This window comes from Streptomyces sp. NPDC055815 (genome assembly GCF_053616475.1).
The window spans coordinates 1-40595 of the sequence record NZ_JBSHDU010000072.1 but is presented as its reverse complement, the minus strand read 5'-3'; the positions used below and the strand labels follow the sequence as shown (position 1 = coordinate 40595).

At 74.2% G+C, this 40595-nt stretch carries 40 protein-coding genes; 34 read left to right on the top strand and 6 right to left on the bottom strand.

Going from position 1 to position 40595, the window contains the following annotated elements:
- The first annotated feature begins 236 nt into the window (after positions 1-236).
- Together ACWGN5_RS32965 and ACWGN5_RS32960 are read left to right on the top strand one after the other, a co-directional pair.
- Entirely contained in the window at positions 237-707 is a 471-nt protein-coding gene (locus tag ACWGN5_RS32965) for an ATP-binding protein (RefSeq protein WP_453522087.1), read from the top strand.
- 64 nt (positions 708-771) lie between these two features.
- Positions 772-1098, top strand: coding sequence for a plasmid stabilization protein (locus tag ACWGN5_RS32960; protein ID WP_453522086.1), 327 nt, complete (start codon positions 772-774; stop codon positions 1096-1098).
- Here ACWGN5_RS32960 and ACWGN5_RS32955 read toward each other — a convergent pair.
- The gene (locus tag ACWGN5_RS32955) at positions 1092-2447 is read right to left on the bottom strand and encodes a carboxyl transferase domain-containing protein (RefSeq protein ID WP_453522085.1); all 1356 of its coding nucleotides are present in this window, start codon (positions 2445-2447) and stop codon (positions 1092-1094) included. The genes ACWGN5_RS32960 and ACWGN5_RS32955 overlap by 7 nt on opposite strands.
- A 182-nt stretch (positions 2448-2629) precedes the next feature.
- Positions 2630-3088 (bottom strand): Crp/Fnr family transcriptional regulator, encoded by a 459-nt coding sequence (locus tag ACWGN5_RS32950; protein ID WP_453522084.1) that lies wholly within the window; start codon positions 3086-3088, stop codon positions 2630-2632.
- Between the two features lie 216 nt (positions 3089-3304).
- Here ACWGN5_RS32950 and ACWGN5_RS32945 point away from each other — a divergent pair, with 216 nt between their 5' ends.
- The 5 genes from ACWGN5_RS32945 to ACWGN5_RS32925 are packed head-to-tail and all read left to right on the top strand — an operon-like array spanning position 3305 to position 8154.
- Positions 3305-4060: an amino acid ABC transporter ATP-binding protein gene (locus tag ACWGN5_RS32945; RefSeq protein ID WP_453522083.1), complete on the top strand. Its 756-nt coding sequence runs from the start codon at positions 3305-3307 to the stop codon at positions 4058-4060.
- A 27-nt stretch (positions 4061-4087) separates the two neighbouring features.
- On the top strand, positions 4088-4930 hold the full coding sequence (locus ACWGN5_RS32940) for a glutamate ABC transporter substrate-binding protein (protein ID WP_453522082.1): 843 nt from the start codon (positions 4088-4090) through the stop codon (positions 4928-4930).
- A gap of 10 nt (positions 4931-4940) precedes the next feature.
- Entirely contained in the window at positions 4941-5606 is a 666-nt protein-coding gene (locus ACWGN5_RS32935) for an amino acid ABC transporter permease (protein WP_453522081.1), read from the top strand.
- On the top strand, positions 5603-6505 hold the full coding sequence (locus tag ACWGN5_RS32930) for an amino acid ABC transporter permease (RefSeq protein ID WP_453522080.1): 903 nt from the start codon (positions 5603-5605) through the stop codon (positions 6503-6505). Before ACWGN5_RS32935 ends, ACWGN5_RS32930 begins: the two co-directional genes overlap by 4 nt.
- Positions 6506-6561: 56 nt before the next feature.
- Positions 6562-8154 carry a molybdopterin-dependent oxidoreductase gene (locus tag ACWGN5_RS32925; protein WP_453522079.1) on the top strand — a complete coding sequence of 531 codons (1593 nt, stop codon included), beginning with the start codon at positions 6562-6564 and terminating at the stop codon, positions 8152-8154.
- 16 nt (positions 8155-8170) lie between these two features.
- On the opposite strand, the gene ACWGN5_RS32920 is transcribed toward ACWGN5_RS32925, so the two are convergent.
- Positions 8171-9394: a GNAT family N-acetyltransferase gene (locus tag ACWGN5_RS32920; RefSeq protein ID WP_453522078.1), complete on the bottom strand. Its 1224-nt coding sequence runs from the start codon at positions 9392-9394 to the stop codon at positions 8171-8173.
- Between the two features lie 161 nt (positions 9395-9555).
- Here ACWGN5_RS32920 and ACWGN5_RS32915 point away from each other — a divergent pair, with 161 nt between their 5' ends.
- From ACWGN5_RS32915 to ACWGN5_RS32855, 13 genes are all read left to right on the top strand, one after another.
- Positions 9556-11649, top strand: a complete 2094-nt coding sequence (locus ACWGN5_RS32915; RefSeq protein ID WP_453522077.1) for an ATP-binding protein — start codon at positions 9556-9558, stop codon at positions 11647-11649.
- Between the two features lie 105 nt (positions 11650-11754).
- Positions 11755-12906, top strand: coding sequence for a sulfite oxidase (locus ACWGN5_RS32910; RefSeq protein WP_453522076.1), 1152 nt, complete (start codon positions 11755-11757; stop codon positions 12904-12906).
- Between the two features lie 76 nt (positions 12907-12982).
- Entirely contained in the window at positions 12983-13813 is an 831-nt protein-coding gene (nadE, locus tag ACWGN5_RS32905) for an ammonia-dependent NAD(+) synthetase (protein ID WP_453522075.1), read from the top strand.
- 71 nt (positions 13814-13884) lie between these two features.
- On the top strand, positions 13885-14274 hold the full coding sequence (locus ACWGN5_RS32900) for a VOC family protein (RefSeq protein ID WP_453522074.1): 390 nt from the start codon (positions 13885-13887) through the stop codon (positions 14272-14274).
- Positions 14275-14364: 90 nt separating this feature from the next.
- The gene (locus ACWGN5_RS32895; RefSeq protein ID WP_453522090.1) at positions 14365-14871 is read left to right on the top strand and encodes an RDD family protein; all 507 of its coding nucleotides are present in this window, start codon (positions 14365-14367) and stop codon (positions 14869-14871) included.
- A gap of 91 nt (positions 14872-14962) precedes the next feature.
- Positions 14963-16234, top strand: coding sequence for an SGNH/GDSL hydrolase family protein (locus tag ACWGN5_RS32890; RefSeq protein ID WP_453522073.1), 1272 nt, complete (start codon positions 14963-14965; stop codon positions 16232-16234).
- A gap of 271 nt (positions 16235-16505) precedes the next feature.
- Positions 16506-17186 (top strand): ABC transporter permease, encoded by a 681-nt coding sequence (locus ACWGN5_RS32885; RefSeq protein WP_453522072.1) that lies wholly within the window; start codon positions 16506-16508, stop codon positions 17184-17186.
- On the top strand, positions 17183-17857 hold the full coding sequence (locus tag ACWGN5_RS32880) for an ABC transporter permease (protein ID WP_453522071.1): 675 nt from the start codon (positions 17183-17185) through the stop codon (positions 17855-17857). Before ACWGN5_RS32885 ends, ACWGN5_RS32880 begins: the two co-directional genes overlap by 4 nt.
- A gap of 23 nt (positions 17858-17880) precedes the next feature.
- Positions 17881-18831 carry an ABC transporter substrate-binding protein gene (locus ACWGN5_RS32875; protein WP_453522070.1) on the top strand — a complete coding sequence of 317 codons (951 nt, stop codon included), beginning with the start codon at positions 17881-17883 and terminating at the stop codon, positions 18829-18831.
- A 62-nt stretch (positions 18832-18893) separates the two neighbouring features.
- Positions 18894-20201: an alpha/beta fold hydrolase gene (locus ACWGN5_RS32870; RefSeq protein ID WP_453522069.1), complete on the top strand. Its 1308-nt coding sequence runs from the start codon at positions 18894-18896 to the stop codon at positions 20199-20201.
- A 93-nt stretch (positions 20202-20294) separates the two neighbouring features.
- The gene (locus ACWGN5_RS32865) at positions 20295-21428 is read left to right on the top strand and encodes a GntR family transcriptional regulator (RefSeq protein ID WP_453522068.1); all 1134 of its coding nucleotides are present in this window, start codon (positions 20295-20297) and stop codon (positions 21426-21428) included.
- A gap of 99 nt (positions 21429-21527) precedes the next feature.
- Positions 21528-22460: an SIS domain-containing protein gene (locus ACWGN5_RS32860; protein ID WP_453522067.1), complete on the top strand. Its 933-nt coding sequence runs from the start codon at positions 21528-21530 to the stop codon at positions 22458-22460.
- A complete protein-coding gene (locus tag ACWGN5_RS32855; protein WP_453522066.1) occupies positions 22457-23209 on the top strand; it encodes a PIG-L deacetylase family protein in 753 nt (250 codons plus the stop codon). The genes ACWGN5_RS32860 and ACWGN5_RS32855 overlap by 4 nt, the downstream gene beginning before the upstream one ends.
- A 41-nt stretch (positions 23210-23250) precedes the next feature.
- Here the strand turns inward: ACWGN5_RS32855 and ACWGN5_RS32850 are convergent, their stop codons facing one another.
- On the bottom strand, positions 23251-24024 hold the full coding sequence (locus ACWGN5_RS32850; protein WP_453522089.1) for a VOC family protein: 774 nt from the start codon (positions 24022-24024) through the stop codon (positions 23251-23253).
- Between the two features lie 98 nt (positions 24025-24122).
- Positions 24123-25088 carry an NAD(P)/FAD-dependent oxidoreductase gene (locus ACWGN5_RS32845; protein WP_453522064.1) on the bottom strand — a complete coding sequence of 322 codons (966 nt, stop codon included), beginning with the start codon at positions 25086-25088 and terminating at the stop codon, positions 24123-24125.
- Between the two features lie 67 nt (positions 25089-25155).
- On the opposite strand from ACWGN5_RS32845, the gene ACWGN5_RS32840 reads away from it, so the two are divergent.
- The 13 genes from ACWGN5_RS32840 to ACWGN5_RS32780 all read left to right on the top strand — a co-directional run bounded on the left by ACWGN5_RS32840 (position 25156) and on the right by ACWGN5_RS32780 (position 38120).
- Complete coding sequence (locus ACWGN5_RS32840) at positions 25156-25743, top strand: helix-turn-helix domain-containing protein (protein ID WP_453522062.1); 588 nt, start codon at positions 25156-25158, stop codon at positions 25741-25743.
- Between the two features lie 69 nt (positions 25744-25812).
- Positions 25813-26781 carry an NADPH:quinone oxidoreductase family protein gene (locus tag ACWGN5_RS32835; RefSeq protein WP_453522060.1) on the top strand — a complete coding sequence of 323 codons (969 nt, stop codon included), beginning with the start codon at positions 25813-25815 and terminating at the stop codon, positions 26779-26781.
- Entirely contained in the window at positions 26778-27959 is a 1182-nt protein-coding gene (locus ACWGN5_RS32830) for an acyl-CoA dehydrogenase family protein (protein WP_453522058.1), read from the top strand. Before ACWGN5_RS32835 ends, ACWGN5_RS32830 begins: the two co-directional genes overlap by 4 nt.
- Positions 27956-29041 (top strand): acyl-CoA dehydrogenase family protein, encoded by a 1086-nt coding sequence (locus tag ACWGN5_RS32825; protein WP_453522056.1) that lies wholly within the window; start codon positions 27956-27958, stop codon positions 29039-29041. The genes ACWGN5_RS32830 and ACWGN5_RS32825 overlap by 4 nt, the downstream gene beginning before the upstream one ends.
- A gap of 110 nt (positions 29042-29151) precedes the next feature.
- A complete protein-coding gene (locus ACWGN5_RS32820; protein ID WP_453522054.1) occupies positions 29152-30768 on the top strand; it encodes an ABC transporter substrate-binding protein in 1617 nt (538 codons plus the stop codon).
- Positions 30765-31757: an ABC transporter permease gene (locus tag ACWGN5_RS32815; protein ID WP_453522052.1), complete on the top strand. Its 993-nt coding sequence runs from the start codon at positions 30765-30767 to the stop codon at positions 31755-31757. Before ACWGN5_RS32820 ends, ACWGN5_RS32815 begins: the two co-directional genes overlap by 4 nt.
- Entirely contained in the window at positions 31750-32574 is an 825-nt protein-coding gene (locus ACWGN5_RS32810; RefSeq protein WP_453522051.1) for an ABC transporter permease, read from the top strand. The genes ACWGN5_RS32815 and ACWGN5_RS32810 overlap by 8 nt, the downstream gene beginning before the upstream one ends.
- Positions 32571-33566: an ABC transporter ATP-binding protein gene (locus ACWGN5_RS32805; RefSeq protein WP_453522049.1), complete on the top strand. Its 996-nt coding sequence runs from the start codon at positions 32571-32573 to the stop codon at positions 33564-33566. The genes ACWGN5_RS32810 and ACWGN5_RS32805 overlap by 4 nt, the downstream gene beginning before the upstream one ends.
- A complete protein-coding gene (locus ACWGN5_RS32800) occupies positions 33559-34224 on the top strand; it encodes an ABC transporter ATP-binding protein (protein ID WP_453522047.1) in 666 nt (221 codons plus the stop codon). Before ACWGN5_RS32805 ends, ACWGN5_RS32800 begins: the two co-directional genes overlap by 8 nt.
- Before the next feature lie 113 nt (positions 34225-34337).
- A complete protein-coding gene (locus ACWGN5_RS32795; RefSeq protein WP_030690730.1) occupies positions 34338-34532 on the top strand; it encodes a hypothetical protein in 195 nt (64 codons plus the stop codon).
- Positions 34533-34622: 90 nt separating this feature from the next.
- Positions 34623-35375, top strand: coding sequence for an ABC transporter ATP-binding protein (locus tag ACWGN5_RS32790; RefSeq protein ID WP_453522045.1), 753 nt, complete (start codon positions 34623-34625; stop codon positions 35373-35375).
- 5 nt (positions 35376-35380) lie between these two features.
- The gene (locus ACWGN5_RS32785) at positions 35381-36748 is read left to right on the top strand and encodes an FtsX-like permease family protein (RefSeq protein ID WP_453522088.1); all 1368 of its coding nucleotides are present in this window, start codon (positions 35381-35383) and stop codon (positions 36746-36748) included.
- Positions 36749-36896: 148 nt separating this feature from the next.
- On the top strand, positions 36897-38120 hold the full coding sequence (locus ACWGN5_RS32780; protein WP_453522043.1) for a sensor domain-containing protein: 1224 nt from the start codon (positions 36897-36899) through the stop codon (positions 38118-38120).
- Between the two features lie 18 nt (positions 38121-38138).
- Here ACWGN5_RS32780 and ACWGN5_RS32775 read toward each other — a convergent pair whose 3' ends face one another.
- Positions 38139-38813 (bottom strand): response regulator, encoded by a 675-nt coding sequence (locus ACWGN5_RS32775; protein WP_453522041.1) that lies wholly within the window; start codon positions 38811-38813, stop codon positions 38139-38141.
- A 166-nt stretch (positions 38814-38979) separates the two neighbouring features.
- On the opposite strand from ACWGN5_RS32775, the gene ACWGN5_RS32770 reads away from it, so the two are divergent.
- Positions 38980-40569 (top strand): hypothetical protein, encoded by a 1590-nt coding sequence (locus ACWGN5_RS32770; RefSeq protein WP_453522040.1) that lies wholly within the window; start codon positions 38980-38982, stop codon positions 40567-40569.
- Positions 40570-40595 lie beyond the last annotated feature (26 nt).

The following is a 40595-nucleotide window of genomic DNA, read 5'->3' as shown; positions in this document are numbered from 1 at the left end:
ACAACGGACGGCGCCCTTGCCGGCGCCAGAGGCTTACGCGCCTGGACCCGCACCCCGGGTGACGGCGCCGTCGAGGTGCGGGTCCAGGCGCGGAACGCGGAGGCGCCGCTGGGCGCGCCGTCCCGTGTGCCCACCCGTCCCGCCCCGGCGGGACGATTGCCCACACGGGGGTGGACCGGGGCGCCGCTCGTCGAATGGGGCCGCGTGTCCGAGACTGGGTGGGAGGAGGTGGGCGAGTGGACGGTGGTGACGACGGCGACGCCACGCCCCCGCACCAGGTCCGCAGGCTCGTGCTGCACGGGACCCGCGGGGTCGTCTCGCGCTGCCGTGACTTCACGGCGAAGGCCCTGACCGACTGGGGGTGGCTCCCGGCGGACGGCGAGGAGGCGGAGGAGCGCGTCGAGGACGTCCTGCTGCTGGTGTCGGAGGTCGTCACCAACGCCTGTCTGCACGCCGGAGGTCCGGAGGAGTTCGTCCTGCGGCACGGGGGCGGCCGGCTGCGCGTGGAGGTGTCGGACGCCAGCCCGGAGCATCCGCGCGTCCGGACGGCCCGGTCCGCGGCGCTGCCCGGCGGGCACGGGCTGATGGTCCTGGACCGGCTGGCCGGCGACTGGGGAAGCCGCGACAAGGGCCCGGGGGCCGTGGGCAAGGTGGTGTGGCTGGAGATCAGCGGCCCGCCGGGAAGGGCGACGGGGCGGCCGGATTAGATCGCACCGGGGCGGGCAGCCGCCGCACGTGGGGGCAGTCGTCTCCGACGGAGAGGAGCGGATCATGCCGCGCGGATCGAACGCCAAGCGGGAGCGCCAGTACGAGCACATCAAGGAGAGCGCTCTGGACCGGGGCGAGAGCAGGAAGCGGGCGGAGGAGATCGCCGCGCGCACCGTGAACAAGGAGCGGGCGCGGTCCGGCGAGTCGAAGACCGCGAGCAAGAGCTCGACGCAGGACATGTCGTCCTCGCGTCGTGGCGGGAAGCGCTCGCACAGCGGCTCGGAGGGGCCCACGTACGACCAGCTGTACGCCGAGGCCCAGCGCCGCAACATCCACGGCCGTTCCTCGATGGACAAGGCCGAGCTGAAGCGGGCCCTGGGCGGTCACTGAGACCCTTCGGGCGCTCCTTCCACGACCCCCAGGACGACACCCAGGTCCACGAGGTCCTGGGGGCGCAGGCGGAGTCGGTCGGCCGTCGTCGCGGACTCGTCGGGGGCCTGTTTGAGGATCGCGGTGGCCAGTTCGGGCGCGATCACCGAGAAGTAACCGTCGGGCGTGGCCCAGGTGTTGCCCGGGGCGGCGAGGGCGAGCGCACCGCCCGAACCGCCTTCGCCGATGAGCAGCGAGGTGAGCGGGGTGCGCGCGGCGGCGACGGCGCCGAACAGCTCGGCGATGGCCGGGCCCGCGCCCGCGCGTTCCGCCTCCGGGTCGTTCGCCGCGCCCGGGGTGTCGATCAGGGTGAGCACCGGGATGCCGAGGCGGTCGGCGAGACGGACGAGGCGGGCCGCCGTGCGGAAGCCCGCCGGGCGGGTCGCGGTGCCGCACTGCGCCGCGTAGGCGACGGTACGGCCGCCGGGCAGCCGCCCGAAGCCGCACCGCATGCCCGGGTCGACGCCCCCGCAGCGGTCACCGGAGATCTCCTCGCGCAGGGTGAAGTGGGCGTCGAGGTACGCCTCGGCCCGCGGCCGGTCGGGGTGCCGGGCCCGCGCCACCGCCTCCCGGCCGCTCGCGGCGGGCGGCACGCCCGGGTCGCCGAGCGCGTACGGCGGCGGCACCGGGCCCTCGGCAGGGCGGACGAGCAGCGACAGCCAGCGTCCGAGGGTCTCGCGCAGCGCGGCGGGCGGCACGATCGCGTCGAGGTGACCGTGGGCCAGCTGCGCCTCGGCGGTGTACGCCGCCGGGTCCGCGTCCGGCGGCCGTACGCGGGAGCCGGCGAAACCGACCTGCGCGCCCGGCAGGGCCAGGACGACATCGGAGCCGGCGCCGAGCGTGGCCCAGCCGCCGCCCGTCGTCGGATCGCGCAGGACCGCGATCTGCGGCAGCCCCGCCGCCCGGGTCAGCTCGGACTCGCGTGCCAGGTACTGGAGTTGGAGGAGGGCGCGCATGCCCTCGTGCATCCGGCTGCCGCCGGTGGCCGGCAGAACGACCACGGGCAGTCGGCGGGCCCGGGCCAGGGCGTGGGCGGCGGCGGCCCGCGCACCCGTCCGCTCCCCGAGGGACCCGCCGAGGAAGCGGAACTCGAAGGAGATCAGTACCGCCTCCACCCCGCCCACCACGGCCGTGCCGCAGACCACCGACTCGGTCTCGCCGGTGCGCTCGGCGGCACGCGCGTGCGCGGCCGAGTAGCCGGGCCAGCCGATGGGTCCTTCGCCGGTCAGCGGGCCTTCCGCGAAGGGGAGTTCGGTGAAGTCGTCGGTGACGAGGGCGATCGCCTCGCGTGCCGTCGTCGGGTCGCTCATGCGGGCCTCGCCGCTCCTCGCCGGAGTGTGCGTACGGGATGGTGCGGTGCTGCACCTCCACCGTACCGCCCGGTAGCCCCCTCCCGCCCGGGTCGAAGGCCGCCCGGGACGAAGGCCGGCCGGCGGGAGATCCTCGCCGGCCGGCCTTCGTGCCGTGCCGAAAAAGACAGGTGTGGTGCCGGTCAGGCCAGGATGCCGCTCCCGTGCGGTGCGTACAGGTCCAGGAGCCGGACCCGGGTCACATGGAGACGGTGGGCGAGGATCGCCCCCACCCAGAACATGACCGAGGCGCCGAACTCCGTGTCGGAGCGGCACATCGACCGGACGGCCGGGGCGTCGAACTCGTACGCCCGCACCGGCGTCATCGCCTCGGCCCCCGACTGGCACAGATACGGCGGGAACATCCAGGAAAGACCGACCAGCTCGCCGTGGCGCAGGGTCTCGATCACGGGCGCCCCCCGGCCCGGCACCTTCGCGTCCAGGGTCACCGCGCCCGTCTTCACGATCCAGAACCGGTCGGCGTGCTGCTGCTCCTCGAACAGGCGGTGGCCGGACTCGAAGTACACGTCCTCCGCGAAGGCCATCAGGCGCTCCCGGTGCTCCGGGGGCAACGTGCTGACCTTGGGCGCGGCTCTCGTCATGGCGGACCCTCCTCGCACACTCGACTCCCACCCCCAGTGTGGGCCCGCCCGCCCCCACGTGCAGGGTCCCGACCGGCCGACCGGGTGCCGGAGCGCAGGGTGGTCCCGGCACCACCCTCCGTACACCCTTCGTCCGGAGTGCGCGCGCCGGGCCGAGGGCGGAGCATGAACGTGAGGAGGGAGCGGCAAGCGGGGGGCGTGACCCTGGAGGGTGCCATGCCCGTCCCGGACGGTGGCGACCAGCTCGTCGTGTTGCGCGGGGTCGACAAGCACTTCGGCCCCCTGCACGTCCTCCAGTCCATCGACCTCACGATCCACCGCGGCGAGGTCGTCGTCGTCATCGGGCCCTCGGGCTCGGGGAAGTCGACGCTGTGCCGGGCGATCAACCGCCTGGAGACCATCGACGCGGGCGAGATCGTCGTCGACGGGCGGCCGTTGCCCGCGGAAGGGCGCGAACTGGCGGCCCTGCGGGCCGATGTGGGCATGGTCTTCCAGTCCTTCAACCTCTTCGCGCACAAGACCGTCCTCGACAACGTGACCCTCGGGCAGATCAAGGTCCGCAAGAAGGACCGGAAGAAGGCCGAGGAGAGGGCCCGCGCCCTTCTCGACCGGGTCGGCGTCGCCTCCCAGGCGGACAAGTACCCCGCCCAGCTCTCCGGGGGCCAGCAGCAGCGCGTGGCGATCGCCCGCGCCCTCGCCATGGAACCGAAGGTGATGCTCTTCGACGAGCCGACCTCCGCGCTCGACCCCGAGATGATCAACGAGGTCCTGGAGGTCATGCAGCAACTGGCCCGGGACGGCATGACGATGGTGGTCGTCACCCACGAGATGGGCTTCGCCCGCTCCGCCGCCAACCGCGTGGTCTTCATGGCCGACGGCCGGATCGTCGAGGAGACCTCCCCGGACGAGTTCTTCAGCAACCCGCGCAGCGAGCGCGCCAAGGACTTCCTGTCCAAGATCCTCCACCACTGACCTGTTCAGCCCTCAGAGGTGATCCTCATGAACACGCTCAGGACCAGCAGGGCCACCGTCGCCGCCGCCGCGGCCGTCGTGCTCTCCTTCACCTCCGCCGGATTCGCGAACGGCGCGGCCGGCGCGCACCGCGACAACGGCGACAAGATCACCGTCGGCATCAAATACGACCAGCCCGGCATCGGCCTGAAGACCCCCGACGGCAAGTACACCGGCTTCGACGTCGACGTGGCGACGTACATCGCCAAGCAGCTCGGCCACGACCCGAAGGACATCGTCTGGAAGGAGGCCAAGAGCGCCGACCGGGAGACCCTGCTCCAGCGCGGCGACGTGGACTTCATCGCGGCCTCGTACTCGATCAACCCCAAGCGGGCCGAGAAGGTCGACTTCGCGGGCCCGTACCTCCTGGCCCACCAGGACGTGCTGATCCGGGCCGATGACGACTCGATCAAGAAGCCGTCCGACCTGAACAACAAGAAGCTCTGCTCGGTCACCGGCTCGACCTCCGCACAGAACGTCAAGGACAAGATCGCCCCCGACGCCCAGCTCCAGGAGTACGGCGGCTACTCCGAGTGCCTGACCGGACTGGAGAACGGCGTCATCGACGCCGTCACCACCGACGACTCGATCCTCGCCGGATACGCCGCGCAGCCCGAGTTCAAGGGCAAGTTCAAGCTCGGCGGCTTCAAGATGAGCAACGAGAACTACGGCATTGGCGTCCAGAAGGGCAGCGAGCTCAAGGCCAAGATCAACGCGGCCCTGGAGAAGATGGTCGCCGACGGCTCGTGGCAGGCGGCGGTCGACAAGAACTTCGGTCCGGCCGGTTACAAGAACGAGCCGGCCCCGAAGATCGGCGTCGTCGTCCAGTGAGCAGGCAGCCGTGTTCGACTTCCTCGAAGGGTACGACCTGCTCGGAGCCTTCTGGGTGACGGTGCAGCTCACCGTCTACTCCGCGATCGGCTCCCTCGTCTGGGGGACGCTGCTGGCCGCGATGCGCGTCAGCCCCGTCCCCCTCATGCGGGGCTTCGGCACCGCCTACGTCAACATCGTCCGCAACATCCCCCTCACCGTCATCATCGTCTTCACCTCGCTCGGCCTCTTCCAGACCCTCGGGGTCAGCCTCGGCGCCGACAAGTTCACCACCATCAACTTCCGGCTCGCCATCCTCGGCCTCACCGCCTACACCAGCGCCTTCGTCTGCGAGGCCCTCCGCTCCGGCATCAACACCGTCCCCCTCGGACAGGTCGAGGCCGCCCGCGCCATCGGCCTCAACTTCCCGCAGGTCCTGCGCCTCATCGTGCTCCCGCAGGCCTTCCGCTCCGTCGTCGGCCCCCTCGCCAACGTCCTCATCGCCCTCACCAAGAACACCACCGTGGCCGCCACCATCGGCGTCGCCGAAGCGGCCCTGCTGATGCGGGAGATGATCGAGAACGAGGCCCAGCTCATCCTCATCTCCGCGATCTTCGCCGTCGGCTTCCTCTGCCTCACCCTGCCCACCGGCCTCCTGCTCGGCTGGGTGGCCAAGAAGGTGGCGGTGAAGCGGTGAAGACCAAGCCCACCGTCCTCTACGACGTCCCCGGCCCGCGCGCCCGACGCCGCAACCTCCTCTGGACGCTGCTGTTCCTGATCGCGCTCGCCGCCGTCGTGTGGTGGGTCGTGGCGAGCCTCGCCGCCAAGAACCAGCTCGAATGGTCCAAGTGGGCGCCCTTCTTCACCGACGCCCGCGTCTGGGAGACGTACATCCTGCCCGCCCTGAAGAACACCGTGATCGCCGCCGCACTGGCCATGGTCATCGCCCTGCCCCTGGGCGCGCTCCTCGGCATCTTCCGGCTCTCCGACCACCGCACCGTCCGCGCCGTGGCCGGCACCGTCGTCGAGTTCTTCCGGGCGATCCCCGTCCTGATCCTGATGCTCTTCGCGAACGCCGCCTACGCCGAGTTCACCGACATCAGCCCGGACACCCGGCCCCTGTACGCCGTCGTCACCGGCCTCGTCCTCTACAACGCCTCCGTGCTCGCCGAGGTCGTCCGCGCCGGCATCCTGGCCCTCCCCGCCGGTCAGACCGACGCGGCCAAGGCCATCGGCATGCGCAAGGGCCAGACCATGATGTACGTCCTGCTGCCGCAGTCCGTCACCGCCATGCTGCCCGCCCTCGTCAGTCAGCTCGTCGTCATCGTCAAGGACACCGCCCTCGGCGGCGCGATGCTCGGCTTCTCCGAACTCCTCGCCTCCGTACGCCCGATGAGCGCCAACTACGGCGCCAACACCATCGCCTGCTTCACCGTCGTCGCCGTCATCTTCGTCGCCCTCAACTTCGCCCTCACCACCTTCGCCTCCTGGCTCGAACGCCGGCTGCGGCGCGGCAAGAAGTCCACCGGAGCGGTCGTCGGCGTCGAGGCGGTGGAGGACCTGGCGGTACCCGGGGAGCACCCGGAGACACGCTGAGACCCATACGGGTGACACCGCCCGACCGCGGGGTCCGTCGTGCCGAAACACCCACCATGAACGACGCCATCAGGACCCCGCGCGACCCGCACCACGAATCCACCCGCACCGACCGACTCCTCGCCGCGCTCGGCGGACTGGTCTCGGCCTACGTCTCCCTGGCCGTCGCGGACCTCGTCTCCTTCTGGGTGCGCCCCGAGGCCGGCCCCGTCGCGGCCGTCGGCGGCGCCGTCGTCGACCGCACCCCGGCGGCCGTCAAGGAGTGGGCGATCCGGGTCTTCGGCGAGAGCGACAAGACCGTCCTCCAGCTCGGCATCCTGCTCCTCCTCGCCGTGCTCGCCCTCGCCGTCGGGCTGCTCGCCCTGCGCCACCGGCTGCTCGGCACGGCGGCCGTCGCCGCCTTCGGCGTCCTCGGGGCCCTCGCCGCGGTCACCCGTCCCGACTCCACGTCGGCCATGGACGCCGTGCCGTCCCTCGTCGGAGCCGCCGCCGGCGCCCTCCTCCTGTACGTCCTGATCGGCCGGCTCCTCACCCCGAGGCCCGGAACCGCTCAGGCGGACCGGCGCGGCTTCCTGATCGTCGCCGCCACCACCGGCCTCGCCGCGACCGGAGCCGCCGCCTTCGCCCGCTCCGTCGGCACCCCCGTACAGGAGAACGCCGCCGCCTCCCGCGCGGCGCTGCGCCTGCCCCGGCCCGCCTCGCCCGCACCGGCCGTGCCCGCCGGAGCGCAGCTCGACGTCCCCGGCATCAGCTCCTTCGTCACCCCCAACCGCGACTTCTACCGCGTCGACACGGCGCTCATCGTGCCCAAGGTCGACGCCGACCGCTGGCACCTCCGCATCCACGGCAGCGGAGTCCGCGAGGAACGCACCCTGACCCTGCGGGAGCTGATGGCCCGGCCGGTGGTGGAACGGGACATCACCCTGAACTGCGTCTCCAACCCGGTCGGCGGCCCGTACGCCGGCAACGCCCGCTGGCTCGGCGTCCGCCTCGCCGACCTGCTCCGCGAGGCCGGCGTCCGCCCGCCCTCCGAGGGCGGCCCCGCCGACCAGCTGGTCGCCCGCTCCGTCGACGGCATGACCATCGGCACCCCCGTCGAGACGGTCATGGACGGCCGCGACGCCCTCCTCGCCTTCGGGATGAACGGCGAACCCCTGCCCTTCAGCCACGGCTTCCCCGTCCGCATGCTCGTCCCCGGCCTGTACGGCTACGTCTCCGCCTGCAAGTGGATCGAGTCGATCGAGCTCACCACCTTCGCCGCGTACGACGCCTACTGGGTGCCCCGCGGCTGGGCGGCCCAGGCCCCCGTCAAGACGCAGTCCCGCATCGACACCCCGCGCGGCCTCTCCCGCCCCGCCGCCGGCACCGTGATGATCGCCGGGGTCGCCTGGGCCCAGCACCGCGGCATCCGCCGGGTGGAGGTACGGATCGACGACGGCCCCTGGCAGGACGCCAGGCTCGCCGCCGTCGACAGCAGCGACACCTGGCGCCAGTGGGTCCACCCCTGGGCCGCCACCCCCGGCCGCCACACCCTCACCGTCCGCGCCACCGACGGCACCGGCACCACCCAGCCGGAACACCGCACCGACACCATGCCCGACGGCGCCCAGGGGTGGCACTCGGTCGAGGTGACGGTCAAGGGAGGGTGAACACCTCACCCCACGGTCAGAACCAGTGCAGACAGTGCGGGGCGCCCTCCCCGCGGAACAGCGCGTCGGCGAGCGCGGCCGCCCCCGGCCGGTGGGCCCGGATGTGCCCCGCGCGCACGAGGGTGCTCGGGGCGGTGCCGCCGAGGTAGACCGCGCCCAGGTCCCGCACGTCCAGGGACAGGTCCGGCTCCCGGTCCGTCGGGGCGCAGTCGGCCTTGCCGTCCCGGACGGTCAGCAGATAGCGGCCGTGCTCGCCGAGGAACGGGTCGTCCACGTCGAGGACCAGCTCGCCGTCCGTGAACCAGCCGCGTGCCGTCAGCGCCCCCGGGATGTCGAGCAGCCGCACCCACAGCCAGTCGGTGTGGTTGCTCACCTCGCCCGCGCGGAAGTCCTCGAACTGCCAGCGCAGCGGGTGCTCCGGCGGGAAGTGCTTGTAGACGACCTTGGCGACGAGGTCGTGTTCGAGCGCGAACCGGGCCAGCGCCGTGAAGACGGCGTCGTCGGCGGCGATCGTCTCGTCGACCGTGAGGGTGCCCTCGCCGATCGTGTAGCTGGCGTACCCGTCCGGGACGCCGTCGGCGTCCCGGTGGACGGCGACGTACCGCGGTGCGGGAGAGATCGGCGGCTGCCCCGCGCGCAGCTCCCACCACCGGTGCGGCCGGGACAGCGCACCGGGCTGCGTACGGCGGTAGCGGTCGTACACCGCCTCCAGGATCTCCCCGCACCCGGACCGTCGCAGGACCTCGATCGAGCCGGCCGCCGCCGGGGCGCGGCCCTTCCCGAGCGCCCGGGCCGCGGCCGGGGCGGCCCGCCCGGTCGGCACGGTGAGCCGCTGCGTGTACGTCGCGGGCCCGTAGCCGAACCGGCCGTAGATCGTGGCCTCGGAGGCCAGGAGCACGGAGAGGAACTCGCCCCTGGACCGGAGCTCCTTCAGCTGGTGGCGCATCATCGCGGTCAGCGTGCCCCGGCGCCGGTGCGAGGGCAGCACGGTCACGGCCGTCACCCCGCCGACCGGGACGAGGACGTCACCGGGCAGCGTCAGCTCGAAGGAGTACGCGCCCGCGGTCCCGACGGCCCGCCCGTCCTCCGTCAGGGCCAGCACGCCCCGGTCCATCTCGTACGCCGCCCAGAGGACCCCGCCGCCGTCCTCGTCGGGCGTGCTGGGGAAGAGCCCGAACGCGGTGTGGACCGTGTCGACGAAGACGCCGAGGTCCTGGTCGGTGGTGGGACGGATCTCCATCGGTACTGCTGCCTCCCCGAGCAAGGGCGTCACGGCTTGTGACGCGCCGCCACAGTCCAGCGCCACCCTCGGGCCGGGTCAACCGAATTACGCCCGGTCGCAGCGGCGCGACCGGATCGACCGCATAACGAACCGGTTCCGCGGGTCCGTTCGGGACGGTCATGGGGGAGACTGCTCCCGTGCGTGGACATCTGCCGGACGAGAACCCCGGTTTCGTGGGACGCCGCACGGAACTGGAGCGCGTGTCCGCCGCGTTGGCGGAACACCGCCTCGTCACCGTGACCGGCGTCGGGGGAGTCGGGAAGACCCGGCTCGCGCTGCGCGCCGCGCACCGCGCCGCCGACGGACACCCGGACGGCGCCTGGTGGACCGACCTCGGCCAGCTCGACGGCGACCGGCTCCTCGTCGCGCTCGTCGCCGACTCCGTCGACCTCGCCGACCACACCCCCGGCATGGCCACCACCGGACTCTGCCGCCGGCTCGCCGACGACCGGCTGTTGCTCGTCCTCGACTCCTGCGAGCACCTCGCCGAACCCTGCGCGCGGCTCGTCACCGAACTCCTCGCCGCCGCCCCCGGACTCACCGTCCTCGCCACCAGCCGTCGCCCCCTCGGCGTCGCAGGGGAACAGGTCGTCGCCCTCGACCCGCTGCCGCCCGCCGGCGGCGACGCCCTCGAACTGCTCCGCCGCGCCGCCGGGGAGGACTTCCCCGCCGCCGGGCCCGCCGGCGAGATCTGCGTACGCCTCGAAGGCATCCCGCTCGCCCTGGAACTCGCCGCCGCGCAGATCCGCCTGCAAGGCGCCGAAGCCGTCCGCGACCAGCTCGGCACCCGCCTCGACGCCCCGCCGGAAGCCCGCTTCGACCTGCTCGCCCACCCCGAGCGGGTCTGGCCCAGCCGCCACCGGACCCTGCGCGCCGCCATCGGCTGGAGCCACGAGCTGAGCACCTCCCTCGAACGCCTCCTATGGGCCCGGCTCTCCGTCTTCCGCGGCCCCTTCGACCTCGCCTCCGCGACCGCCGTGTGCTCCGGCGGCCCCCTGGACGGCACGACCCTGCCCGAGGCGCTCGACGGACTCGTCCGCTCCTCCGTGGTCCGCCCGCCGGACGCCGCAGGCCGGTTCCGCATGCTCGACACCATCCGCGAGTACGGGGCGACCTGGCTGGACCGGACCGGCGGGACCGGAACGGTCGCCGACCGGCACGCCGCCCACTTCCGGGCCCTGGCCCGCCGGGCCGAGACCGAATGGCACGGCGCCCGCCAGCTCCGCTGGTACCGGACCGTCGACGCCCACCACACCGACCTGCGCACCGCCCTCGACCGGCTGCTGCGCACCGACCCCGACGCCGCCCTCGACCTCATCGGCTCCGTCGCCTTCGCCTGGTCCTGCCGCGGCCGCCTCCGCGAGGCCCGCGACGGCCTCGAACAGGCCCTGCTCCTCGCCGGGGCCCGCGGCCGCGTCCGGGCCCGCGCCCTGTGGGCGCTCGGCGTCACCCTGGTCCTCCAGGGCGAGTTCGGCCCCGCCCAGGACGTCAGCGAGCGCTGCGCCCGCGAGGCCAGATACACGGAGTACACCGAGCACCCCTCGTACGAGACGACTCCGGGCCCCGGCGACCTCACCCTCGACGCCGCCGCCCTCGCCGGGCTCCTCGCCCTGACCACCGGCCGGCCCATGGCCGCGTACGTCGTCGTGGGCCACGTCCTCGACGCCGCCCCCGGCGGCCCCGCCGACTCGGCCGCCCGGCTGCGCTGCCACCTCGTCCGGGTCTTCGCCCTCACCGGCCTCGGCCGGCTCGCCGAGGCCCGGGAACGGGCGCTGCGCCTCCGCGCCCTCTGCGAAGAGCTCGACGAACACTGGACCCGCACCGCGCTCGAGTACCAGCTCGCGCTCACCGGCCTCCTGGAGGGCGACCCGGCGGCCGCCTCCGGCCACGCCCGCGCCATGCTGGAAGGCACCCGAGGCCTCGGCGCGAGCCTCGGCGTCGCCCTCGGCCTCGACGTCCTCGCCACCGCCCTCGCGGCCGCCGGGGACGGCGAGCGGGCGGCCGACGTGAGCGGGACGGGCGAGGCGTACTGGCGCTCCACCGGCCAGCCCCGGCGCGGCCTGCCCGGACTGCGCGCCCTGCACGAGAAGTACACCGACACGGCTCGCGCCACGATCGGCGAACCCGCCTACGAGGAGATCTTCGTCCGCGCCCTCACCGGCCTCCCGCAGGACGGCCTCGACCGGGCCCTGCGCGGCCCCCGGCAGGCCTGAGAGAACCCGCTCGCCCCCGGGCCCGACGAGCCGGACCCGGCCGCGCGGGCGCGGACCGACCGGGCCCGACGTGCCGCCCCCCTCGCCCGGGCGGACGATGAGGGCATGGACGGATCCCTGAGTGGTCTGAGCGACATCAGCACACCGGGGCGCGTCGCCGGCCCCGACGAGGGCGTCACCCCGCACGAGCTCGCCCTCGCCGCCCGCAACCACGGACTGCCCCTGGAGGCCCTGCGGTACGACGTCACCCCGCCCGGACTCCACTACGTCCTCGTGCACTACGACATCCCCGCCACCGACGCCGACAACTGGCGGCTCACCGTCGGCGGCCGGGTCCTGCGCCCGCTCGACCTCGACCTGGCGGCGCTCCGCGACCGGCCCGCCGTCACCCGCCGGGTCACCCTGGAATGCGCCGGGAACGGCCGGGCCCTGCTCGCGCCCCGCCCCGTCAGCCAGCCCTGGCTGGTGGAGGCCGTGGGGACCGCCGACTGGACCGGCGTCCCGCTGGCCGCGCTCCTCGCGGAGGCCGGCATCGCCGAGGACGCGGCCGAGGCGGTGTTCACCGGCGCCGACCACGGCGTCGAGCGGGGCGTCGAGCAGGACTACCGGCGCAGCCTGCCCCTGGAGACGGCCGCCGACCCGGCCAGGGACGTCCTCGTCGCCTACGCGATGAACGGCGCCCCGCTGCCGCCGCAGCACGGCAGCCCGCTCCGGCTCGTCGTCCCCGGCTGGTACGGCATGGCGCACGTGAAGTGGCTCCACGACATCACGCTCGGCGACGCCCCGTACACCGGCTTCCAGCAGAGCGTCGCCTACCGCCTGCGCCGGGAGGCCGACGAACCGGGGGAGCCCGTCACCCTCATCGCGCCCCGGGCCCTGATGGTGCCGCCGGGCTTCCCGGACTTCATGTCCCGCACCCGCGTCGTCCGCCCCGGGCCCGTGGCGCTCGCCGGGCGCGCCTGGTCCGGGCACGGCCCGGTCACCCGCGTCGAGGTCAGCGAGGACGGCGGGGCGGCCTGGACCGACGCCGAGGTCGCACGGGACCCCGCGCACCCCTGGGCCTGGTCCGCCTGGCGCGCCACCTGGACGGCGACGCCGGGACGGCGCCACCTGACCGTGCGGGCCACCGACGCCGAGGGGAACGTCCAGCCCCTCACCGCGCCGTGGAACCGCGGCGGCTTCGCCAACAACCTCGTCCAGCGGGTCGAGGTGCTGTGCACCCCGGAGGCGTCCGTCGCCGGGTCGGGCGACGCGTAGAGTCGACCCCGGTGCACCCCCGTACACCTCGGGTGACTCCCGTGCGCCGTCGACCGACCCCGACGAGGAGACCTTCGTGACCGACCCGGCGTCCACCGCCCTCCAGCTGCAGATCGCCCGGGACCTCCAGGTCGCCGAGACCTTCGACCCGAAGGCGGAGATCGAGCGCCGGGTGGCCTTCCTCACCGAGCACCTCACCTCCAGCGGGCTCCGCTCCCTCGTCCTCGGCATCAGCGGCGGCGTCGACTCCACCACCGCCGGCCGGCTCTGCCAGCTCGCCGTGGAGCGGGCCCGGGCCGCCGGCCACGACGCCACCTTCTACGCGATGCGCCTGCCGTACGGCGTCCAGGCCGACGAGCAGGACGCGCAGACCGCCCTCGGCTTCATCCGCGCCGACCGGGTCCTCACCGTGGACGTCAAGGCGGCCAGCGACGCGGCCCTGGAGGCCTGCCTCGCGGGCGGGACGACCTTCCGGGACGCCCACCACCAGGACTTCGTGCAGGGCAACATCAAGGCCCGGCAGCGGATGATCGCCCAGTACGCCGTCGCAGGCGCCCACGACGGCCTCGTCGTCGGCACCGACCACGCCGCCGAGGCCGTCTCCGGCTTCTTCACCAAGTTCGGCGACGGCGCCGCCGACGTCGTCCCGCTGACCGGCCTCACCAAGCGGCGGGTCCGCGCGATCGCCGACGAGCTGGGCGCCCCGGCCTCGCTGGTGTGGAAGACCCCCACGGCCGACCTGGAGACCCTCGACCCGGGCAAGGCCGACGAGGACGCGCTGGGCGTCACCTACGACGACATCGACGACTTCCTGGAGGGGAAGCCGGTCGCGGAGTCCGCGTACGCCACCATCGTCCGCCGCTACGAGCTCACCGAGCACAAGCGGCAGCTGCCGATCGCCCCCTGAGGACGGCGGGGCGGAGTCGGAGGATCCTGGAAGGGGCGCCCGGGCACCGGGCCCCCGGAAGGGAGCACGACATGTTCGGCGAGACCAAGGCGTACAGCTCCTTCTCGGTCGACGACCTCGACGCCGCCCGCGGCTTCTACGGCGACGTCCTCGGCCTGAGGGTGGAGGAGACCGGCGGCCCGGAGGGGATGCGGATGCTGGACCTCATCCTGCCCGGCGGGGCGCGGGTCTTCGTCTACCCCAAGGAGAACCACACCCCCGCCTCCTTCACGATCCTCAACTTCGAGGTCGACGACATCGACCGGGCCGTCGACGAGCTGGTGGGACGCGGGGCGACGTTCCAGCGCTACCCCGGCTTCGAGGCCGACGAGAAGGGCATCGTGCGCGACACCCACGGCCCCGCCATCGCCTGGTTCACGGACCCGGCCGGCAACGTCATCGCGGTCCTCTCGACCGGCTGACCGGACACCCCGCGGGCCACCGCCGGCCGACCTCCGGGTTACTGTGCACGCCGATCCGATCGGACCAGCGGCCAGGAGAACCACGTGACGATGACCTCAGGGACCGACCTCGGCCCCCTGCCGTCTTTGGGTCCAGCCCCGAAACTTCGTCCGACTCCGGGTGCTCCGGCCGGCCTCATGCGTCGCTGTGCCGCGGTCGCCGTCGACCTTCCCCTCGCCGTGGCAGTCGTTCTGGGCCCACTTCTCACACTGGACCCGATACTCGAGGCCCTCGCCGTCACGGGTGACCCGGCGCGAACCGCCTGGCGTACCGCGGCCTTCGTATGGCTCCTCGCCTTCGTGCTGGGCTATTCCCCGGTGTGCGTCTCACGCTGGGGCGGCACTCCGGGCAAGCGCCTGATGGGGATCGAAGTCATCCGCGCGAGCGACGGCGCCCGGCTCGGCTACGGCCCGGCAGTGGTCAGGCATGTCACGAATCTGGTGGCCAACGCCGTACCCGTGCTCCTGGTCGCCAACGTGTCCTCGATCACCCTCAGCCCGAATCGTCTGGGCGTTCACGACAAGACGGTCGGCAGTCGGGTGATCCACCGCAGGTGAGGGCTCGCCCCACCTCGCCCGCCGCGCGTTCCGCACCAGGTGCGTGCGGCACGTCGTGTCACATTCAGGCGGCGCGGGGCGTCATAGCGGCATGACTGCCAAGAAGATCTTCGTGTCCGTCCCGCTGGCCGCCGTCCTCATGACCGCCGCCGCGCCCGCCGGTGCCACGACCACCGACTCGTCCGCGTTCACCCCCTGGCGCAGCGCCTGGGCCACCGCCCCGCAGGCCCCCACCCACACCGACTGGTACCCCAACTGGTCCGAGGCGGGGTTCGACAACCAGTCCGTGCGGCAGGTGATCCGCGTCGGCGCGGAGGGCTCGGCGCTGCGCATCCGGCTCTCCAACGTGTACGGGACGGCCCCGCTCCGCCTGACCGGCGCGACCGTCGCCCGCAGTGCCGGCGGCGCGGCCGTGCGGGCCGACTCGGTGCGGAAGGTCCGGTTCGGCGGGGCGGACGGGGTGACCGTCCCGGCGGGCGGGCAGCTGTCGAGCGACGCGGTGGCCCTGCCCGTACGGGCCCTGGAACAGCTCACCGTGACCCTGCACTTCCGGGGGCGCACCGGCCCGGCGACCTTCCACAACTTCGCCGACACCCTGACGTACCGGGCGTCCGGGGACCATCTGCGGGACGCGGCGGGCGAGGCGTTCGCCGAGCCGCCGAGCCTGTCCTGGTACTACCTGGCCGGGGTGGACGTGAAGCCGGTGGAGTCGCCGGGCCGCGGCCGTGACGCGGTCGTCGCCTTCGGCGACTCCCTCACGGACGGCGTCGGCTCGACCTTCGGCGCCGACCGCCGCTACCCCGACGCGCTGGCCGACCGTCTCGTCGCCGACGGCCGCACGCGGCCCGTGCTCAACCTGGGCATCGGCGGCAACAAGGTCCTCAACGACTCCCCGTGCTTCGGCGAGAGCGCCCTCTCCCGGTTCCGGCGCGACGTGCTCGGCCGCCCCGACGTGCGCACGGTCATCCTCCTGCAGGGCACCAACGACATCGTCCTGCCCGACGGCCCCCAGGACCGCTGCACCACCCCCAGCCCCGTCGTCACGTCCGCCGAGATCGTCGCCGGCCACCGGCAGCTCATCCGCGAGGCCCACGCCCGCGGCGTGAAGGTCATCGGAGCCACCCTCCCGCCCTACCAGGGGTACGCGTACTGGACCGAGCGCGGCGACCGCGTCCGCAACGAGGTCAACCAGTGGATCCGCACGAGCGGCGCGTACGACGGCGTCGTCGACTTCGACGGCGTGGTGGCGGACCCGGAGCACCCCGAGCGGATCCGGGCGGAGTACGTCTCCGGCGACCTGATCCACCTGAAGGACGCCGGCTACAAGGCGATGGCCGACGCGGTCGACCTGAACTCGCTCTAGGCCCTGTCTTTCGGATCATGCCGGGCTCGCGGTGCCTGGCACGCACGCTCGCCGCGTTGTCGTCAGTCGCCAACTCCCCCAGCTACCGCTGGGAGGTGCCCCCACCGCGTTGACTCCCTCCTCCGCCTTGCGATCGCACGCACCAGGCACCGCTCCCTGATCCGGCCTGATCCGAAAGACAGGCCCGCCGACCTTCCCCCGCGCACCCGGGTCGGCCCCCGAACGGCCCGGCCGGGGTGCGCGGGGGCCGGCCACCGCCTCGAATGGGAGGGTGACCGCGCCGCCCGACGACTGCCTCGCCCGCAACGAGTGGATCTGCGGCGACTACCTCTCCACCCGGCGCGAGATCCTCGGCGACGCCGTCGTCCAGCACCTCCAGCTGACCGGCGCCGCGATCGCCCTCGCCGTGCTGCTCGCGCTGCCCCTCGCGGTCGCGGCGCGCCGCTGGCGGTGGGCGGCCGGGCCCGTCCTCGGGCTCACCACCCTCCTGTACACGATCCCGGCGCTCGCGATGTTCTCGCTGCTGCTGCCGCTGTACGGGCTGTCCGCCGCCCTCGTGGTCGCCGGGCTCGTCCTGTACTCCCTGACCCTGCTCGTACGGAACGTCCTCGCCGGACTCCGCGCCGTCCCCGAGGAGACCCGGCAGGCCGCGCGCGGCCTCGGCTACGGGCCGATCCGGCTGCTCCTCGCCGTCGAACTGCCCCTCGCGCTGCCCGCCGCCATGGCCGGCCTGCGCATCGCCACCGTCTCCGCCGTCTCCCTCGTCACCATCGGCGCGATCGTCGGCCACGGCGGCCTCGGCAACCTGATCTTCGCGGGCATGAACACCTACTTCAAGGCCCAGGTCCTCACCGCCTCCGTGCTCTGCGTCGTCATCGCCGTCGCCGCCGACCTGCTCCTCCTCGGCGCGCAACGGCTGCTCACCCCCTGGACCCGGGGAGGGGCCGCGTGACCGCCCTCGCCGACGCGTGGTCCTGGCTCGCCACCGCCACGAACTGGTCCGGTGAGAACGGCGTGTGGCACCGGCTCGGCGAGCACCTCCTCCTCACCGTCGTCTGCCTCGCCCTCAGCTGCCTGATCGCCCTGCCCGTCGCCCTCGTCCTCGGCCACCTCGGCAAGGGCGGCGCGCTCGCCGTGAACCTCGCCAACGCCGGCCGGGCCGTCCCCACCTTCGCCGTCCTCGTCCTGCTCCTGCTCGGCCCGCTCGGCCCGTACGGGCAGTGGCCGACGATCATCGCCCTGGTCCTGTTCGCCGTGCCCCCGCTCCTCACCAACGCGTACGTCGGGATGCGGGGCGTCGACGCCGACGTCGTACGGGCCGCCCGGGGCATGGGCATGACGGGCCGCCAGACCCTGGTCCGGGTCGAGCTGCCGCTGGCCCTGCCGATGATCCTCACCGGCGTACGGATCGCCGCCGTCCAGCTCGTCGCCACCGCGACCGTGGCCGCGCTCGCGGGCGGCGGCGGGCTCGGCCGGATCATCACCGCCGGATTCAACCTCGCGTCCACCCCGCAGGTCGTCGCAGGAGCCCTCCTCGTCGCCGTGCTCGCCCTCCTCGTCGAAGGTGTCTTCGAAGGCGTCCAGCGCGTCGGCCCGTCGCGACCGCGGGGGAGGGGCGGGTGACGGCGGCCGGCGGGGCGCGGCGGGTGAGAAGGCACCGCGGGCCCGTCGTGCTCTGCCTCGTCCTCCTGGCGAGCGGCTGCGCCGCCGGCCCGGCCCTGGAGGACCGGGGCGCCGTCCCGGGACAGCCCGGCGACGGCCGACGGCTGGTCGTCGGCTCGGCCGGATTCACCGAGAGCGATCTCCTCGCCCAGATGTACGCGCTGCTGCTCCAGTACGCCGGACACCGCACCAAGATCCTCTCCGTCACCAACCGCGAGCTGTACGAGCCCGCCCTGGAGAACGGCCAGATCGACGTCGTACCGGAGTACGCGGCGACCTTCGCCGACTGGCTGAACGCCAAGGCCCACGGGGCGGACGCGCCGACCGTCGGCTCACCCGCCCTGACCGCCACCATGACGGCCCTCCGCGCGCTCGCGGAACCGCGCGGGCTCACGGTCCTCGACGCGGGCCGCGCCGTCGACCAGAACGCCTTCGCCGTCACCGCCGCCTACGCCGCCCAGCACCGCCTGAAGACCCTCAGCGACCTGGGCGCCGCCCGGCTGCCCGTCCGCCTCGCGGCCGGCGACGAGTGCGTCCGGCGGCCGTACTGCGCCCCCGGCCTCAAGGAGGTCTACGGCATCGACGTGACGGCCGTCGACCCCAAGGGCGTCGGCACCACCCAGGCCAAGCAGGCCGTGCAGAGCGGCCAGGACCAGCTGGTGCTCACCACGACCACCGACGCCACGCTCGACACGTTCGGGCTCGTCCTGCTCGACGACGACAAGCGCCTGCAGAACGCCGACTTCATCGTCCCCGTCGTCAACCGCGCCCGCGCCGGCGGCGAGGGCGTCCCCCGCGTGCTCGCCCGCCTCAACACGGTCCTCACCACCGCCGACCTCGCCCACCTCAACGAGCAGGTGGACAGCTGGCGGCGGCTCCCGGAGGACGTGGCACGGAACTACCTCACGGAGAAAGGACTCCTCCCGCGCCGATGACCCCGCACTCCGTGTGATCCACTGTCCTCGCGGGGGCGTACCGAACAGGAGCAGGAGCAGCGTTGACCACCTACCGCCAGCCGGGCCTCGTCCTCACCGACCACCGGTTTCCCGTCCCCCTCGACCACACCCGCCCCGACGGCGAGCGCATCGAGGTCTTTGGCCGCGAGGTCGTCGCGAGCGACAAGGACCGGTCGGGCCGCGAGCGGCTCCCCTGGCTGGTCTACCTGGAGGGCGGCCCCGGCTTCGGCGCCCGCCGTTTCATCGGCCCGCAGGCCTGGCTCGGCCGCGCCGTGCAGGAGTTCCGCGTCCTCCTCCTCGACCAGCGCGGCACCGGCCGCTCCACCCCCGCCAACCGCCAGACCCTCCCGCTGCGCGGCGGCCCGGCCGAGCAGGCCGACTACCTGGCGCACTTCCGGGCCGACTCCATCGTGCAGGACTGCGAGCTGATCCGCCGCCGGCTCACCGGCGGAGCCCCCTGGACCGTCCTCGGCCAGAGCTTCGGCGGCTTCTGCGCCACCCACTACCTCTCCACCGCCCCCGAAGGCCTGGAGCGGGTCCTCATCACCGGCGGCCTGCCCTCCCTGGACGCCACCGCCGACGAGGTCTACCGCGCCGCCTACCCCCGCATCCGGCGGAAGAACGAGGCCCACTTCGCCCGCTACCCGCAGGACGCCGAACGGGTCAACGCGATCGCCGCCCACCTCCTCGACCACGAGGTCACCCTCCCCGGCGGCGGCCTCCTCACCGCCGAGGCCTTCCAGTCCCTCGGCATCCTCCTCGGCTCCGGCGACGGCACCCACCAGCTCCATCTGCTCCTGGAGGGCGCCTTCGTGCCCACCCCGGGCGGGCCCGCGCTCGCCGACGCCTTCCTGGAGCAGGTCCAGGCCCACCTCTCGTACGCCGGACACCCGCTGTACGCGGTGCTCCACGAGGCCATCTACGCCCAGGGGCAGGGCCCCACCGACTGGGCCGCCGAACGGGTCCGCGCCGAGCACCCCGAGTTCGACGCCCGCACGGCGCTCGACGAGGGCGCGCCGCTGCTCCTCACCGGCGAGACCGTCCACCCCTGGCACTTCACCACCGACCCGGCCCTGCGCCCCCTGCGCGAGACCGCCGAACTGCTCGCCGCGCGCACCGACTGGGCGCCGCTGTACGACCCCGAACGGCTCGCCGCCAACCAGGTCCCGGTGGCGGCCGCCGTCTACCAGGACGACATGTACGTCGACACCGCCCACTCCCTGGAGACCGCGCGCGCCGTGCGGGGCCTGCGGACCTGGGTGACCGACGAGTTCGAGCACGACGGGGTACGGGCCGGCGGGCCGCGCGTCCTCGACCGGCTGCTCTCCCTCGCCCGGAACGAGATCTGACCACCGCCACGGCACGGGCCATAGGATGCGGCGCGCAATCGCTGAGCAAGGACACCGGGGCCCGCTGGCCCCGGCCCGTACGAGGGGGCCCGGATGGCGGCACGCGAGACACCGGCGTCCGGCCGGGAGCTGAAGTTCCGGGCCCTCATGGCCGAGCTGCGGCGCGGCATCCTCGACGGCACCTGGCCCCCGGGCAGCAAACTCCCCACCGAGCGGGCCCTCGCCACCGAGACGGGCCTGTCCGTCACGACCGTCCGGCGCGCCTACGAGGACCTCGTCGGCCTCGGCCTCGTCGAACGACGCCAGGGCGCGGGCACCTTCTCCGCCCACCGCCCCGAGCGCGACCGGGCCGACCGGCGGATCGTCGGCGTCCTCGTCCCCGACACCACCTACTACTACCCGCGCGTCCTCCAGGGCATCGAGCGGGAACTCGCGTCGGCCGGCGCCCGGCTCGTCCTCGCCTGCTCGCAGTACGACCCCGCCGAGGAGGACGCCGCCGTCGAACGGCTCCTCTCCGCCGGGGTCCACGGCCTCCTCCTCGTCCCCAGCCTGCACACCGCGACCGACCCGGGACGGCGCGCCGAGGAGCTCCTCGCCCTGCCCGTCCCCGCCGTCCTCGTCGAACGCCGGCTCGCCGCCCACGGCCCCGGCGACCCCACCGAGCACGTCTGCACCGACCACGAGGGCGGCGCCTACGACGCCGTCCGCCATCTGCGCGCCCTCGGCCACGAGCGGCTCGGGCTCGTCGCCCGCACCGACGCGCCGACCACCGCGCCCATCGAGTCCGGCTTCGCCCGCGCCCTCGCCGACCTCGGGCTGCCCGCCGCCCCGCCGCACGAGCGGGACGTGCGGGACCGCTGGGACCCTGACCGCGCCGACCGGGCGCTCGCCTCGCTGCGCGCCTCGGGCGTCACGGCCGCGCTCTGCTTCGGCGACCGGGAGGCCGCGCTGATGCTCGGGGCGGCCCGCCGCGCCGGACTGCGGGTGCCCGAGGACCTCGCCCTGATCGGCTACGACAACGAGTTCGCCGATGTCGCGGAGACCCCGCTGACGGCCGTGTCGCCCCCCAAGTACCAGCTGGGCAGGCTCGCCGCGCAGATCCTGCTCCGGCGGCTCGCCGAGGGCGAGGCGGCCCCGCTGCACCAGGTGCAGCTGAGACCGCGTCTGGTGGTCCGTGCCTCCTGCGGCGGGCGGGCGGAGGGGGATCCACAAAAGTCCAAGCGGTGAGTTCGGATTGCTCATGGTGTGCTCCGGTCACGCACGGATACAACTCGGTCCGGACCCGTGAGGGCCCGTGAGGGACCCTGTGAGGAGAGGACCCGGACCATGAGCACCCACGTCAGCGCGGAGATCGCCGGCCAGCCCGACTGCTGGCGCCGGGCCGCCGAGATCGCCGACCGCGACTCCGGCCTGCTGCCGGCCCGCGGCGAGCGCGTCGCGGTCGTCGGCTGCGGCACCTCGTACTTCATGGCCCGCGCCTACGCGGCCCTGCGGGAGTCCCTCGGCGCGGGCGAGACCGACGCGTTCCCCGCCTCCGACACGACCCCGCTCGGCCGCGGCTACGACCGGATCGTCGCCCTCACCCGCTCCGGCACCACCACGGAGGTCGTGGACCTGCTCGCCCACGCCGCAGGACGCGTCCCGACGCTCGTCGTCACCGGGGTCCCCGACAGCCCCGCCGGACGCCTCGCGGACCGGATCGTCGACCTCGGCTTCGCCGACGAACGCTCCGTCGTCCAGACCAGGTTCGCCACCACCGCCCTGCAACTCCTGCGCGCCGGACTGGGAGTGGACCTCGGGCCCGCCGTCGCCGACGCCGAACTCGTCCTGTACGAGCGGCTGCCCGCCGCCTGGGAGCGGCGCGGCCAGTTCACCTTCCTCGGCACCGGCTGGACCGTCGGCCTCGCCGACGAGGCGGCGCTCAAGCTGCGCGAAGTGGCACGCGCCTGGACGGAGTCGTACGCGGCGATGGAGTACCGGCACGGCCCGATCAGCATCAGCGACCGGGACAGCCTGGTCTGCTGCCTCGGCCCGGCTCCCTCGGGGCTGCGGGACGAAGTGGAGTCCACGGGCGCCCTGTTCGCCGCCGACGCGATCGACCCGGTCGCGGCGCTCGTCCGCGTCCAGCGGCTCGCGGTCGCCCTCGCGGACCGGCGCGGCCTCAACCCCGACCGCCCGCGCCACATCTCACGCTCGGTCATCCTCGCCGGAGCGTTCCGCCCGACGGTGTCGGAGGCGACCCGTATCCTGCGCTCATGATCGAGACGGATGCCCAGGACCTCCTGGAGATGCCCGGCGACTGGACGCGCGCGCTCGCCGTCGTCGCCCACCCCGACGACCTCGAGTACGGCTGCGCGGCGGCCGTCGCCGCCTGGACGGACGCGGGGAAGGAGGTCACGTACGTCCTCGCGACCCGCGGCGAGGCCGGCATCGACACCCTCGCCCCCGAGGTCTGCGGCCCGGTGCGCGAGCGGGAGCAGCGGGACAGCGCCGCCGTCGTCGGCGTCGACACCGTCGAGTTCCTCGACCACCGCGACGGAGTGATCGAGTACGGGCTCGGCCTGCGCCGCGACATCGCGGCCGCGATCCGCCGCCACCGGCCGGAACTCGTGATCACCCTCAACCACCGCGACACCTGGGGCGGCGGCCCCGGCGCCCCCTGGAACACCCCGGACCACCTGGCCGTCGGCCGCGCCACGCTCGACGCGGCCGCCGACGCGGGGAACCGCTGGATCTTCCCCGAGCTGACCGAGCAGGGCCTTGAGCCCTGGAACGGCGTCCGCTGGGTCGCCGTCGCCGCCTCCAGCACCCCGACCCACGCGATCGACGCCACCCCGGGCCTGGACCGCGCGATCCGCTCCCTGCTCTGCCACCGCGCCTACATCGAGGCCCTGACGGACGAGGACCCGGAGAAGTACGTCCGCGACTTCCTGACCATGGCGACGGGCCGCGCCTCGGGCCGCTTCGGCGACCGCCCGGCGGTGACGTTCGAACTCTTCGGCCGCTAGGACCTGTCCGACGATTCCCGCCGGGGGCCGTGGCGCCCGGCCTACGCCCTCGGGTTGGGCTTCATCACCGCGAACACCGCGCCGAAGGGGTCGGCGAGCCAGGCGATGCGGCCCACGTCGGGGACGTCGGCGGCGGGCATCACGACCGAGCCGCCGCCGCCCTGGGCGGTGCGGGAGACCGCGTCGGGGTCCTCCACCGTGAAGTACGGGATCCAGGCCGGCTCCGTCCCTTCCTGGAGCTCGGCCGCGCCGCCGAAGGAGGTGTCCTCCTGGTCGCCCTCCGCGGTGGAGATCACCCGGTAGGTCATGCCGGGCGCGTCCATCCGGGACCAGCGCCAGCCGAAGAGGGTCCGGTAGAAGCCGAGGGCGGACTCGGGGTCGGGGACGTGCAGTTCGGCCCAGAGGAGGGTGTTGGTGGCGGAGGTCCGGTCCAGGCCCTTCACCGTCCCCGGCTGCCAGACGGCGAACTCGGCGCCGGCCGGGTCCGTGAGGCAGGCCATGCGGCCCGCGTCCATGACGTCGAAGGCCTCGACGCGCACGGTGCCGCCCGCCTCCTGGGCGGCCTCCTGGGTCGCGTCCGCGTCCGGGGTCTGGAAGTACACCGTCCAGGCGCTCTTCGCGCCCTCGTCGAGCGGTCCCAGGGCGCCGACCGTGTCGCCGTCCTGCTGGAAGAAGCCGTAGCCCCCGGCCTCCGGGCCCGCCGAGCGGAAGTCCCAGCCGAAGACGGCTCCGTAGAACGCGGCGGCGGCTTCGGTGTCGGGGCTGCCGAGGTCGATCCAGTTGGGGGAGCCCTTGGTGAACTGCGTACCGAGCATGGGTGGTGTCCCGTCCTTGCGTCGTCCGTGGCCGAATGTGGTCACCATGGCCGATCCTCGCCCGAGGGTCCCCGCGGCGCAGCCCGAGGCGCCGCGTTTCATCCGGCCGGCCGACGGGCCACCACCGCCTCCAGATCGGCGAACAGGAGCTCGTTGCTGATCGCCACGCCCGCCCGGTAGCCGCGGCTCACCGCGTTGACGACCTGCTCCTGCGGGCCCGTCACGTTCCCGGCGGCCCAGACGCCGGGAACGCTCGTCCGGCCCGTCTCGTCCACCGCCACGAACTCCCCGAGCGGGGTCTCGCGCAGCTCCGCGCCCAGTTCCCGCAGCACGTCGTCCCGCGCCGCGAGCCGCCGCGCCCCGACGAAGACCACCGACCGCGGCACGATCCGCCCGTCGGCGAGCCGGACACCGGTCAGCCGGTCGTCCTCGACGGCGAGCCCGGCGACCTCGCCGGTCACGACCCGGACCCCGGCCGCGTCGAGCAGCGCCGCGTCATGGGCGGAGAGGGCGCCCGCGGTGTGCAGGAAGAGCGTCACGTCCTTCGACCAGCGCGAGACCATCAGCGCCTGGTGCGCGGGCATCGTCGGGTGGGCGATCACTCCGAACGGCAGGTCGCGGACCTCCCAGCCGTGGCAGTACGGGCAGTGGATCACGTCCCGGCCCCAGCGCTCGGCCACCCCGTCGATCTCCGGCAGCTCGTCGACGAGTCCGGTCGCCACGACGAGCCGTCGCGCACGCACGCGCGTGCCGTCCGCCAGGGACACGAGGAAGCCGTCGCCGCCGTCGGGTGCCGCGCCGGCCACCCGCCCCCTCCGTACGTCCACGCCGTACGCGGCGAGCTCGCGCCGGCCGGTCGCGAGGTAGTCGGCGGGGCTCGTCCCGTCCCGGGAGAGGACCCCGTGCATATGGGCGGCGGGGGCGTTGCGGGGCTCGCCCGCGTCGACGACCAGGGTGCTCAGCCGCGAGCGACCCATGATCAGCGCCGCGCTGAGCCCGGCGGCGCCGCCGCCGATCACCACCGCGTCGTACCGCCCGGGAGTGTCCTGCGTGTGCGTGTTCATGGGGAGAGAGTCGTTCCGCTTCTGGCCGTCGGGCAAGAAAACTTGCCGTTCCTGCAAGACTGGCGGCATGACCGAAGACGACCGCATCGACGCCGTCCTGACCGAGGTCGGCCCCCGGCTCCGCCGCGTCCGCCGCGACCGCGGGGTGACCCTCGCCGAGCTCTCCGCCGCCACTGGCATCTCCGTGAGCACCCTCTCCCGGCTGGAGTCCGGGCAGCGCAGACCCAGCCTCGAACTGCTCCTGCCGCTCGCCCGCGCCCACCAGGTGCCCCTCGACGAGCTGGTCGGCGCCCCGCCGGTGGGCGACCCCCGGGTCAAGGCGAAGCCCATCGTGCGCAACGGCCGGACGATGTACCCGCTGACCCGGCAGCCCGGCGGGCTCCAGGCGTACAAGGTGATCCAGGAGAAGGCGCGCGAGACCCCCGAGCCCCGGGTGCACGAGGGGTACGAGTGGCTGTACGTGCTCTCCGGGAAGCTCCGGCTGGTGCTGGGCGAGCACGATGTCGTGCTCACGGCCGGCGAGGCGGCCGAGTTCGACACGCGCGTCCCGCACTGGTTCGGGCCGGCCGAGGACGGGCCGGTGGAGTTCCTGAGCCTGTTCGGGCCGCAGGGGGAGCGGATGCATGTGCGGGCGCGTCCCAAGAAGTCCGGCTGAGCGGTTCCGTCCCGGGCAAGCGACCGCTTAGTATGCCACCGACCGCTCGGTACGGAGGAGGCATTCCGGATGCAGGCATGGCGTGTGTACGAGAACGGCGAACCGGGCGCGGTGATGCGCCGCGAGGAGGTGGAACCGCCCACGCCCGGCGAAGGCCAGGTCCTCCTGCGGGTCCGCGCCGCGAACGTCAACTTCCCCGACGCGCTGCTCTGCCGCGGCCACTACCAGGTGCGGCCCCCGCTGCCCTTCACCCCCGGCGTCGAGGTCTGCGCCGAGACCGAGGACGGGCGCCGGGTCATCACCACCGCGGCCCTCCCGCACGGCGGCTTCGCCGAGTACACCCTCGCCGACGCCGCCGGGCTCCTGCCCGCCCCCGAGGCGCTCGACGACGCCGAGGCCGCCGCGCTGCACATCGGCTACCAGACCGGCTGGTTCGGCCTGCACCGCCGCGCCGCCCTGAAGGAGGGCGAGACCCTCCTCGTCCACGCGGCGGCCGGCGGCGTCGGCAGCGCCGCCGTCCAGCTCGGCAAGGCGGCCGGCGCCACCGTCATCGGCGTCGCCGGCGGCCCCGAGAAGGCCGCCGTCGCCCGCGCCCTCGGCTGCGACCTGGTGATCGACCGCCGCTCCGAGGACGTCGTCGCCGCCGTCAAGGCCGCCACCGGCGGCCGGGGCGCCGACGTGATCTACGACCCCGTCGGCGGCGAGGCCTACCAGCAGTCCGCCAAGTGCGTCGCCTTCGAGGGCCGGATCGTGATCGTCGGCTTCGCGAGCGGCACCGTCCCGGCCCCCGCCCTCAACCACGCCCTGGTGAAGAACTACTCGGTCCTCGGCCTCCACTGGGGCCTGTACGCGGCGAAGGACCCGGCCTCGATCGGCCGCTGTCACGAGACCCTGACCGCCTACGCGGCCAAGGGCCTGATCAAGCCCCTCATCGGCGAGCGTATCCCCTTCGCCCGCGCGGCGGACGCCGTCCAGCGCGTCGCCGACGGCACCACCACCGGCCGCCTGGTCGTCCTCCCGGAAGGAGCCCACGCATGACCGACGCCGAGGAACTCCGGGCCCTCGTGCGGCGGCTGCTCGCCGAGCACCCGCCCGCCACGACCGACCGCACCGACTTCCTGAAGGCCCGCTTCGACGCCGGCCTCGCCTGGGTGCACTACCCCGTGGGTCTCGGCGGCCTCGACGCGCCCCGCTCCCTCCAGGCCGTCGTCGACGCCGAACTCGCCGCCGCGGGCGCCCCCGACAACGACCCGCGCCGGATCGGCATCGGCCTCGGCATGGCCGCCCCCACCCTCCTCGCGTACGGCTCCGACGAGGTCAAGTCCCGCTTCCTGCGGCCCCTCTGGGTCGGCGAGGAGGTCTGGTGCCAGCTCTTCAGCGAGCCCGGCGCCGGCTCCGACCTCGCCGCGCTCGGCACCCGTGCCGTACGGGACGGCGAGGACTGGGTGATCGACGGGCAGAAGGTGTGGACCTCCAGCGCCCACATCGCCCGCTGGGCCATCCTCATCGCCCGCACCGACCCGGACGCGCCGAAGCACCGGGGCATCACCTACTTCGTCTGCGACATGACCGATCCCGGCGTGGAGGTCCGGCCGCTGCGCCAGATCACCGGCGAGGCCGAGTTCAACGAGGTCTTCCTCACCGGCGTCCGCATCCCCGACGCCCACCGCCTCGGCGAGGTCGGCGACGGCTGGCGGGTCGCCCAGACCACCCTCATGAACGAGCGGGTCTCCATCGGCGGCGCCCGCATCCCCCGCGAGGGCGGCATGATCGGGAAGGCGGCCACGACCTGGCGCGAGCGCCCCGAGCTGCGCACCCACGAGCTGCACCGGCGCCTCCTCGACCTCTGGGTCGACGCCGAGGTGGCCAGGCTCACCGGCGAGCGCCTCCGCCAGCAGCTCGTCGCCGGACAGCCCGGCCCCGAGGGCAGCGCCATGAAGCTCGGCTTCGCCCGGCTGAACCAGGCCATCAGCGGCCTGGAGGTCGAACTCCTGGGAGACGAGGGCCTGTTGTACGGGGAATGGGAGATGCGCCGCCCCGAACTGGTCGACTTCACCGGCCGCGACGCCGGCTACCGCTATCTGCGCTCCAAGGGCAACTCGATCGAGGGCGGCACCAGCGAGGTGCTCCTCAACATCGTCGCCGAGCGGGTCCTCGGCCTGCCGCCGGAGCCCCGCAACGACAAGGACGTCGCATGGAAGGACCTGACCCGATGACAGAGCAGAGCGATCTGCTGTACTCCGAGACCGAGGACGACCTGCGGGCGACGGTCCGCGCCCTGCTCGCCGACCGGGCCGGGCAGCAGGTGCTGCTCGACCGGATCGAGACGGACGATCCGTACGTCCCCGGCCTCTGGACGTCCCTCGCGGGCGACATCGGCGCGGCGGGCCTCCTCGTCCCCGAGAAGCTCGGCGGCCTGGGCGCGAGCCACCGCGAGGCGGCCGTGGTCCTGGAGGAGCTGGGCCGCGCGGTGACCCCGCTGCCGTACCTCACGAGCGCGGTGGTGGCCACGGAGACCCTGCTGGCTCTGGCGGGGGAGGGCGGCGCCGCCGCCGAGCTCCTCGCGGAGCTCGCGAGCGGCCGGACGGTCGCCGTGCTCGCCGTGCCCCTGTCGACCGCACCGGACCAGGAGCCGCCGTCCGCCCCCTCGGTCTCTTCGGTCGCCGACGCCCGCGCGGCCGACGTCCTCCTCGTCCCGCGCGCCGACGGCCTGTACGCCGTGCCGGCCGGAGAGGCGACCGTCGAGCCGCAGACCCCGCTCGACCTCACCCGCCCCCTCGCCCGCGTCAGTACGCCGCACGGCAGCGGGACCCGGCTCGCCGAGGGGGACGCGGCCCGCGCGGCCGTCCGGCGCGGGCTCCTCGCGGGGGCCGGACTGCTCGCCTCCGAGCAGCTCGGTCTCGCCGAGTGGTGTTTGGAGGAGACGGTCCGCCACACCCGCGAACGCCACCAGTTCAACCGGCCCGTCGGCTCCTTCCAGGCCCTGAAGCACCGCATGGCCCAGCTCTGGCTGGACGTCGTCGGGGCCAGGGCGGCGGCCCGCGCCGCCGCCGACGCCCTCGCCACCGGCAGCCCGGACGCGCCGCTCACCGTGGCGGTCGCCCAGGCCTACTGCTCCAAGGTCGCGGTCCGCGCCGCCGAGGAGTGCGTCCAGCTGCACGGCGGGATCGGCATGACCTGGGAGCACCCGGCGCACCTGGCCCTGAAGCGGGCCAAGTCGGACCAGATCGCGCTCGGTTCGGCGGGCCGGCACCAGGACGCGATCGCCGCGCTGGTGGACCTCCCGGCACCCGCGTAGCGGAGCCTCGGCCTCCGAGTAAGGGGCCGCCGTGTCCGCACCCCTTTACATACTGTTTAATTGCGAGCTGTTCGCAATAACAGTTGATCTTCAAGAGGGGTGTGGACACCTTGGCCGCCCGATCCGTCCGCCGCGCGACCGCCGCGATGCTCACGGGGGCGCTCGCCCTCGCCACCGCGGCCTGCACGAACCCCGGATCCACCGCCGGCGGCTCCGGCGGACCCAAGGATTCCGCGGTCGTCGGCATCGCCTACGAGCCCGAGACCCTCAGTCCCCTGCTCGGCTACGGCAAGGACGGCAACGCGAAGATCTTCGACGGGCTCCTCGCCTTCGACGCCGACATGAAACTGAAGCCGGCCCTCGCCGTGCGGCTGCCCCGCGTCAGCGCCGACGGCCTCACCTACACGTACAGCCTCCGCCGGGGCGTCACCTTCAGCGACGGCGTGCCCTTCACCGCGAAGGACGTCGTGTACACCTACCGGACGATCCTCGACCCGAAGACGAACAACCCCTCCCGCACCGAACTCGACGCCCTCAAGAGCGTCGAGGCGGTCGGCGACGACACCGTCGTCTTCCGGCTCACGTACCCCTACGCCCCCTTCGCCGAGCGGACCGTCCACGCCATCGCCCCCGAACACGTCGCCGGGCGGCAGGACGTCAACACCGGCGCCTTCACGACCAAGCCGATCGGCACCGGACCGTACGTCCTCACCGGCTGGTCCAGGGGCGAGAAGCTCACCTTCACGGCCAACCCCGCCTACTGGGGCGGCGCGCCGCGGGTGAAGAAGTTCACCATGGCGGTCATCAAGGACGACGACGTCCGCGCCACCCGCCTGCGCGCCGGCGACCTCGACGGCGCGATCCTCCCGCCCAACCTCGCCGCCGGATTCAAGGGCGACAAGGCGAAGAAGACCTGGACGGCGAAGACCTTCGACCACCGCACCGTCACCCTCCCCACCCACCACCCGGTCGCGGGCGACACCGCCGTCCGCCGCGCCCTCGACCTCGCCGTCGACCGGCAGGCCATGGTCGACCAGATCCTCGAAGGCGCCGGAAAGCCCGCCTACGGGCCCGTCCCCACCGACAGCCCCTGGTTCGCCAAGGGCACCGAGCGTCGCCACGACCTCGCCGGCGCCGGGAAGATCCTCGACGAGGCCGGCTGGAAGCCCGGCCCCGACGGCATCCGCGTCAGGAACGGCCTCCGCGCCGCCTTCCCCCTCTGGTACCTCTCCGGCGACAAGCTCCGCCAGGACCACGCCCTCGCCTACGCCTCCGACGCCAAGAAGGCCGGCATCGACATCACCACCCAGGCCGGCACCTGGGAGGTCATCGAGCCCCGTATGAAGACGGACGCCGTCCTCGCGGGCGGCGGCTCGCCCGGCGACCCCGACTTCGACCAGTACCTCCTCCTGAAGTCCACCCTCGGCGGCGACGGCTTCAACAACATGGCCTGGTACGACAACAAGACCGTCGACCGCGCCCTGGAGGACGGCCGCAGGACCGACGACCCCACGAAGCGCCGCGCCGCGTACGACACCGTCCAGCGCGAACTGGCGAAGAACCCCGGGTACACCTTCCTCACCCACATCGACCACCTCTACGTCGTGAACGACGCCTGGGACGGCTTGAGCACCCAGACCGAACCCCACGACCACGGCCTCGCCTCCGGCCCCTGGTGGAACGTCGAGACCTGGAAGCCGAAGGCCTCGGGAGAGCCGAAGAAGTGAGCCGCCGCCTCCCCTGGGGGGCCATGGCCCGGATGACGGGACGGCGGGCCCTCGCCGCCGTCCCCGTCCTCCTCGGCGTCACCCTCGCGGTGTTCGCCGTCGCCGCGGCCTCCCCCTTCGACCCCGTCAAGGCCTACGCCGGCACCGCCGGACTCACCGCCTCGCAGGAGAACCTCGACCAGCTCCGCGTCAACCTCGGCGCCGACCTGCCCCTCCTCACCCGCTGGTGGGAGTGGCTCACCTCGGCCCTCACCGGCGACCTCGGCGACTCCGCCGTCATGCGCCGCCCCGTCGCCGAGGTCATCGGCGAACGCCTCGGCTGGTCCGTCCTCCTCGCCGTCACCGCGTTCGTCGTCGCCCTCGTCCTCGGCACCCTCCTCGGCGTCCTCGCCGGACGCCGCCGCGGCGGCCTCCTCGACCGGGCCGTCAGCTCCGCCGCGTACACCCTGGAAGCCGCCCCCGCCTTCTGGCTCGGCCTCCTCGCCATCTGGTTCTTCGCCCTGAAGCTCGGCGCGCTGCCCGCCGGCGGACTCACCGACACCGCCAGCGACACCGTCACCGCCGGCCAGGTCGCCCGCCACCTCGTGCTGCCCGCGCTCGTCCTCGGCCTCTCCCAGCTGCCCTGGTTCTTCCTGTACGTCCGCCAGGGCGTCGGCGACGCCCTCGACGAGGACCCCGTGCGCGGCGCCCGCGCCCGCGGCCTGCGCGAACGCACCGTCCTCACCGGCCACGCCCTCCGCTCCGGAATGCTCCCCATGCTCACCCTCGTCGGCTCCCGCGTCCCCGAACTCATCACCGGCGCCCTCCTCGTGGAGACCGTCTTCAGCTGGCCCGGCATCGCCGCCGCCACCGTCACGGCCGCCACCTCCGTCGACTTCCCGCTGCTCGCCGCGCTCACGGTCCTCGCCACCGCCGCCGTCCTGCTCGGGAACCTCCTCTCCGACCTGCTGTACGGGCTCGCCGACCCCAGGGTGGGCTTCGATGGCTGACCCGCGCACCCACCGCCTGCGCCTGTGGACCTCGGCCGTCACCGTCGGCGCGATCCTCCTCGTCCCCCCGCTCGTGCAGCTCGACGAACAGGCCGTCGACCTCTCCCGCAAGCTCCTCCCGCCGTCCTGGGACCACCCCTTCGGCACCGACGACCTCGGCCGCGACCTCCTCCTGCGCTGCGTCTACGGCCTGCGGATCTCGCTCCTCGTCGGCCTCGTCGCCGCCCTCGTGGCCACCGTCGCCGGCACCGCCGTCGGCGCCGCGGCCGGGGCCCTCGGCGGCCGGCCCGACCGCTGGCTGATGCGGCTCGTCGACGCCTTCTCCTCCGTGCCGCACCTGCTGCTCGGCATCTTCGTGGTGGCCCTCTTCCGGCCCGGCGTCTGGCCCGTCATCGCCTCCGTCGCCGTCACCCACTGGCTCTCCACCGCCCGGATCGTCCGCTCCGAGGTCCTCTCCCTGCGCACCCGGCCCTTCGTGGACGCGGCGATCTCCGGCGGGGCCTCGCGCGCCCGGATCGCCGTCCGGCACCTGCTGCCCGCCGTCCTGCCGCAGGCCGGACTCGCCGCCGTCCTCATGGTCCCGCACGCCATGTGGCACGAGTCCGCGCTCTCCTTCCTCGGCCTCGGCCTCCCCAGCCACCAGGCCAGCCTCGGCAACCTCGTGCAGAACGCCCGCTCCTCCCTCCTCGCCGGCGCCTGGTGGCCCACCCTCTTCCCCGGCCTCCTGCTCATCCTGCCGACCCTCGCCATCGCCGGACTCGCGGGCGCCTGGCGCGACCATCTCAACCCGCGCCGCCGATCGGAGCTCATGCTGTGACCGCCGACCACGTGCTCCGCGCCCTGGAGGCCGTCTCCGCCGAGCGGGCCGGGGACGCCGTCCTCAGCGTCCGCGGGCTCACCGTCCGCTTCCGGCTGCGCGGCGGCCGGACCGTCGACGCCGTCAGCGACGCCGACTTCGACCTCGCGGCGGGGGAGTGCCTCGCCCTCGTCGGCGAGAGCGGCTGCGGCAAGTCCGTCCTCGCCTCCGCCCTCCTCGGCCTGCTCCCGGGGAACGCCGAGACCTCCGGTACGGCGCTCCTCGACGGTACGGATCTGCTCGCCGCCGACGAGAAGACCCTCGCCCGCACCGTACGAGGCAGGCGCGTCGGCCTCGTACCCCAGAGCCCCGCCGCCCACCTCACACCCGTCCGCACCGTGCGGTCCCACCTGGAGGAGACCGTCCGCGCCCTCACCCCCACCGGGCGCCGGGGGCGCCGCAAGGCCGCCGAGGACGCCGCCGACCGGGCCGCCTTCCCCGCCGGACACCTCGACCGGTACCCGCACGAACTCTCCGGCGGCCTCGCCCAGCGCGCCGCCACCGCCCTCGCCCTCATCGGCGACGCCCGCCTGCTGCTCGCCGACGAACCCACCACCGGCCTCGACCGCGACCTCGTCGACCGCACCGTCGACGAACTGCGCCGCCACGCCGACGAGGGCCGCGCCCTGCTCCTCATCACCCACGACCTGGCCGCCGCCGCACGCATCGCCGACCGCGTCGCCGTCATGTACGCGGGCCGGATCGTCGAAACGGCCCCCGCCCACCGGTTCTTCGGCCCCACCGGACCCCGGCACCCCTACGCCCACGGTCTCCTCGACGCCCTGCCCGACCGGGCGTTCACCCCGATCCCCGGCCTGCCGCCCGAACTCTCCGACCTGCCCGCCGGCTGCGCCTTCGCCCCGCGCTGCCCCCGCGCCACCGACCGCTGCGCCACCCGCCCCGACCTCACGGCCGGCGTGGCCTGCCACCACCCGGAGCAGCCCCGTGCTTGAACTCGACTCCCTCACCGCCGGATACGAGCCCCGCACCCCCGTCTTCCGGGGCGCCTCCCTCGCCCTCGCCCCCGGCGAGTCCGTCGGACTGCTCGGCCCCAGCGGCTGCGGCAAATCCACCCTCGCCCGGGTCGCCGCCCTCCTCCACCGCCCCGACGCGGGCCGGCTCGTCCTCGACGGCACCGAGGTACGGGCCTGGCGGCACCGCGCCCCGCGCGAGCAGCGCACCGCCGTCGGCGTCGTCTTCCAGCAGCCCCGCACCGCCGCCGACCCCCGGCTCACCCTGACCGAACTGATCGCCGAACCCCTGCGTGCCACCGGCCGCCGCGCCGAGGCCGCCGCACGGGTCGCCGCGCTCGCCCCCGCCGTCGGCCTCACCCCCGACCTCCTGGGCCGCCGCCCCCACGAGGTCAGCGACGGCCAGCTGCAGCGCGCCTGCCTGGCCCGCGCCCTGACCCTCCGCCCCCGCTGGCTGATCTGCGACGAGATGACCGCCATGCTCGACGCCTCCACCACCGCGGCCCTCGTCGCCGCCGTCGAGACCTACCGCGCCGAGACCGGCGCCGGCCTCCTCGCCGTCGGCCACGACCGCGTCCTGCTGAACCGCTGGTGCGACCGTACGGTCGAATGGAAGGACTGCCTGGCCACCTCGCCCTGACGGGATCTCACCCGAATGGCCGCCCTGCCATACGCCCGGACGGACCGCGCATTCCGTCACACTGTCCGCCGAACGCCGCAATTCCGGTGCGGCGACGGAGGGACGTGAGAGCGATGGCCGTTTCCATTTCTGTCGTGGTGCTGCTGCTGGTGCTGGCCGTGATCTTCCTGCGGAACGGCGGCCTGAAGGTCACCCACGCCCTCGTGTGCGCCCTGCTCGGCTTCTTCCTCGCCGGCACCAGCATGGCGCCCACCATCCACAACGGCGTCGCGGCCACCGCCAACGTGGTCTCCAGCCTCAGGCCGTGACCCGCCGCGCCGGGGGTTCGGATATCCGAACCCCCGGTTCGGGGGCGAGCACGATCGACCCGCCCAGCCCCGCCCGCCGAGGATGAGGGCATGGCTGAGACGACGACGGACACGAGGGCGGCGACCGCCGCCCGCACCGAGGACCTGCACCGCGCCTACGGGCGCGGCGCCGCCACCGTGCACGCGCTGCGCGGGGTGTCGGTGGCCCTCGCGCCCGGCACCTTCACTGCGGTGATGGGGCCGTCCGGATCCGGGAAGACCACCCTGCTGCACTGCCTCGCCGGAATGGACCGGCCCACCCGCGGCACCGTGTGGTGGGGCGACACCGAGGTGACCCGGCTGCCGGAACGGAAACTGTCGGAACTGCGGCGGACCCGGATCGGCTTCGTCTTCCAGGCGTTCAACCTGATGCCCGCCATGACCGTCGCCCAGAACGTCGAACTGCCCGGCCGTCTCGCGGGCACCCGGCCGGACCGCGGGCGCGTCCTCGACGCGCTCGCCCGAGTCGGTCTGGCCGGGCGCGAACGGCACCGCCCCGGACAGCTCTCCGGAGGCCAGCAGCAACGCGTCGCCATCGCCCGCGCGCTCGTCTCCCGGCCGCGCGTCCTCTTCGCCGACGAACCGACCGGCGCGCTCGACCGGGCCACCGGCCACGAGATCCTCGCCCTGCTGCGCGCCGGCGTCGACCGGGACGGCCAGACCTGCGCGATGGTCACCCACGACCCCGTCGCCGCCGGATACGCCGACCGCGTCCTGCTCCTGGCCGACGGCCTCGTCGTGGACGAACTCGACCGGCCCACCCCCGCCGAGGTCGCGGCCCGCCTCGGCCGGCTCGGCGGGTGAGCGCCGTGACCCTCCTCGCCCTCGCACAGCTGCGCCGACGTCCGGCCGCCTTCGCCGGACTCGCGGTCGCGCTCTTCCTCCTCGTCGCCACGACGACGCTCTTCGGCTCCCTGTTCGCCACCGGGGCCACCGCCCCCGAGGCCGTCCGCCGGACGGCGGTGGCGGGGCCCGGCCTGATGGTGATCGCGGGTGCCTTCGGCGAGATCGCCGTCCTGGTCGCCTTCTTCGTCGTCGTCAACGCGATCGGCTTCGCGCTGCGCCGACAGCACCGCGAGCTGGCGCTCCTGCGGACCATCGCGGCCACGCCCCGTCAGGTACGGCGCCTCGTCCGCGTCCAGATCGCCGCCACCGCGCTCGCCGTGGCCGCGCCCGGCGCGCTCGCCGGGGTGTACGCCGCCCACCACTTCCTCCTCGCCCTGCAACGACGGGGGATGGCGGCGCCGGACCTGCGGGTGCCGGTGACACCCCTGCCCGCCCTCGTCGCCGTGACGATCACGCTCGCCGTCGGGCTCGCCGCCTCGGCCGTCGCCGTCCGGCGGATCTCCCGGATCGCGCCCGCGGCCGCGCTCACCGCGACCGCCACCGAGCAGGGACGGACCGGCGTGCCGCGCCTGCTCGCGGGCGTCTGCGCCGCGGTGGGCGGCGGCCTGCTGCTGAGGCTCGCCGCGACCAGGCCCGCGGAGGAGCTGGACAAGGCGGGGCAGGCGGCGCTGTTCGGCTCGCTGGTGCTGCTCGTCGCGGTCGGCCTGACGGGGCCGGTCGCGGCGCGCGCCCTCGTGACCCTCCTCGGCGCGCCCGCGCGGGCGCTGATGCCCGGCACGGGCTGGCTCGCGGAGGCCAATCTGCGGGGGTACGCCCGGCGGCTGACGTCCGCCGTGGTGCCGGTCGCGCTGCTCGTGGGTCTGTCGGCGACCATGATGATCATGACACGTACCGCAGAGCACGCGGCCGGCACGACCAGTGCCACCTCCGCCACCGACGTCTGGCTCCGCCAGGCCGAACTGGCCCTGCTCACCTCCTTCGCCGCCGTCTCCACGATCAACACGCTCATCGCGGTCACGGGGGAGCGGCGCGGCGAGTTCGCCCTGCTGCGGCTCGTCGGGGCGACCAGGCGCCAACTGATGCGCATGCTCACGGCCGAGGCCGCGCTGACCACCGCGGTCGGCGTCCTCCTCGGCTCCGCGGTCGCCGCCCTCGCCGCGTCCGCCTTCAGCACGGCGGCGACCGGCTCCCCGCTGCCGTCCGTCCCGGCCGCTTCCTGCGCCTGGATCGTCATGGGCGCGGCGGCGCTGACGTTCCCGTCCACCCTGGGCGCGGGCCTGCGCGCGATCCGTGGCCCGGCGGCCGAACCGGCGGGCGGCGGCCGTGACTGACCCGGGCGCAGGGCAGACGCCCGGGAACCGTCCGTCGGACGGCGCGCCCGCGCCGGGTGGTGCCCCTGGTCCCGGCGTCGGACCGTCGGGCCGCGACGGCGCCGCCCGGGCCGCGCCCGAGCCCGGGCCCGGTGGCCGGCCCCGCGCCGTGTCCGCCCGGCGTCGGTACTTCACCGTCCGTGCCGGGGAATGGGTGTTCGCGGTCGTGGGGACGCCGCTCGCCGTGGTCTGTGGCGTCTACGCACTCGCCGTTCTGTACGCCGGGACCCTGCTCTCGCTCACCCTGCTCGGGCTGCCGTTCGTGGTCGTCGCGCTTCTCGGCGCGCGGGGTCTCGGCGGGCCGCATCGTCGGCTCGTCGGTGCGCTGCTCGGTGCGTCCGTCGAGGCTCCGGCAGGGCTGACCCGTCCCGACGGGCTCGTCGCCCGTGGCCGGGTCGTCCTCGCCGATCCGGTCGCCTGGCGGACGCTGCTGTACCTGGTCCTGCGGCTGCCGCTCGGCGTGCTCGGCTTCCTCGTCGCGGTGGGGCTGCCCCTCGGGTGCGGATGGCTGATCGGCTTTCCGCTCTGGGGGCGCCTGATGGAGCCCGATTCCCCGCCTGCCGCCTGGCTGAACGTCACGTCCGTCCTGCTGGGTCTCGCCGTGCTCGCGGGTGTGCCCGGCGCGCTGCGGGCCGTGGCCGGGGCGAACCGGCGGCTCGCCGGATGGCTCCTCGGGCCCGCCCGTGCCCAGCGGCGGGTCCGCGAGCTGGAGGCGGCCCGTGCCGCGCTGCTCGCCGACAACGGCGACCGGCTCCGCCGTCTGGAACGGGACCTGCACGACGGCACCCAGGCCCGGCTCGTGGCCCTGGCCATCACCCTCTCGCTCACCGAGGACGCGCTCGATCCGGAGTCCGGCCCGGACGTCGCCCGGCTGCGGACCCTGCTCGACCGTGCCCGTGGCCAGACCGAGGAGACCGTCGCCGAGCTGCGGCTGCTCACCCGGGGCATCCACCCGGTCGCCCTGGACGGCGGTCTCGGCGAGGCCCTGCCGGGACTCGCCGCCACCTCGCCCGTCCCCGTCGCCCTCCGGCTGGACCTCGCCGAACGCCCGCAGGAGGCGATCGAGCGGGCCGTCTACTTCTGTGCCGCCGAGCTGCTCACCAACATCGCCCGGCACAGCGGGGCCCGGACGGCAGGGCTCGCGGCCAGCGTGCGCGGTGGCCGGGTGCGGCTGACGGTCCGTGACGACGGGCGCGGCGGCGCGGCCCCTGGCGGCGGCACCGGTCTCGCCGGTCTGGCGGAGCGGCTCGCGGCGGTGGACGGCACGCTACGGGTGGACAGCCCGCCGGGCGGGCCGACGGAGATCACCGCCGAGCTGCCCGCGAGGCTGTGACGGCCGGTCAGCCGCCGGTCAGCCGCCGGTCCCGGACGTCTCGGACAGATAGGCGAGGACCGCCTTCACCCGTCGGTTGTCCGCCTCCGTGGCCGGCAGGCCGAACTTGGCGAAGACGGCAGCGACATGCTTCTCCACCGCCCGCTCCGAGACCACGAGCCGCTCGGCGACGGAGCGGTTGGAGTGCCCCTGGGCCATCAGCTCCAGGACCTCCCGCTCGCGTGGCGTCAGGGTGTTCACCCGGCCTCCGCGCTCGCCGTGCACCAGCCGGTCGACCACCTCCGGGTCGAGCGCCGTGCCGCCGTCCGCCACCCGGCGCAGCGCGTCGACGAACTCGGAGGTACGGGCGACGCGTTCCTTCAGGAGGTAGCCGACGCCCGTCGCCCCGCCGGCGAGGAGCCGGGAGGCCCAGGCGGTCTCGATGTGCTGGGAGAAGACGAGGACGCCCACCTCGGGCGCGGTCGCCCGGATCTCCACGGCAGCCCGGATGCCCTCGTCGGTGTGGGTGGGCGGCATCCGGATGTCGACCACGGCGACGTCGGGCCGGTGCAGGGCCACCGCGGCGAGCAGCTCGTCGGCCGTCCCCGCGGTGGCCACCACCTCGCATCCGCGGGCGCCGAGCAGTTCGACCATCCCGTCCCGGAGGACGACGGAGTCCTCGGCCAGCACCACGCGCAGAGATCGTTCGTTCACCCCGCCATTATTTCGTTCACCCCACCCTTGTCGGCCCCGGTCAGGGGCGTCCTCCGGGCCGCTCGTGAACGGCGTATGAAAGCGGGGGCGGCTCCATGTACTTCTCGGGTGCACCGACCTACCGTCGGTAACCGGCGCGAACATGTCAGGAATCCGAGGAGTCGCAGTGACCACCCCACCGCCCCGCAGACGAGGACGCGCGCTCGCGCTGATCGCCGCCCTCGCGGCGACCGTCCTGGCGGGATCCGCACCCGTCGCCCAGGCCGAGGAGATCCCCCTCGCGCCGGGCCACCGACTCGTCGACCACTACGAGGGCGCCCCCGCCACCGCCCGGCCCGTGCCCGGCAAAGGCCCTGCTCAGCACCCGTACCTCGCCCCCAACGGCCGCAGCGGCATGCACGCCGACGGCGCCGGCAGCGGCACCCACCCCTACGCGGGGCCGCTCGGCCGCGACCCCGAGGTCGACAGCGAGAAGATCGCCGCCCTCGGGGGCGAGTGCGCCACCGTCACCTTCGACGCCGCCGGCCGCCTCGTCACCGTCTGCGGCACCTTCAGCGGCTTCCTCCTGAAGCTGCTCGACCCGCGCACCCTGGACACCCTCGCCGAGTACCAGCTGCCGCAGCGCTCCTCGACCGTCGAGGCGATCACCCGCCTCGACTTCGAGAAGATCTTCAAGGACACCTCCGGCGGCGCCTACTTCTACCTGGACGACCGGGACCGGGTCGTGCTCGCCGACTCCCGCCAGCACGTCCTTCGCCTGGCCCACCGTCAGAAGGCCGACGGTTCCTGGGAGTTCACCGTCGAGAACGACTGGGACCTCACCCCGCTCGTCCCGCACGACTGCGTCAGCTGGACCAACCTCTTCCCCAGCGGCGTCTGCGACCCCGTCACCTCCGTCATGCCCGACTGGGACGGCCGCATCTGGTGGGTGACCCGCCTCGGCCGCGTCGGCACCGTCGACCCCGCGACGGGCGCCCTGCGCGTGATCCGGCTCGACGGCGAGGAGATCCAGAACTCCTTCTCCGTCGCCGAGGACGGCGTCTCCATCGTCACCGACCACGCCCTCTACAGCTTCCGCGCCGACGCCGACGGCGTCCCGCGGATCCGGTGGCGCGAGACGTACGACCGGGGGACCGGCACCAAGCCCGGCTCGGTCAACCAGGGTTCGGGCACCACGCCCGACCTCTTCGGCACCGAGGACCAGTACGTCGCCATCACCGACAACGCCGACGACCGCATGAACGTCCTGGTCTACCGCAGGGGCGAGGGCGTGCCCGCCGCCGAGCGGCTCGTCTGCAAGGTGCCGGTCTTCGGCTCCGGCGCCTCCACCACCGACAACTCCCTGATCAGCTGGGGCAACAGCCTCGTCGTCGAGAACAACTACGGCTACGAGAACCCGACGACGCTCCTCCTCGGCCGCAGCGTCGTCGGCGGCGCGACCCGGATCGACGTCCGCGCCGACGGCAGCGGCTGCGACACCGTCTGGGAGAGCGACGTCCGCTCGCCCTCCACGGTCCCGAAGCTCTCCACCGCCAACGGACTGCTCTACTTCTACGAGAAGCGCCCCCACTTCCTGGGCATCGACGCCTGGTACCTCACGGCCGTCGACTTCCGCACCGGACAGCGCGCCTTCTCGCGGTTCACCGGCACCGGCCTGTCCTACGACAACAACTGGGCGCCGATCACCATCGGCCCCGACGGCACCGCGTACGTGGGCGTCTTCAACGGCATCGTCGCCGTCCGCGCCACCGCCTGACGCACGGCGGCGCGGCGCCCCGTGGC

Bases quoted from the DNA above. Each gene is read 5' to 3' on its own strand.
- ACWGN5_RS32960 (WP_453522086.1), top strand. From the start codon at position 772: ATGCCGCGCGGATCGAACGCCAAGCGGGAGCGCCAGTACGAGCACATC.
- ACWGN5_RS32955 (WP_453522085.1), bottom strand. From the start codon at position 2,447: ATGAGCGACCCGACGACGGCACGCGAGGCGATCGCCCTCGTCACCGAC.
- ACWGN5_RS32950 (WP_453522084.1), bottom strand. From the start codon at position 3,088: ATGACGAGAGCCGCGCCCAAGGTCAGCACGTTGCCCCCGGAGCACCGG.
- ACWGN5_RS32945 (WP_453522083.1), top strand. From the start codon at position 3,305: ATGCCCGTCCCGGACGGTGGCGACCAGCTCGTCGTGTTGCGCGGGGTC.
- ACWGN5_RS32940 (WP_453522082.1), top strand. From the start codon at position 4,088: ATGAACACGCTCAGGACCAGCAGGGCCACCGTCGCCGCCGCCGCGGCC.
- ACWGN5_RS32925 (WP_453522079.1), top strand. From the start codon at position 6,562: ATGAACGACGCCATCAGGACCCCGCGCGACCCGCACCACGAATCCACC.
- ACWGN5_RS32920 (WP_453522078.1), bottom strand. From the start codon at position 9,394: ATGGAGATCCGTCCCACCACCGACCAGGACCTCGGCGTCTTCGTCGAC.
- ACWGN5_RS32915 (WP_453522077.1), top strand. From the start codon at position 9,556: ATGGGGGAGACTGCTCCCGTGCGTGGACATCTGCCGGACGAGAACCCC.
- ACWGN5_RS32910 (WP_453522076.1), top strand. From the start codon at position 11,755: ATGGACGGATCCCTGAGTGGTCTGAGCGACATCAGCACACCGGGGCGC.
- ACWGN5_RS32900 (WP_453522074.1), top strand. From the start codon at position 13,885: ATGTTCGGCGAGACCAAGGCGTACAGCTCCTTCTCGGTCGACGACCTC.
- ACWGN5_RS32895 (WP_453522090.1), top strand. From the start codon at position 14,365: ATGACCTCAGGGACCGACCTCGGCCCCCTGCCGTCTTTGGGTCCAGCC.
- ACWGN5_RS32890 (WP_453522073.1), top strand. From the start codon at position 14,963: ATGACTGCCAAGAAGATCTTCGTGTCCGTCCCGCTGGCCGCCGTCCTC.
- ACWGN5_RS32865 (WP_453522068.1), top strand. From the start codon at position 20,295: ATGGCGGCACGCGAGACACCGGCGTCCGGCCGGGAGCTGAAGTTCCGG.
- ACWGN5_RS32860 (WP_453522067.1), top strand. From the start codon at position 21,528: ATGAGCACCCACGTCAGCGCGGAGATCGCCGGCCAGCCCGACTGCTGG.
- ACWGN5_RS32855 (WP_453522066.1), top strand. From the start codon at position 22,457: ATGATCGAGACGGATGCCCAGGACCTCCTGGAGATGCCCGGCGACTGG.
- ACWGN5_RS32850 (WP_453522089.1), bottom strand. From the start codon at position 24,024: ATGCTCGGTACGCAGTTCACCAAGGGCTCCCCCAACTGGATCGACCTC.
- ACWGN5_RS32845 (WP_453522064.1), bottom strand. From the start codon at position 25,088: ATGAACACGCACACGCAGGACACTCCCGGGCGGTACGACGCGGTGGTG.
- ACWGN5_RS32840 (WP_453522062.1), top strand. From the start codon at position 25,156: ATGACCGAAGACGACCGCATCGACGCCGTCCTGACCGAGGTCGGCCCC.
- ACWGN5_RS32835 (WP_453522060.1), top strand. From the start codon at position 25,813: ATGCAGGCATGGCGTGTGTACGAGAACGGCGAACCGGGCGCGGTGATG.
- ACWGN5_RS32830 (WP_453522058.1), top strand. From the start codon at position 26,778: ATGACCGACGCCGAGGAACTCCGGGCCCTCGTGCGGCGGCTGCTCGCC.
- ACWGN5_RS32825 (WP_453522056.1), top strand. From the start codon at position 27,956: ATGACAGAGCAGAGCGATCTGCTGTACTCCGAGACCGAGGACGACCTG.
- ACWGN5_RS32810 (WP_453522051.1), top strand. From the start codon at position 31,750: ATGGCTGACCCGCGCACCCACCGCCTGCGCCTGTGGACCTCGGCCGTC.
- ACWGN5_RS32795 (WP_030690730.1), top strand. From the start codon at position 34,338: ATGGCCGTTTCCATTTCTGTCGTGGTGCTGCTGCTGGTGCTGGCCGTG.
- ACWGN5_RS32790 (WP_453522045.1), top strand. From the start codon at position 34,623: ATGGCTGAGACGACGACGGACACGAGGGCGGCGACCGCCGCCCGCACC.